A 57671-nucleotide genomic window follows, 5' to 3' on the forward strand; every position below is an offset into this window, starting at 1 on the left:
AACACGGCATCTGAGCTTGGCTACGTGGTATTGATCCCACTAGCTGCAATGCTCTTCCACTCATTAGGTCGTCACCCACTTGCAGGTCTAGCAGCCGCGTTTGCTGGTGTATCTGGTGGTTACTCTGCAAACCTACTAATTGGTACGGTTGACCCACTGCTTTCAGGTATCACTGAAACAGCTGCACAGATGATTGACCCAACTTACACGGTAGGCCCAGAAGTAAACTGGTACTTCATGTTTGTTTCTACCTTCTTTATCGCGATTACCGGTGCATTTGTAACGGAGAAAATCGTTGAGCCGAAACTTGGCAAATACAACGATGAAGAAGCAGCGGAAGATCTGTCTCAAGATAAGATGGGTACACTGACTGACGTAGAGAAGAAAGGTCTTAAACTGGCGGGTATCGCTGTTCTAGCAGTATCGGCGCTACTGGCATGGACTATCATTCCTGCTGACGGTGTTCTGCGTTCTGATGCTGGCACAGTTGCCGGTTCTCCATTCCTGAAGAGTATCGTAGCGTTTATCTTTGTGTTCTTCGCGGTACCTGGTTTTGTGTACGGCCGAGTGGTTGGCACAATGAAAAACGATCGCGACGTGATTGATGCTATGTCGAAGTCTATGTCTTCAATGGGCATGTACATCGTGTTGGTATTCTTTGCTGCTCAGTTTGTTGCTTTCTTTAAGTGGACTAACTTTGGTCAAGTATTTGCAGTAGCGGGTGCAAGCTTCCTACAAGAAATCGGTCTAACTGGCCCAATGCTGTTCTTCGCATTCATTCTAATGTGTGGCTTCATTAACCTTATGATCGGCTCTGCATCGGCACAGTGGGCGGTAACAGCACCTATCTTCGTTCCTATGCTAATGCTTGTGGGTTACGCGCCAGAAACGATTCAGGCGGCTTACCGTATCGGTGACTCAACGACGAACATCATCACACCAATGATGAGCTACTTCGGTCTTATCTTGGCGGTAGCAACACGCTACATGAAGAACCTAGGTATCGGTACGCTGATCGCGACTATGTTGCCGTACTCGATTGTCTTCATCGTAGGTTGGAGTGTGTTGTTCTACCTATGGGTATTCGTATTCGGTTTACCAGTAGGTCCTGGTGCGGCAACGTACTACACGCCTTAATTGGCAACCTCACTCAGCTCTCAAAGCCTGCGTTTATCGCCTGTCTCTTATACACAAATCCCCAAGCTTATAGCTTGGGGATTTTTTTGAACTCTTTAACGTGTGTGCGCTCTGATCACTTAAGAATCCTTACTGAAACACTAAGATGACACACTCAGACGCTAAACTTTGGGCACAAGAACAATTTGGACAAGCACAACTTAAAGACCCTCGAAGAACACAACGCCTCATCAGTTTAGCGACTTCCATTGCTAATCAACCAGGAGTCTCCGTGGCTAAACTTCCTTTTTCTCCCGCCGATATGGAAGGGGCATATCGCTTTATCCGCAATGAAAACATCGATGCAAAAGACATCGCTGAAGCAGGTTTTCAATCAACGGTATCTCGAGCTAACGAGCATGAGGAATTACTCGCGCTTGAAGATACAACAACGCTCTGTTTTCCTCATCGAAGTATAAAAGATGAACTCGGGCACACGAATCAAGGCGACAGAATTCGAGCTCTCCATGTACATTCGACGTTACTTTTTGCACCACAAAGTCAGACCATTGTTGGTCTTATAGAGCAACAACGATGGAGCCGAGATATTACTAAGCGTGGGCAAAAGCACCAACACGCGACTCGTCCTTACGAGGAGAAAGAGAGTTACAAATGGGAGCAAGCTTCTCGCCGTGTCGTTGAGCGCCTAGGGGATAAGATGTTAGATGTTATCTCGGTCTGTGACCGAGAAGCTGACCTATTCGAATACTTAACTTATAAACGTCAACATCAGCAGCGTTTTGTCGTTCGTTCAATGCAAAGCCGCTGTCTAGAAGAGCACGCTCAAAAGCTTTACGACTATGCGCAAGCGTTACCAAGCGTCCAGACAAAAGAGCTTACCATCCCCCAAAAAGGAGGAAGAAAAGCGAGAGATGTAAATCTTGATGTTAAATATGGTCAGGTGACATTAAAGGCTCCAGCAAACAAAAAGGAGCACGCAGGCATACCTGTTTATTATGTTGGTTGCCTTGAGCAAGGGACATCAAAAGACAAGTTAGCATGGCACCTCTTGACGTCGGAGCCAGTAAACAACGCTGAAGACGCCATGAGAATTATCGGTTATTACGAGCGTCGATGGCTGATTGAAGACTTCCATAAAGTCTGGAAAAGTGAAGGTACGGATGTGGAGTCACTAAGACTCCAAAGTAAAGGTAACTTAGAGAGGTTAAGTGTCATCTATGCCTTTGTTGCGACACGTTTATTGGCGTTACGCTTCATTAAAGAGGTTGATGAGCTATCAACAGAAAGTTGTGAAAAGGTCTTGGGCAAAAAAGCTTGGAAGCTGCTGTGGTTGAAACTAGAAAGTAAGACGTTACCTAAAGAAACGCCGGATATGGGCTGGGCGTACAAGAATCTCGCTAAATTAGGCGGTTGGAAAGATACCAAGAGGACGGGCAGAGCTTCAATAAAGGCACTTTGGGAAGGATGGTTTAAACTACAAACCATCCTTGAAGGCTACGAACTCGCAATGTCTCTTGATCACTAGACTTGTGATCAAGAGACAGGCGTTTATCGCAGGCTTTTTTGTTTAAAGTCCAGCGAAGCGATAAGTTAGGCCGACTTCAAACGACCATCCCACATCACGTTGAATTAAAGGGCTGTCGCTATCGTGATGCATAAACTCAGCTTTAGAAATGCCAATCCAAGATGGTGTGAACTCATACAAACCGATAATTCCCGCTTGATAAACAAAAGTAGAATCGGCTTTGAACTCGTTTAACCCAGATGCAGCGGCCTCTTGTGCAGAGACATTGTAGAGGTGGTGAGAGAGTTTTTTGTCACGATAGTCGACTTCAAGATATGGAGTCAGGGTAAAAGGTGGCAACCAAGTTTCTAACGTCCGACCGAGATGCAATTGAACTTCATAGCCATTGTGTTCTGAAGTGACATCCTGCAAATAAGTCAGTCTCGCGCCGACCGTTCCTAAGGTAATACCAAGCTCACCATTACCATCGCGGTCGTTGATGCCATCTGGCAAATCGGCAAAGGTATCGGAGACTTCTGCGAAACGCCAATTGGCCGATATGCCTACATAGGGTAAAGCTTGCCAGTTGGCTAAGCTGCCATCAATAAAACCTATCGGCCCTGAATAAAACAGATTCGGTGTTGCGCCAAGCTGAGGGGTGTCTTTGACGGAAAACACGCTTTCGCCATCGGTGACACTGCCGCCAACAATGCCAAAAGACTCATCGTTAGCCAATGAAAGAGGGCTCGATAAAAGCAAAGTGAGAGAAAAGGCAATCCGTGACTTCATAAATAAAACTCCGTTCTTGTTCTAACAACAAAGAACGGAGTTTTGTGATTCCTATTTCATCAACGAATGATTTTCATGCGAGGGGGAGGCGCAATCAACGCTTGGCAAGGATTCTATCGAGGTGGTTAGCGAACTCTCTGCGCTCCGTTTGAGACAAAGCTGCAGGGCCGCCAGTCTGAATGCCACTTGAGCGCATGGTGTCCATGAAATCACGGATATTCAAACGTGCTTTGATGGTGTCTTTGGTATATAACTCGCCTCGTGAGCTCAGTGCTTGAGCACCTTTGCTGATCACTTCGTCTGCCAATGGAATATCAGAGGTAATCACTAAGTCGTTTGCTTCGACACGACGAACAATTTCATTGTCGGCAATATCAAAGCCAGCAGGGACTTGCAAAGAGTGGATATTGGCTCGTTTAGGTACAGGGACCACATGGTTGGCTACAAATGTACATTCAACGCCCGTGCGCTCAGCGGCGCGTACAATCGTCTCTCTGATTACTTTCGGACAAGCATCCGCATCTACCCACAGCTTCATGATGTTTTCTCATTGAGTTTTGCTTCCAGTTCCTCTACTCGAGCAACCAACTTCGCCACGGTATTCTCCAGCGCAACAATGCGATCTTCTTCTTTCGGAGTTTGTACCGCTACTTCCACTTTAGGGATACGGTTTGCGCTCTTCCAACTTTTGATGGTTGCGATTAATGCAGGCATCGGCACGGGCGTTTTCATTCGTGCTTTGACCAGAGCCACAGTGGGCTCTTTGCCTTGCTGCTGTAGCTGCTCCATCACGGCTTCCAGCTCTTTAGTGACGTCTTGAGTTAACATAATTTGTCCCTACTAAAATGACTTCTATCATCATACTTTGCGCGGTTGATTTTAGCGAATAGCAATTTCGGCAGTGCCTTGTGCGAGATCTCTCACACGGGTTGTGAGAGAAAACGATTTCGTCATCAGCCAAACAGAGTGTTTTGCATTTAAGTTTATGAAAAATATCATTTTAACATGCTGTTAACTAAGTTTTTCAACAAAAGATTTTCTCGGGTAGATTGTGATTTAAAAGGAAAAGCGTAAATTAAACCTTGTCGGCAGGAAGCAGACATGGAACAGGAAAGCACCAAGGATTTGGTCATCGTCAGGACGACGATTTGATTATTCAGGATGAGTGATCAAGCAAGGAGCGTAGGACATTGTAAGGATACATTCATCAATAGGATGTTGATGACTAAGGATAGACAATGGACCCCTCATAGGATTGAGGTAAGGACAGCATCAGGACGATGCAAAGGACACCGCTCAAGGAACAAGTGATGTGTGCTAACGGGGAATGTTAGCTATCAGGATGATAAGGACACCGCTAGGACGGCGACGTAAGGACTAAGCTGACGGATTCAGCCACTATTATGGATGATGCATGGAGCACTAATTAGTAGCCGGACTGCTGCGAGTAAGACTATGGCCCCGATACTTTTGTGTCGGGGTCTTTCTTATTTATCGCGCTTTCATATTTTTGGATGATTGAAAGTAGGCGATATCACATTATTTATAAATTCCTCATAACACTGAATAAAAAACAATCCAGATCAATATCCTTTCCAATCAGTTGGTTTAACTTTCGGCTTCTCTAAAAGGCGTTATGTGCCGCATACAAATCGATGGCTTTTCAATCGATAGCTCTTGAGCTTCTGCTATGCGGATAAATTAAGTTTGCTGTAATCAAGGAACAGATGTGACCATAGTAACCAGAAGAATGCTTCTTCTACCCTACAATGAGTCGTTGCAACTAGAGTTCGTGATGTTGAATTGCTGCGCTAAAAATCGCGCAGAGATGAATGGACCTCATACCGTGTCTTCTGCCAAACAGTTGTTTGAGAAGATTCTGGACGATGAGAATGTCCACAGTATGGCGGTGCTTGAGAGTACCAGCCGTGATTATATGGGACACGTGTTCATTTCAAACCTAGATCATGAACCAGAGCTAGGGTTTATCTTTGATAAAGCTTATTGGGGTAAAGGGTTAGCGACAGAAGCGCTAAAGGCGTTTTTCCCGAAAGCGTGCCGTGAGCTTGGGCTACACAAAGTCAAAGCAAATGTGAATAGCAACCACAAAGCATCCATGGCAGTGCTGGAAAAACTAGGATTTACAAAAACGAGAGAAAGCAAGGACCTTTACGGCCCTTACTTTGAAATGGAATTTACAAGCGATGTGGCGGTAGGTGAAAGTTCAGCGGCCTAAACCCGATCATCGTTAACTCACCTTGGTAGCAATCATCACCAAGGGATGAAAACTCAAATTGATACACTGTATGCCAACGCCAGATTCCGTCTGGCGTTTTCAATTTATGCGCACCAAATGCAATGCTGACTAATTGCAAATCTAACTGATCGCACTTACGCGAAATTGCCGCTTTTGCCAACTCTGACTGACGTCGTTGTTGCCAAAACAAAAAACAGAAAAAACACAGTCCTAAAATGGCTAGTAGGTCACCGATCATCCCTAATCCTTCATTATCCTTTTGTTGCTTGCTGCAGTTTGACTAATGCCGTCGCTAGCTCTTCCGATGGGCTAGAGTGCAGCAAAGGTAGCAATACCATTCTTAGCTCTGGCAGCATAACTAAATCGGCAAACAATTGATTAAATAGGGCTTGGTTCCCAGTTTGTGCGAGGCGCAGCAAAAATTGCTCAGCGACGCTTGCGTCAGCGAGTAGGTGCCAAGTACGGCCAGCGATGCCGATCAATACTTCTTGGTGGCTCAAACGTGGGCTTTGTAAAATTGCCTTCAAGATTGGCAAGGAAATCTCGGTTGGTGCGCCCGCCAGAGCTCGAATCAAAGCAGAGAGTAAGAACAAGTCAGGTTCGTTGCTTTCGATTTCTTGCTGCGCTTTCTCCGCAATGCGCTCTGCCAAACGTTCTTGTAGGTCGACATGTTCAAGCGCGCCGAGTAGGGCGTAAAGTGGTTCATTAGGCAAGTGGTTAAGGGCTTTACGCAAAATCACGGCATTTTGCTCTTTGCCTAAGCGTGCGGCCATATCAGTGATGCCTTGCAGACCAACGGTTTGCCAGTTGTCCCAACCTAGGTCACCGGTAAAGTAGTGCTGAGTGTGCTCGTAATACTGGCTGGTGGGTAAGTCTAAGTTCGCGCGAACTTGACTGTGGAAGACTGCCATCTTTTCTTCTGCAGGTTTAAACGTGTATGGGTTGTTAGAAAGCTTTTGTTGTTGCTCTTCCGACATTTCCTCACTTAGGCGAGTCCCCATCGCTTCAACGACGTATTTAATGAAGTTTCCGATGTCGGATTGCTTAAGCAAACCACGCTCATCCAGCTCAAACTTTAGAAACCAAATCCAAGGCTGCTTTTGCTCATTCCAGTACGCGATTGCGAGGTGCGCTTTACGCTGCATTGGGAATGGGTAAGGGCACTGGCCTTTTTCCACATCCGCAAACACTTGTGCATCGATGGTTTTGATACGACGACCAAGGTCGAAGATTTGATATTCACAATGGCTGTTATTTAACAGCTGAGTGAGGGTTTGAATGTTTTCCATTAAATACGACATCCTAATGTTCTTTTCAAAAGAAATGGTATCATTCTCGGCTAATTCAAGGTTCGAGACGGAATTAATGGCAACAAACACCCAATTGGTCGACTTACTTCAACAACTTGAAGCACAATTGCGCCATCATGAGCTGTGGCAGCACACTATGCCATCGGAACAAGCACTGCAAAGCACGGAACCATTTGCTATTGATACACTTCATCCGCATGAGTGGTTGCAGTGGATCTTTATTGCCCGTATGCATGCGTTAGTGGAAAATAACCAACCTTTGCCACGTGGCTTTTCTATTGAGCCGTATTTTGCAGAAGCGTGGAAACAAGAGCCGCATTACGCCGAGTTATTAGTGACTATTCGAACCATCGACGAACTATGTAAGTAACCTCAATGTCAGAACAAGAAACATCACCATCCGTTGAACCCGTTGTATTAGAGATCGTTTATCAGGACGAGTACTTTGTTGCGGTCAACAAACCTGCCGGAATGCTAGTGCACCGTAGTTGGTTGGATAAGCATGAGACTCAATTCGTGATGCAAACGCTGCGCGATCAAATTGGTCAGCATGTGTTTCCACTGCATCGCTTAGATCGCCCAACCTCAGGTGTGCTTGTGTTTGCTTTATCCAGCGAAGTTGCTTCACAAGTCATGCCTATGTTTGCTGAGCACAAGATGGAGAAAACCTATCATGCTATCGTTCGAGGCTGGATCGAGGAAGAAGGCATTCTAGATTACGCTCTGAAAGTTGAACTCGATAAGATTGCCGATAAGTTTGCTTCGCAAGAGAAAGAAGCACAAGAAGCAGTAACGGCATACAAACTGCTAGCAAAAGTGGAAGTACCTTATTCAACAGGTAAGTTCCCGACCACACGATACTGTTTGATGGAAATGAAGCCAAAGACAGGACGTAAGCATCAGTTGCGTCGTCACATGGCTCACCTACGTCATCCAATCGTTGGTGATACGACACACGGTGATGGCAAGCACAACAAGTTGTACCGTACCGAGTTCGACTCTCATCGACTGTTGCTGCATGCATCAGAGTTGCGCTTTGTGCATCCGTTTACCGATGAAGAAATCGTGATGAAAGCGAATATCGATGAAACTTGGCAGCAGTTATTCGCGAGATTTGAGTGGGATGCATCGTTGGTACAATAAGCGGTTAGGTTAATCCGCTATTCGCTGTTTTAAACAAAGAAAGGGGTTGGTATCGGTACCAACCCCTTTTTGATTTTTCAGTTCTTAATGTTTTATTTCAGCTTTTCTAGATCCGCTTCGATCTCGGCGATCTTGTTGGAAACGACTTTCTCCAAGTGACGAAGATCAGAGAGAATCTTCTCTTTTACACCCACTTCAGCCACTTTCACAGGCTTAGTGATCTTGTTTAGCTCATCGATCACAAGCGTCAGGTTACGGTTGATTTCGGTTACTTCTTTGTATTTATGACTGCCGCTATCTACTAATACATTTTTAACTTGGCGTGGGTATTTGAACTTCACACTCTTAGCGAAAAACTCGCCTTTCTGTTTGTGGAAGTAGATCTTTAGGACGTCTTTGTGTGCTTCTTGGCGCAGGGAGTAACGTTCAATCTGTTTTGGGTCATGGATGCCCAAACCAGTGAGGTGTGGATACATAGGCTACCTCTGTGTATTGAATTGGAGTCCATACAACTGTAGCAGCCCATTTATGAGCTAGATAGCTGATATTTAGTCAAATTGCTCAACTTGTGGGCAAGATCGCTATCGTTCTTACCCACCTTAGTTGTTGATCAAGCGCTGGTTTTCTCTCAAGCCGAAACTGGGTCAGAGAGTTTTTCAATCAGCTTTTCACGCAGCTCGTCTTGTTGCTCTTCACTGAGCCTGCCGCCGGCTTCACTCGTCAGAATAAACAAGTCTTCAGCGCGCTCACCAATGGTGGTGATTTTTGCTGCATGAAGGTTAATGCCCAAATCAGCAAAGGTACGACCCACTTTCGCCAGAAGCCCCGGTGTATCGAGAGCGACAAACTCCATCAAAGTGCGCTTTTTGCTCTTGGTTGGCAGGAAGTCGACTTTGGTTTTTACGTTGAAATGCTGAAGTTTATTTGGTGTACGGCGCGTCTTAATTTTCGTCGGACGGCCATCTTCCAGTACGTGGGTAATGTGTTTGGTTACTGCGCTGTGACGACCTTCTTCAATCGCTTTACCATGTTGGTCAAGTACCATAAAGGTATCGAGTACATAGCCATCTTTACTGGTCATGATTTGTGCGTCATGTACGTTGAAGTTGCGACGGTCAAGCTCAGCAACGACGGTAGCAAACAGCGCCGGTTGGTCTGGGCTGTAGACGAACACTTCAGTACCGCCACGAGTGGCCTTCTTACTGATCAGAACCAATGGTTTACTTGGATCTTCCATACGAAGTAAATGCTCGCAGTGCCAAGCGATTTGCTTGTGGGTATGACGCAAGAAGTAATCGGCTTTAAAGCGTTGCCACAACACTTCAATTTCACGAGCAGAGAAGCCTTCTTTGCGTAATAGGGCAGAGGCCATTTGTTGGTTATGACGAATACGCTCACGCACATCTACAGGGTTTTCTAGACCACGGCGCAGTGCGCGTTGGGTGGAATAGAATAACTCTGCGAGCAAGGTGCGTTTCCAGCTGTTCCAAAGCTCAGGGTTGGTCGCGCAGATATCGGCTACCGTCAGACACACAAGGTACTCAAGGTACTCTTCATCACGCACTTGCTTGGCAAACTCGGTAATCACGTCCGGATCGTAAATGTCTCGGCGTTGAGCCGTCACGGACATCAATAAGTGATGTCTTACTAGCCAACTTACCAATTTCGCTTCTGGCTTAGACAAACCGTGCTCAATACAGAAGTCGTATGCTTCACCTTCGCCGATCACCGAATGGTCACCGCCACGCCCTTTACCGATATCATGGAAAATCGCGGTCAGAATCAGTAGCTCTTTCTTCTGAATTCGAGGATAAACTTCGCAGCAAATTGGATGTTTACTGTGGTTCTCGGCGTAGCTGAAGGTATTAATGTGCTTGAGTAGACGAATACTGTGCTCATCCACGGTATATACATGGAATAGGTCGAATTGCATCTGACCGACAATTTGGCTCCACTGCGGAAGGTATGCCGCTAGTACGCCAAGCTTGTGCATTAAACTGAACGCCTTATGCAGCGCATTTGGATGACGACACAGCGCCATAAACTTTTCACGCGCTTCTGGAATAGTGTGCAAGAACTTGTTCAATCGACGACGCGCAGTACGTAACTGACGCAACGTAGGAGGGCTCACGCCTTCAATGCTCGAATCATTGGCGATGTGTAGGAACATATCCAAAATGGTTTCAGGACGAGCTTGGAACAGTGCAGGTTTGCGAGCCTCGATCAGTGAACCACGGCGTTGGAAATCTTCGTCGATGATTTCAGCATCTTGCGATGCACCACCGTTGATGATGGCTTGGTCGAACAGTTTGAGCAGCATCTTATTCAGCTCTGCCACACGACGTAGGGTGCGGTAGAACTCCTTCATCATCATTTCGACACCTCGATTGCCTTCACCCACATAACCTAAATGTTCGGCGACTTGAGCTTGATGAGCGAAGGTCAGTCGGTTGTCATAACGGCGAAGCTCAATATGCAGTGCAAAACGCACGCGCCATAAGAAATCCTGACACTCGACCAGCTCTCGGTATTCTGCGTCGGTCAGGAAGCCATAGCGGCTCATCTCTAGTAACGATGTTGCGCCAAAGTGACGGCGTGCCACCCAGCTTAAAGTGTGAATATCACGCAAGCCGCCCGGCGTGGACTTAATGTCGGGTTCGAGGTTGTACGTGGTGTCATGGTAGCGTGCGTGGCGTTCACGTTGCTCTTGAATCTTGGCGCGGTAAAAAGTTTCGCTTGGCCAGAAAGAATCAGACAACACCACTTTCTTTAAGGCTTGAAAGGTGTCTTCACTTCCGCAAAGCAAACGCGCTTCTTGCAGGTTCGTGGCAACGGTTAAGTCTGAACGTCCAATCTCTGCACATTCATCCACAGTGCGTACTGCGTGGCCGACTTCTAGGCGTAAATCCCACAATAGGGTAATGAACTCACTGATTTTAGCTTCTAGAGCATTTGGCAGCTTGTTCTGCGACAGAATCAAAATGTCGATATCAGACAGAGGGTGTAACTCACCACGTCCGTAACCACCGACGGCAACTAAGGAAATATTATGTATGTCGTTGAATCCGAAGTGTTGCCATAAACGATTGAGGAGTAAATCCATGTACTCAGCGCGTGACAAAACAAGGTTGGTCACAGGGTGGTGCTGTAGAAATTCTTCTTTTTGGTATGAACTGAATTTTTCAAGTTCTTGCTTAAGTTCGCCGATGTTTATCTGTTCATCGGTAAACGTAAGAGGTGACTGAAGGGTCATATTTGCTATCCGTGCAAGCTAAAACTACTAGCAATCTAACAAATTTGCTGCAGATAAAAAATATCCCCGCATGGGCGGGGATATGGAAAGTGATGGGCGATTAAACGTTTTTCATCATTCGTGGAATGGTATCGTCGCTGCGAAGTGTTAGTACTTCACAACCTTCTTTGGTCACCACGATGGTGTGTTCCCACTGTGCTGAGTTTTTACCGTCACCAGTGTAAACCGTCCAATCATCTTGAGCATCAACAGTACAACCGAATTTACCCGCGTTGATCATTGGTTCGATAGTAAAACACATGCCTTCTTTTAGTACGCGGCGGTCTTTGTTCTTGTAGTGAACCACTTGTGGCTCTTCGTGGAACTCATCACCGATACCGTGACCGCAGAAGTCTTTCACGATAGAGAATTTGTTGCGTGGGTTGTTCTTGTTGTTCTCTTTGATGTACTTCTCGATTGCCGTACCGATATCACCAACTGTTGCACCAGGCTTAACTTGACGCATGCCGATGTACAGAGATTCTTGAGCAACCATACACAGACGTTTGTTTGCTGGAGATACATCACCAACTAGGAACATCTTAGAAGTGTCACCGTGGTAACCTTGTGGACGAACACTTAGATCTGCGTTTTCATCGTTAGGTACGATAACCGTGATATCAACGTTAATGATGTCGCCATCTTTAAGTACCGCTGGCTTCATTTGGCCATTTGCACCTTTTTCATCTTCTGTCGCAGGGATGCCGTGACAAACGATGTGGTTGATTGACGTACAGATTGATTTAGGGAATCCATGGTAATCAAGCGGTGCAGAGTAAGCGCCTCGCTCTAGAGCGTAATCGTGACAGATTTTGTTTAATTCTTCTGTCGTCACACCCGCCTTGATGTGCGGTTCGATCATTTCTAGAGTGTCTGCGGCTAGCTTGCCCGCAATACGCATGCGTTCGATTTCTTCAGCAGTTTTAATCTTGATTGACATTGGCTTTCTCTACTTATTCGTAAGCACGTAAACGTGCGAATGCGCGCATTCTATCAGACATCTTGCGGTTAACCCAAGCCAGTTAAGAATATGAGTCATTCTTACTTGTAGTCTAGTCATGGAATTTAGAAGAGAGTAGGGATAGGTGTGATAGGGAAATTAGAATTGTAAGAAACAATTTTTACTAGCCATCTTAGGCTAAAATATGGTATAAAGCGCGCCGGAATCGAGGACTGTTCTCTTTACTTTTCATTAGAAGAGTAGCGAAGCAAGCTTCTTCCAATTAACTTTTATCTTTAAATCACACACATTCCGTCACATGTTCCGGGGTGCTGAGCAGAAGCTTGGTCGGAATTATGGGGGATGTGGAGGCCTAACCCCTTAGAGGATTTTAAAATGGCAACTGTATCAATGCGCGATATGCTGAAAGCTGGTGTTCACTTCGGTCACCAAACTCGTTACTGGAACCCAAAAATGAAGCCATTCATCTTTGGTGCTCGTAACCGCGTTCACATCATCAACCTAGAAAAAACTGTACCAATGTTCAACGAAGCTCTAGCTGAACTAGCTAAAGTTGGCGAGAAGAAAGGTAAAGTTCTATTCGTAGGTACTAAGCGCGCTGCATCTGAAGCTGTTAAAGAAGCTGCAATCGCAAGCAACCAATACTACGTTAACAACCGTTGGTTGGGCGGCATGCTAACGAACTACAAAACAGTTCGTCAGTCTATCAAGCGTCTAAAAGATTTCGAAGCACAAGCACAAGACGGTACTTTCGAAAAACTAACTAAGAAAGAAGCTCTAATGCGTACTCGTGAAATGGAGAAGCTAGAGAAATCTCTTGGTGGTATCAAAGATATGGGCGGCCTACCAGACGCTCTATTCGTAATCGACGCTGATCACGAGCACATTGCAATTAAAGAAGCTAACAACCTAGGTATTCCAGTATACGCTGTGGTAGATACTAACTCTAACCCAGACGGCGTTGACTACATCATCCCAGGTAACGACGACGCGATCCGCGCAGTTCAACTATACCTAAACGCTGCAGCATCTGCAGTGTCTGAAGGTCGCAACAAAGACGTTGCAGCAGTTGCTGAAAAAGACGGTTTCGTAGAAGCTGAATAATAACGGCTCTGTGTCACACTTAGTCTATGTGAAACCTTGTTGTAGCATAGACTGAGTTATAGTTAGCAATGGGGGCCGACAATGTAGGCCCCTGTTTTTTACCTTATTTCGAATCAAACGAGGAATAGAGAATGGCAACTGTAACTGCTGCTCTAGTTAAAGAACTTCGCGAGCGCACTGGCGCTGGCATGATGGAATGTAAAAAAGCGCTTGTAGAAGCAAACGCTGACATCGAACTAGCAATTGAAAACATGCGTAAATCAGGCGCAGCGAAAGCAGCTAAAAAAGCTGGTAACGTTGCAGCTGAAGGCGCAATCATCATCAAAGAAGAAAACGGCGTTGCTGTTCTTCTTGAAGTTAACTGCCAAACTGACTTCGTTGCTAAAGACGGTAACTTCACTGCATTCGCAGACAAAGTAGCACTTGACGCTCTAGCGACTAAAGCTACTGCTGAAGAGCTAGTTGCTAAGTTCGAAGAAGAGCGCGTAGCTCTAGTTGCTAAAATCGGCGAAAACATCAACATCCGTCGCGTTGCTTACGTTGAAGGTACTGCAATCGCTTCTTACCGTCACGGCGAGAAAATCGGTGTTGTTGTTGCTGGTGAAGGTGACGCAGAAACTCTTAAGCACGTTGCAATGCACGTTGCTGCTTCTAAGCCTGAGTTCGTTAACCCAGAAGACGTACCAGCTGACGTAGTTGCTAAAGAGAAAGAAGTTCAAGTTGAAATCGCTATGAACGAAGGCAAGCCACAAGAGATCGCTGAGAAGATGGTTATCGGCCGCATGAAGAAATTCACTGGCGAAATCTCTCTAACTGGTCAAGCTTTCATCATGGAACCTAAGAAATCTGTTGGCGAAATGCTAAAAGAGAAAGGTGCTTCTGTTGCTACATTCGTTCGCCTAGAAGTAGGTGAAGGTATCGAGAAAGCAGCTGAAATGAGCTTCGCTGAAGAAGTAGCACTAGCTCAAAAAGGTTAATCCTTAGCGACTTGTGTAAATATTAGACCGTAGCCTAGGCTGCGGTCTTTTTACGAAAAGAGCGGGCAAAATTAGCCGTGATGAATAGCTATAAGTGACCTTGTGTCTATTCATGACTGTTAATCGACAACTCTCTTTGGAAGGTAAACTCCATGACTACGAACCCTAAACCAGCATATCAACGTATTCTATTAAAACTAAGTGGTGAAGCTCTTCAAGGTGAAGAAGGTTTTGGTATTGATCCAGCGGTTCTTGACCGTATGGCTCAAGAAGTGAAAGAGCTGGTTGAACTGGGTGTTCAAGTTGGTGTGGTAATCGGCGGTGGTAACTTGTTCCGTGGTGCAGGTCTTGCAGAAGCGGGTATGAACCGCGTAGTAGGCGACCACATGGGTATGCTTGCAACAGTAATGAACGGTCTAGCAATGCGTGACGCACTTCACCGTGCTTATGTAAACGCTCGCGTAATGTCTGCAATTCCGCTAAAAGGTGTGTGTGACGATTACAATTGGGCAGACGCTATCCGCGAACTTCGCCAAGGCCGTGTAGTTATCTTCTCTGCAGGTACTGGTAACCCATTCTTCACTACAGATTCAGCAGCGTGTCTACGCGGCATCGAAATCGAAGCTGACGTAGTTCTAAAAGCAACGAAAGTTGATGGTGTATTTACTGCTGACCCAGTAGCAAACCCAGACGCAGAGCTGTATGATAAGCTATCTTACACTGAAATTCTGGATAAAGAATTGAAAGTAATGGACTTGGCTGCGTTCACACTTGCTCGTGACCACAAAATGCCAATCCGCGTATTTAACATGAATAAGCCAGGCGCACTACGTCGCGTGGTAATGGGTGAAGCTGAAGGCACGTTGATCTGCGCTGACGCGTAAATCTCAACGCCATTCAACAAGAGATATTGGATGGCGTTTCGCTTTGCTTAAGCCCTTTAAGCTTTCTTCATGAAAGATGACATTTTTAAGGTGAAACCGTGATTAACGAAATCAATAAAGACGCGCAAGAGCGCATGGACAAAAGCGTTGAAGCGCTAAAGAACAACCTTTCTAAAGTTCGTACTGGCCGCGCACACCCAAGCCTACTATCTGGTATCTCTGTAGAGTACTACGGTGCGCCGACTCCTCTTAACCAAGTAGCGAACGTTGTTGCTGAAGACGCACGTACTCTAGCAATTACTGTATTCGACAAAGAGCTAACTCAAAAAGTTGAGAAAGCGATCATGATGTCTGACCTTGGTCTAAACCCAATGTCTGCTGGCACAATCATCCGCGTTCCACTTCCACCGCTAACGGAAGAGCGTCGTAAAGACCTAGTTAAGATCGTTCGTGGTGAAGCTGAAGGTGCACGTGTTGCTGTTCGTAACATCCGTCGTGACGCAAACAGCGACCTAAAAGGTCTTCTAAAAGACAAAGAAATCTCTGAAGACGAAGATCGTAAAGCACAAGACGAAATTCAAAAACTGACTGACGTAGCAGTTAAGAAGATCGACGAAGTTCTTGCTGCTAAAGAAAAAGAGTTGATGGAAGTTTAATACTCCCACCTACATCACTGTTGGAAAACGCTGTGCTCACAGTGCAGCGTTTTTTTGTGTTAATCTATCCAACTGATGGAACTCAATTAACTCCCTATGCAAAATTCTCAAGCCTTCTCTGATTCCCTCCCTAAACATATTGCCATCATTATGGACGGTAATGGTCGTTGGGCTAAGTCCAAAGGAAAACCTCGCGTATTCGGTCATAAAAAAGGCGTTAATGCCGTTCGTAAGACCGTCGCTGCTGCTTCTAAACTCGGTATTAAAGCCATGACGTTGTTCGCTTTCAGTAGTGAAAACTGGCGTCGTCCGGAGGAAGAAGTGGGTCTCCTGATGGAGCTGTTCATTTCCGTGCTTTCTAGCGAAGTGAAAAAGCTGCATAAAAACAATCTGCGTTTGCGCGTTATTGGTGATACCAGCCGCTTTAGTGAGCGACTGCAAGGCAAAATCATCGAAGCAGAAGCACTCACCGCTGGCAATACGGGTATGGTGATTAACATTGCGGCTAACTATGGCGGTAAATGGGACATCACAGAGGCGGCAAAAACGTTGGCGTTAAAAGCGCGTAACGGTGAAATCCGTGTAGAGGATATCAATGAGCAGTTAATTACCCAGCATTTAACGATGGCAGATCTCCCTGAAGTGGATCTTTTGATCCGTACAAGTGGTGAGTGTCGCATCAGTAACTTTATGCTGTGGCAAATGGCGTATGCTGAAATGTACTTTACTCCGGAGTACTGGCCAGAGTTTGATGAAGACAGCTTAGTAGAGGCTGTGACTTGGTTTATTAACCGAGAGCGTCGCTTTGGTTGTACTGGCGAGCAAGTAAAGGCATTGATGGCTGCTCAATAAGGACTAGTTAGTTTGAAACAGAGAATAATAACAGCACTAATTTTAGCTCCCCTTGTAATTTTAGGTATTTTTAAATTACCCCTAATCGGCTTCATTATCGCTTTGACTGCGATTACGCTATTAGGTTTTTGGGAGTGGACCCAGTTTACAGAAAGCAATTCACGCATCGCTGCGCTAGTACCAGCCGTTGTCGTAACCGGACTCAGTTTTCTATTCATCTCGCCAGATGCAGCAAGCCTTAACCAACTAGCAACTCCACACTACACAGTGTTAGCGCTCGGTTTTGCATGGTGGATTATCGCAAGTGGGATGGCCATTACTTACCCTAAAACAACCAATCTGTGGCAAAACAGTAAAGCACTGCGTCATGTGTTTGGTTTTCTAACTTTGATCCCTTTCCTTTGGAGTGTGATCATCCTTAGAGCTTCCGATATTTCAGTAGATCCATACCACGGCGCAAAACTTGTGCTGTACGTTTGCTTCTTGGTATGGGCTGCAGACAGTGGCGCTTACTTTGCTGGTAAAAGCATGGGTAAACGTAAAATGGCGCCACATGTTAGTCCAAACAAGACTATCGAAGGTTTGATTGGCGGCATCATTGCAGCATTAATTGTTGGATGGTTGTTTGCAGGTTGGTTTGATATTCAATTTACCAGCCCAATTCACATGGTAATCATCACACTGATTACAGTTGTGATTTCTGTTCTTGGTGACCTAGTAGAAAGCATGTTCAAACGTGTTTCTGGCATCAAAGACAGCAGTAACATCATTCCAGGGCACGGCGGCATTCTCGACCGTATTGATAGCCTAACGGCTGCATTCCCAGTATTTGCTCTTCTTTACTACGTATTCTAATTTATCGGGAGCGGCGTCGTCGCTCCTGAGTTTTTCTAACGGTCTTACATCATGCAAAAGTTAACGATTCTTGGTGCAACAGGCTCAATCGGTGCAAGCACACTTAAAGTGGTTGAACAAAACCCTGAGCTGTTTTCTATCGTCGCATTGGCGGCAAGCACGAACGTTGAAAAGATGGTCGCACTTTGTCGTAAATGGCAACCTAAATACGCTGTAATGGCGGATAAAGCGGCGGCTGTGGCGCTTAAGTCAGAGTTGGCTTCAGTGTCTCCTCGTACAGAAGTGTTGGGTGGTGTTGATGCGCTTTGTCATGTGTCTGCCCTAGAAGAAGTCGACAGCGTGATGGCGGCTATCGTTGGTGCGGCAGGTCTGCTTCCAACCATGGCAGCGGTAAAAGCGGGCAAGCGTGTTCTCCTTGCGAACAAAGAAGCACTGGTGATGTCTGGACAACTGTTTATCGATGCAGTTGAAGAGCACGGCGCAGAGCTACTTCCTGTTGATAGCGAACACAATGCGATCTTCCAGTGCCTACCTCAACAAGTTCAAACTAACCTAGGTCGCTGTAACTTAGAAGAGCATGGTATTTCATCTATCCTGCTTACTGGTTCTGGTGGTCCATTCCGCTACACGGATATCGCTGAGCTTGAGAGTGTTACTCCTGCACAGGCAATCGCTCACCCTAACTGGTCGATGGGACCTAAGATCTCGGTTGATTCCGCAACCATGATGAACAAAGGTCTTGAGTACATTGAAGCAAAATGGCTGTTTAATGCGGCTCGCGAACAGCTGAAAGTGATCATTCACCCTCAGTCGGTGATTCACTCAATGGTGCAATACCGAGACGGTTCCGTTTTAGCACAAATGGGTGAACCCGATATGGCAACGCCGATTGCACTGACCATGTCTTACCCATCTCGTGTGAATGCTGGTGTGAAACCACTCGATTTTACTCAAGTGGGTGAGTTGACGTTCCTTCAACCCGATTTTGCACGCTACCCTTGTTTGAAGCTAGCGATTGATGCTTGTTACGAAGGTCAACATGCTACAACCGCTCTGAATGCAGCAAACGAAGTCGCTGTTGATGCTTTCTTGAATAACCGTCTTGGTTTCACTGATATCGCTCGCATCAATGAATCAGTTTTGAACAAAATCACTGCAAGCCATAAAAGTGAGAATGTGAATAGCTTGGAAAGCTTGATAGAGCTAGATAGAATGTCACGAACTATCGCCTTAGAATTTTTACGCGAGCGTAGCTAATGACTGGTATTTTGTGGAATTTGGTTTCTTTTATCGTTGCACTGGGCATCTTGGTGGCCGTGCACGAGTATGGTCACTTTTGGGTTGCGCGTCGTTGCGGTGTAAAAGTTGAAAAGTTTTCTATCGGTTTCGGTAAGTCTATTTGGAGCAAAGTAGGCAAAGACGGAACTGAGTACAGCATCTCGATGATTCCGCTAGGCGGTTACGTCAAGATGGTGGACAGCCGTGTTGACGAAGTGCCTGAGCACGAAAAGCATTTGGCGTTTGACCAAAAGCCACTGTGGAAGCGCACGTCGATCGTGGCGGCGGGTCCTATCTTTAATTTCCTGTTTGCTATTGTTGCTTACTGGTTGGTTTTCCTGATTGGAGTACCAGCAGTGAAGCCGGTAATTGGTGAAGTTACGCCCAATTCAATCATTGCAGAAGCAGGAATTGAATCAGGGATGGAACTAAAATCCATCTCAGGTATCAAAACTCCGGACTGGGAATCAGTCAACATGGGATTAGTTTCCCACATTGGTGATGATTCGATGACAGTGACGCTATCTTCAGCAAACGAAGTTGGCTCGGAAGTCACGAAGACACTTGATATCCGTGATTGGAAATTTGATCCAGAAACACAATCTGCGATGCAATCGCTAGGCTTCAAACCTTACACTCCAGAGATTTATACGGAGTTGGCACAGGTAAGTGAAGGTGGTGCCGCTGAACAAGCAGGCCTACAAGCTGGCGATAAAATCATCGAGATTAATGGTGATAAGATTTCTAAGTGGGATGAAGTGGTTGAAGCCATTCGTTCTAACCCAGAAACGCCAATTGACCTGACGGTGTTACGTCAAGGTGAAGAGCAATCTTTCACATTGACTCCAGGTAGTCGTGAGCTAGCTAACAAAGAAACGGTTGGCTTCGCGGGTATCGCACCTGAAGTCGCAGAATGGCCAGAAAGTTATCGCTTCGAATTACAGTTTGGTGTATTCGAGTCTATTGGCAAAGCGATTGACAAAACTGGTCAAGTTATTGGACTTACCATCAGTATGCTTAAGAAACTGATTGTAGGTGACGTTGGTCTGAACAATTTGAGCGGACCAATATCTATTGCCAAAGGAGCAGGGGCGACCGCAGACTATGGTCTGGTCTACTTTTTAGGTTTTCTAGCGCTAATTAGTGTTAACCTAGGTATTATTAACCTCGTTCCTTTACCAATGTTGGATGGTGGGCATCTGCTGTTTTTTGCAATTGAAGCAGTCATCCGACGCCCAGTACCTGAGAAAGTACAGGAAATGGGCTATCGAATTGGTGGTGCGATTATCTTCTCGCTCATGGCGTTAGCGCTATTTAATGATTTTACTCGTCTGTGATAGTTCAGAGACAAAAGCAGTAGCAAGGAATAATTAGAACAAGTATGGCGATTAAGCGAATTCTGTTTGCAAGTTTACTGGCGACCAGTGTATCTGCAAACGGAGCAGAGAACTTTGTAGTTCAAGATATTGAAATCGATGGATTGCAGCGTGTGGCACTGGGTGCAGCGTTGCTGAAAATGCCTGTACGTGTCGGTGATACCGTTGACCAAGGCGATGTTGCAGAGATCATTCGCGCATTGTACGCATCGGGTAACTTCGAAGATGTGAAAGTGCTGCGTAATGGTGATGTTCTGGTTGTTCAAGTGAAAGAGCGTCCAACTATTGCGAGCATCTCATTCTCAGGCAACAAAGCAATCAAGGACGAGCAGCTACAAGAAAACCTGAATGCTTCTGGCGTTCGTGAAGGTGAAGCGCTTGACCGCACTACGCTGAGCAACATCGAAAAAGGTTTGGAAGACTTTTACTACAGTGTTGGTAAATACAACGCAACCGTAAAAGCGGTTGTTACTCCATTGCCTCGTAACCGTTCTGACTTGAAATTCGTCTTCACCGAAGGTGTATCGGCGAAAATTCAGCAAATCAACTTTATCGGCAATGAAGTCTTTTCTGATGAAGACCTTCTATCTCGTTTCAACCTAAACGTTGACGTGCCATGGTGGAACTTCCTAGCGGACGAAAAATACCAGAAGCAAGTTCTTGCTGGTGACATCGAAGCGCTGAAGTCTTACTACCTAGACCGTGGTTACCTGAAATTTAACGTTGATTCGACACAAGTGGCGATTTCTCCTGACAAAAAAGGCGTATACATTACCCTTGGTCTTGAGGAAGGCGACGTGTACACCGTTAAGGACGTGAAATTCCGCGGCAACCTAATTGGTGAAGAAGCAACGTTCGAAAAACTGGTTCCATTTGAAGACAACGAGACGTACAACGGCTCTCGCGTAACGTCAATGGAAGAAGGCATCAAGCGTGTGCTTGGTGAATCTGGCTATGCTTACCCACAAGTAAACACCATTCCTGAGTTCGACGACGAAAACAAACAAGTATCGCTTGTTGTGAACGTAGACCCAGGTAACCGTATTTACGTACGCGACATTCGCTTTACGGGTAATAACTCGACCAAAGACGAAGTTCTGCGTCGTGAAATGCGTCAGATGGAAGGCAGCTGGCTAAACTCGAAATCAATCGAAACGGGTAAAACGCGTCTAAACCGTCTGGGCTACTTCGAAAACGTTGAAGTACAAACGGTACGTGTTCCTGGTAGCGACGACCAAGTTGACCTAGTTTACTCTGTTAAAGAAGCGAACTCGGGCAGCGTGAACTTCGGTGTCGGTTACGGTACTGAATCGGGCGTGAGCTTCCAGGTTGGCCTACAGCAAGACAACTTTATTGGTAGTGGTAACCGCGTTGGTATTAACGCGATGATGAACGACTACCAGAAAAACGTGAGCTTGGACTACCGTGACCCTTACTGGAACCTAGATGGTGTAAGTTTGGGTGGTAAGATCTTCTACGACGAGTTCGAAGCATCTGAAGCGGGTATCGTTGACTATACCAACCAAAGTTACGGCGCAAGTTTGACATGGGGCTTCCCATTCGACGAACTGAACCGCTTTGAATTTGGTGTAGGCTACACCCACAACAAGATCGGTAACTTATCTCCTTACCTACAGGTAGAACAGTTCCTACAGGCGCAAGAGGACAACATTGACTCTAGCGGCGCGTTGAACACAAATGACTTTGACTTCAACATCTCATGGACACGTAACAATCTAAACCGTGGCTACTTCCCGACAGCGGGTAACCACCAACGTGCATTCTATAAGATGACCGTACCTGGCTCTGACGTTCAATACTTCAAGATGCAGTATGATGTTCGTCAATACGTTCCACTGACTAAGAAGCATGAATTCACGCTCTTGTTCCGTGGTCGTCTAGGTTATGGTAACGGTTATGGTCAAACGGATGGTAACGATAACTTGTTCCCATTCTACGAAAACTACTACGCGGGTGGTTTTACAACACTACGTGGTTTCGGCTCGAATACCGTAGGTCCGAAAGCGGTTTATCGTGACTACTCAGGCTCGAACAACGGTGCAGATACAGCAACAGACGATTCTGTTGGTGGTAACGCGGTTGCGTTGGCAAGCCTTGAGTTGATTGTTCCAACACCATTTGCTTCTGACGAAGTTCGTAACCAAATTCGTACCAGTATCTTCTTCGATATGGCGAGTGTTTGGGATACGGAATTCGACTACCGTAGCTCAGGTGCGGAATACGGCGACCGTTACTACTACGATTACTCAGATCCAACCAACTACCGCTCATCTTACGGTGCGGCGTTGCAATGGATGTCTCCAATGGGGCCTCTAGTATTCTCGCTAGCGAAACCAATTAAGAAATATGATGGCGACGATGAAGAGTTCTTCACGTTCACTATCGGTAGAACCTTCTAAAGAGGAAAATATTTTGAATAAAATGATCAAAGCAGCTGGCCTAGGCCTTCTAGTACTTAGCTCTTCAATGTTTGCTAACGCGGCTGAAGCTGCTCAGAAAATTGCTTATGTAAATACTGCTCAAGTTTTCCAAGCGCTTCCTCAACGCGAAGTAGTTCTACAAAAAATGCAGAAAGACTTTAAGAGCAAAGCAGATGAGCTGAAATCTATTCAAGCGCAAGCTAAGACTAAGATTGAAAAACTACAACGTGATGGTGAGCTTCTAGGTCAAGACGAAGTTGAAAAACTACGTATCGACATCGCTAAACTAGACAGCGAATACAAAGTGAAGGCACAAGCTCTAGAGAAAGCAAGTGCACGTCGCGAAGCTGAAGAGAAAGCGAAGCTATTCAAAACTATCCAAGATGCAGTGAAGAAAGTAGCAACTAAGAAAGGCTACGACATGGTAATCGACATCTCTTCACTTCAGTACGGTAAGCCAGAATACAACATCTCTGAAGACGTAATTAAAGCTCTAAAATAAGAAGTTATGAAGACATTAACATTAGCCGAGTTGGCGACAATTACCGGGGGTGAGCTATTTGGTGACGAGTCTCTCGTTGTAAGCCGCGTAGCTCCAATGGATAAAGCACAAGAAGGTGACATCACTTTCTTGTCTAACCCAAAATACGCAAAACACCTTTCTGAGTGTCAAGCAACGGTTGTGATGGTGAAAGCTGAACACAAAGACCAGTGTGTAGGTAATGCACTGGTTGTGGCTGACCCTTATGTTGCATTCGCTCGTGTTGTTCAAGCAATGGACACCACGCCGAAACCTGCTGATGAGATCGCACCAAGTGCCGTCATCGCAGCAGACGTGAAGATGGGTACTAACGTAACAATCGGTGCAAACGCAGTGATTGAAACGGGTGTTGAACTAGGCGACAACGTAAGTATCGGCGCTGGTTGCTTTATCGGTAAAAACGCAAAGCTAGGTAACAACACCAAGCTTTGGGCTAATGTGACTATCTATCATGAAGTATCAATGGGCGATGACTGTCTGGCTCAATCTGGCACAGTCATTGGCTCTGATGGTTTCGGCTACGCTAACGACAAAGGCGAGTGGATTAAGATCCCTCAACTTGGTTCAGTGCGTATCGGTAACCGCGTTGAGATTGGTGCATGTACTACGATTGACCGTGGTGCACTTGAAGATACCATTATCGAAGACAACGTAATTCTTGATAACCAGCTTCAAATCGCTCATAACGTGCAGATCGGATATGGTACCGTGATGCCAGGTGGTACTATTGTCGCTGGCAGTACCAAAATTGGTAAATACTGCCAGATCGGCGGCGCGTCGGTTCTTAACGGACATATCACGATTGCAGATGGCGTAGCTATCACCGGTATGGGCATGGTTATGCGCAGTATCGAAGAGAAAGGCTTGTATTCGTCAGGTATTCCACTGCAAACGAACCGAGAGTGGCGTAAAACGGCAACTCGAGTTCATCGCATTGACGATATGAACAAACGCCTGAAAGCTGTTGAGAAACAGCTGGAACCGAAAGAAGAATCTTAGTTCCATAATTCAGAACAAAGACTCGCGAAATGCGGGTCTTTTTCTTCTATAATGACGCGCTATAAGTAGATTTATCACCAAGCTGGTATACACTTTGCAGGCATTTCCTGATTAAGTGGCTTTTGCCGCTGCCTTGCCATCTTGGTTGTTGAGTATTGATATAGGAAGACGACTTTGACTACTGAAAAGAAAACGATGAACATCTCTGAAATTCAAGAGCTACTACCTCATCGCTACCCATTCTTATTGATCGACCGAGTGATTGACTTCCAAGAAGAGAAGTACCTTCACGCAATTAAAAACGTGTCGGTTAACGAACCTCAGTTCACAGGTCACTTTCCACAACTGCCAGTTTTCCCAGGTGTTCTTATTCTGGAAGCGATGGCGCAGGCGACAGGCTTACTTGCATTTAAATCATTTGGTGCACCAACTGAAAACGAGCTGTACTACTTTGCAAGTGTTGACGGTGCAAAATTCCGTAAACCAGTAGTACCAGGCGATCAAATGATTATTGAAGTAGAATTTTTGAAAGAGCGTCGCGGCATTGCTGCATTCAAAGGTGTAGCGAAGGTTGACGGCGAAGTAGTATGTTCAGCAGAGCTGAAGTGTGCTCGTCGAGAGTTTTAATATGATTCATGAAACCGCTAAAATCCACCCAGCTGCGGTGGTAGAAGAAGGCGCGAAAATTGGCGCTAACGTGACTGTTGGTCCATTCACTTACATCACCTCAACGGTAGAAATCGGTGAAGGTACTGAAGTGATGTCTCACGTAGTGATCAAAGGTCACACCACAATTGGTAAAGACAACCGCATTTTCCCACACGCTGTTATTGGTGAAGAAAACCAAGACAAGAAGTACGGTGGCGAAGATACAACAGTGGTTATCGGTGACCGCAACGTGATTCGTGAAGCGGTTCAGATTCACCGTGGTACGGTTCAAGACAAAGCGACAACAGTGATTGGTGATGACAACCTGCTTTGTGTAAATGCACACATCGCACACGACGTTATCGTTGGTAACCATACTCACATTGGCAACAATGCGATTCTTGGTGGTCACGTAACGGTTGATGACCATGCAGGTGTGATGGCGCTTTCTGCGATTCATCCGTTCTGTACAGTTGGCGCTTACGCATACGTTGGCGGCTGTTCTGCTGTTGTTCAAGACGTACCAGCATACGTACTTGCTCAAGGTAATCACGCAACACCATTTGGTTTGAACTTGGTTGGCTTGAAGCGTAACGGTTTCGAAAAACCAGAAATTCGTGCGCTACAAAAAGCGTACAAAGAAATCTACCGTTCAGGTAAGACTCTGGAAGAAGTGAAACCAATCCTAGCTGAAATGGCACAAGAGTGGCCGGCAGTGAAGCGTTTCTCAGATATTCTGGAAACAACGGAACGTGGCATTATTCGTTAATCAACGAATGAGCGGTTAAATTGAAAAGATCGCGCCCAAATTGGGCTGCGGTCTTTTTGTGTTTTATGGATAACGGTTTGTACGCTGCGAATTGTGCGGCTACCGCGGATACATAGTTTAAACCGTTACCCATAGCGCACAGGAAAAATAGCGAAGTAGATATGGAAAGACCATTACGTATCGGCATCATTGCCGGAGAATTGTCTGGCGACACGCTAGGTGAAGGCTTTATCAAAGCAGTAAAGCAACAATACCCAGACGCAGAGTTTGTTGGTATTGGTGGCCCTAAGATGATCGCGCAAGGCTGTGAGTCTCTGTTCGATATGGAAGAACTTGCCGTAATGGGCCTAGTGGAAGTGCTCGGTCGCTTGCCAAGACTACTGAAAGTCAAAGCGCAACTTGTGAAGTATTTCACCGAGAATCCACCAGATGTTTTCATCGGAATTGACGCTCCAGACTTTAACTTACGAGTTGAGCTAGACCTGAAAAACGCGGGCATTAAAACCGTGCATTACGTCAGTCCATCGGTTTGGGCTTGGCGTCAAAAGCGCATCTTCAATATTGAAGCCGCAACCAATCTGGTACTTGCATTCCTACCGTTTGAAAAAGCGTTCTACGACAAATTCAATGTACCTTGTGAATTCATTGGGCACACATTGGCAGATGCTATTCCACTGCAATCGGACAAAGCACCTGCACGTGAACTGCTCGGTTTAGAGCAAGATAAACAATGGCTAGCGGTACTTCCGGGTAGCCGTGGCAGCGAGCTGAAAATGCTCTCTCAACCGTTTATTGAAACCTGTAAAAAACTGCACCAGAAATTCCCAGATCTTGGCTTCGTCGTTGCACTAGTAAACCAGAAACGTCGTGAACAATTCGAGCAAGCGTGGAAAGAGCATGCACCTGAGTTGGAGTTCAAGCTGGTGGATGACACAGCGCGTAACGTGATTACCGCTTCAGATGCCGTGATGTTGGCGTCTGGTACTGTCGCGTTAGAGTGTATGCTACTCAAACGTCCAATGGTGGTGGGTTACCGTGTTAATGCTGTAACGGCATTCCTTGCTAAGCGACTATTGAAAACCAAATACGTGTCGCTGCCGAACATTTTGGCAGATGCCGAACTTGTAAAAGAATATCTGCAAGAAGATTGCACGCCAGAAAACCTATTCAATGAAGTGTCTCGTTTATTAGAGAGCGACAACCGAGAAATGTTGGATAAGTTTACTGAAATGCATCATTGGATTCGTAAAGATGCGGATCAACAAGCCGCGAATGCGGTTCTAAAACTGATTAATAAATAGAGATTTACCATGGCTGTAAAACCAAAAACGACCAAAGCAAAAGTAGAACTACCACCGTTTGAATACCCGCAAGGCTATCAGCTGGTTGCGGGTGTCGATGAGGTAGGGCGTGGTCCTTTGGTGGGTGATGTCGTTACCGCAGCGGTTATCTTAGACCCAAACAACCCAATTGAAGGCTTAAACGATTCTAAAAAGTTGAGCGAGAAAAAACGCCTCGCATTGCTGCCAGAAATCAAAGAGAAAGCCCTAGCATGGGCGGTAGGCCGTTGTTCTCCCGAAGAGATTGATGAGCTAAACATCCTGCAAGCGACCATGGTTGCGATGCAACGTGCCATTGCTGGCTTGAAGGTCCAGCCAGACTTAGCGCTTATCGACGGTAATCGCTGTCCGCAGTTGCCAATGGATTCTCAAGCGGTGGTGAAGGGTGACTTGCGCGTAGCGGAAATCAGTGCGGCTTCTATCATTGCCAAAGTGGTTCGTGACCAAGAAATGGAAGAGTTGGATAAACAATATCCGCAATTTGGTTTTGCTAAGCACAAAGGTTATCCAACTAAAGCGCACTTTGAAGCGATTGAACAACATGGTGTGATCAGTGAACATCGTAAGAGCTTCAAACCCGTGAAGAAAGCGCTCGGCATCGAAGAATAAAGCAAAGTAATAGAATGGGCGTTTCGGTGTTATAAACCACGTCCGCTTTAGGTTAGAATCCCAATCAAGATATAGTTTTACGGTACCTGTTAATGTCAGATCCCAAGTTCATTCACCTAAGAATCCACAGTGATTTCTCTATGGTGGATGGTATCAACAAAGTTCCACCGCTCGTTAAGAAAGTCGCCGAACTCGGTATGCCTGCAATGGCGCTGACCGATTTCACTAACCTGTGTGGTTTGGTGAAATACTATGGCACCGCACACGGCAGTGGTGTGAAGCCAATCATCGGTGCAGACTTCAAAATGCAATCGGATGAGTTTGGTGAGGAGCTGACGCAATTAACGTTACTCGCAGCAAACAACGAAGGTTATAAAAACCTGACTTTGCTGATCTCAAAAGCTTACCTTCGTGGTCATGTACAACACCAACCGGTGCTCGACAAAGCTTGGTTGGCAGAACTATCAGAAGGTTTGATCGTTCTTTCAGGCGCGAAAAACGGTGAAATCGGTAAAGCATTGCTAAAAGACAACCGCAAAGTTGTCGACAGTTGTGTCGAGTTTTACAACCAACACTTTCCAGACCGCTTTTACCTAGAATTAGTTCGTACTGGTCGTCCAGATGAAGAAACTTACCTGCACTTTGCGATTGAATTGGCAGAAGAGGTTGAACTGCCAGTCGTTGCAACCAACGAAGTTGTTTTCATCAGTGAAGACTTGTTTGACGCCCATGAAATCCGCGTTGCGATCCATGATGGTTACACCCTAGAAGATCCACGTCGTCCAAAGAACTACAGCCCAGAACAATATCTGCGTACTGAAGAGGAAATGTGCGAGCTGTTTGCCGACATTCCGGAAGCGTTAGAAAACAGTGTTGAAATTGCCAAGCGTTGTAACGTTACAGTACGTCTCGGTGAATACTTCCTTCCAGCCTTCCCAACTGAAGGTATGGAAGAGACCGACTTCTTGGTCATGAAGTCTCGTGAAGGTCTGGAAGAGCGTTTAGAGTTCCTGTTCCCAGATGGGGAAGAGCGAAAACAGCGTCGTCCTGAATACGATGATCGTCTGCAAATCGAACTCGACGTAATCAACCAAATGGGATTCCCTGGTTACTTCTTGATCGTAATGGAGTTCATCCAATGGTCGAAAGACAACGCGATTCCGGTAGGTCCGGGTCGTGGTTCAGGTGCCGGTTCTTTGGTGGCATACGCATTGAAGATCACCGACCTTGATCCATTGGAATACGACCTTCTATTCGAACGTTTCTTGAACCCTGAACGTGTATCCATGCCCGATTTCGACGTCGACTTCTGTATGGATAAGCGTGACCAAGTAATTGATCACGTAGCGGAAATGTATGGCCGTGATGCGGTATCTCAGATCATCACCTTCGGTACCATGGCGGCGAAAGCGGTAATCCGAGACGTAGGCCGTGTACTTGGCCACCCGTTTGGCTTCGTTGATCGTATTTCAAAACTAGTTCCGCCTGATCCGGGTATGACGCTGGAAAAAGCGTTCAAAGCCGAGCCTGCACTGCCAGAGTTGTATGACGCAGACGAAGAAGTGAAAGAGCTTATCGACATGTGTCGCCTCCTTGAAGGTTGTACACGTAACGCCGGTAAGCACGCGGGTGGTGTTGTAATCTCACCAACCACCATTACCGACTTCGCGCCGATTTATGCTGACTCGGAAGGCCACTTCCCGGTTACTCAGTTCGACAAGAACGACGTTGAAACCGCCGGTCTGGTTAAGTTTGACTTCTTGGGTCTACGTACCCTAACTATCATTGATTGGGCGTTGGGTCTGATTAACCCGCGTTTAGAACGCGAAGGCAAAGATCCAGTTCGCATCGAATCGATTCCATTGGACGATGCTCCGTCATTCCGATTGTTGCAAAACTCAGAAACTACTGCGGTATTCCAGCTTGAATCGCGCGGTATGAAAGAGCTGATCAAGCGTCTGCAACCGGACTGTTTCGAAGACATCATCGCATTGGTGGCACTTTTCCGTCCGGGTCCGTTGCAGTCGGGCATGGTAGATAACTTTATCGACCGTAAGCACGGCCGTGAGGCGATCTCATACCCAGATGAAAAGTGGCAACACGAATCGCTTAAAGAAATTCTCGATCCAACTTACGGCATCATCCTGTATCAAGAACAGGTAATGCAGATCGCACAGGTACTGTCTGGCTACACCCTTGGTGGTGCGGACATGCTTCGTCGTGCGATGGGTAAGAAGAAACCGGAAGAGATGGCGAAACAGCGTGCAACCTTCGAAGAGGGAGCAATTGCCAACGGCGTTGATGGCGAGTTGGCGATGAAGATCTTCGACTTGGTAGAGAAGTTCGCGGGTTACGGCTTTAACAAATCTCACTCGGCAGCCTACGCACTGGTTTCGTACCAAACGCTATGGCTGAAGATGCACTATCCAGCAGAATTCATGGCAGCGGTAATGACCGCCGATATGGATAACACTGAGAAAGTGGTTGGCCTAGTAGACGAATGTTTCCGCATGAAACTCACTGTGCTTCCGCCAGACATCAATGCCGGCTTGTACCGTTTTAACGTCGATGAGAATGGCGCGATTGTTTACGGTATTGGCGCGATTAAAGGCGTGGGTGAAGGCCCAATTGATGCAATCTTAGAAGCGCGCAACAAAGGTGGTCACTTCATTGACCTATTTGACTTCTGTGCGCGTATCGACCTGAAAAAGGTGAACAAGCGTGTTATCGAAAAACTGATTTATGCGGGCGCACTCGACAGGTTAGGTCCACACCGTGCTGCATTGATGGCATCGCTCAATGATGCGGTGAAAGCAGCGAGCCAGCATCACCAAGCGGAAGCCTTTGGTCAAACCGATATGTTCGGTGTATTGACTGATGCGCCAGAAGAGGTGGAACACAAATACACTCAAGTGCCAGCATGGCCAGAGAAGGTATGGTTAGAGGGTGAACGTGAGACGCTCGGTTTATATTTGACCGGACACCCAGTTAACGCATACATAAAGGAACTAAATAAGTACGTTAGTTGTCGACTAAAAGACGCGACCCCAACTCGTCGCGATCAATCCGTGACAGTCGCGGGTTTGGTTATTGCAGCTCGCGTGATGACGACCAAGCGCGGTACGCGTATCGGTATCATGACTCTGGACGACCGAAGTGGTCGAATGGAGGTGATGTTGTTCTCGGATGCGCTTGATAGGTATGCAGAACTTCTCGAAAAAGATAAAATTCTGGTTGTTTCTGGACAGGTCAGCTTTGATGACTTCAACGGTGGCCTTAAAATGTCGGCGCGTGAAGTTATGGATCTGGGTACCGCACGTGAAAAATACGCACGTGGTTTGTCGGTATCTATTGATGCTAGCCAGATCAACGATAAATTCTTTGAGCAATTTACTCGTATTTTAGAACCGCACAAAGCCGGAACCGTACCTGTCAATGTATACTACCAGCGTGCCGACGCCAGAGCGCGGTTAACATTGGGCACCGAATGGCGAGTAACGCCAACAGATACATTACTAGACGATTTAAAACAGTTACTTGGCAAAGGCCAAGTAGAACTCGAATTTAACTAAAAATTCAGCGCAATATGTAAGACGCTGAGTAAAAAAGGATTCATAGATGAGCCTAAACTTTCTTGAATTTGAAAAGCCAATTGCAGAACTAGAAGCGAAAATCGAAGCGCTACGTGACGTATCTCGTCACGGTGGTGATTCTGCGGTTGACCTTGATAAAGAAATCGAACAGCTTGAGAAAAAGAGCCTAGAACTTAAGAAGAAAACCTTCAGCAATCTAGGTGCATGGGAAACAGCTCAACTGGCTCGTCACCCTTTACGTCCATACACACTAGATTACATCAAGCACGCATTTGATGAATTTGATGAACTAGCGGGTGACCGCGCGTTTGCTGACGACAAAGCGATCGTTGGTGGTATCGCTCGTCTTGAAGGTCGTCCAGTGATGATCATTGGTCACCAGAAGGGCCGTGAGACCAAAGAAAAAGTAAAACGTAACTTTGGTATGCCTAAACCAGAAGGTTACCGTAAAGCGCTACGTTTGATGGAAATGGCAGAGCGTTTCAACATGCCTATCATCACTTTCATCGACACAGCAGGTGCATACCCAGGTGTTGGCGCAGAAGAGCGTGGCCAATCTGAAGCGATCGCAACTAACCTTAAAGTGATGTCTGGTCTTAAAGTACCAGTAATCTGTAACGTAGTAGGCGAAGGCGGTTCAGGCGGTGCACTTGCAATTGGTGTAGGTGACTACGTGAACATGCTTCAGTACTCAACGTACTCAGTAATTTCTCCAGAAGGTTGTGCTTCAATCCTATGGCGTGATTCAGACAAAGCACCACAAGCAGCAGACGCGATGGGCCTAACTGCTCCACGTCTGAAAGAGCTTGAACTTATCGATGAAATCATCGAAGAGCCACTAGGCGGTGCACACCGTGACCACGTTCAAATGGCTGAAAACATGAAAGCAAACTTGCTTCGTCAGCTAGAAGACTTAGAACAACTGGATCACGAAACGCTACTTGAGCGTCGTTACCAGCGTCTAATGAACTACGGTTACTGCTAATTACAGCTGTCGCTAGGTGCTAGCTGAATTCTCGCTAGATTACAGATAAAATAGAAAGGGTTGGGCATACGTCCAACCCTTTTTTGTTTCTATCGGATGATTTATGGAATCGCTTTACTCGCAATTTGCTCAAGTTCTTGATCGTTATTACCAATCAGGCACCAAGATTGTCTTGGCGTTTAGTGGTGGGGTGGATTCGCGTTTACTTCTCGAGCTGCTTAGCCGTTATCGCCAAGCGCATTCGATAGACAATCAATCAGTAGATTCTAAATCCGTGAGCTGCCACGCGGTGTACGTGCACCATGGCTTGAGCTCGAACGCAGACGATTGGGCAAATCAATGTTTAGTTTGGGCTCAGCAAGCGGGAATCTCATGCTCGGTTGAGCACGTGAACTTAGACATCAATAGTGGTGAAAGCATTGAGTTGTTGGCACGTGAAGCTCGTTACCAAGCTTTAGAAAAGCATATCCAAATGGGTGACTTATTGCTGACAGGGCAACATGCCGATGACCAAGTGGAAACCTTCTTGTTAGCACTTAAACGGGGCAGTGGACCAAAGGGGTTATCATCGATGGCTGAAAGCATGCCGTTTGCTGATGGCACATTAGTTCGCCCATTACTGACCATTAAGCGAGAGCAAATCGAAGCGGCAGCCAGAGAACAAAAGCTGGATTGGGTAGAAGACGAAAGCAACCAAGATACTCGTTACGATCGTAACTTCCTCCGTCATCGTATTGTGCCAGAACTTTCTGAACGTTGGCCGAGCATCCATCAAGCGGTGCAGCGCAGTGCGAGCTTGTGCGCGCAGCAAGAAGCTTTGCTGGACGAGTTGCTTAGCGCAGTGTTTGAGCGTGCTCTGCAAAGTGATTTGAGTCTGAGTATTGAAGAGTTAGCGACGCACAGTGAATTGGCTCGTGCGCGATTGATACGTATGTGGCTGGCTAAGCTGAACGCTAACATGCCAACCCAAGTACAACTCAATTTAATTTGGAATGAAGTCGGATTGGCACAGCAAGATGCGAACCCTAAGCTGCAACTTAAGCAGGGTGAAGTTCGCCGTTTTCAGAATCGCCTGTATTGGGTAACCGAAACGGTTGACGTCACGATGTGGCAAAGTGCCATTCAAACCGATACTGCTTTGGTATTGCCTGAGCGACTAGGAGAGCTCACTTTGAGTACCAACTCAGAGCAAGCCACCATTGCTATGCCGCCTCAGCCAGATCTATTACGAGTGATGTTTAATCCAGAAGGGCTCTCTGCGCACCCAACCACTCGTAACCATAGCCGTAAGCTGAAGAAGTTATTCCAAGAGTACAATGTGCCGAGTTGGCTGCGTCGCCAAATTCCGATTTTGATGTACCAAGATCAGGTGGTGGCGGTCGGCGATTTGTTTGTTGATCAAGCCTTCAGTGGTCAAGATTGTGAACTTATCTGGCGCAAGTCGTTGTAATTCATGCCACAATGTCGATTATAAAATATAAAAATCCTTAAATAATAATCGATTAGGTGAAGCAATGAAGAAAACAATCATGGGCGCAATGGCGGCGCTAACCATGTTAAGTGGGCAAGCTCTGGCGGCAGGTGATGTAGCCGCAGGGCAAGCAAAAGCAGGCGTATGTGCTGCTTGTCATGGTGCGGATGGTATCGCGGTGATTCCTGGTTACCCAAACCTGAAAGGCCAGAACGAGCAATACATCGCAAGTTCAATCAAGGCGTACAAAGCGGGTCAACGCACAGGTGGTCTTGCCGCAGTGATGCAAGCGCAAGCGAATCTACTGTCAGATGAAGATATCGCAAACTTAGCAGCGTACTACGCAAGCTTGAAGTAAGCGCGGGTATAACCCAGATAAAGATTTAGACCAAGCCAGAGCCAGTGCTCTGGTTTTTTCGTTTCGGGCATGCGGGATTGCTAACTGCGCGACTTTGTTACACTCATCGGCAAATAAATTCCACCAGTGTCAGGATTTTCAGGTGCTTGGTGACAACAAGGATTGAATGTTGTGAGACGCTAACCGATAATATGCGCAAACGATTGAAGCTTAAGGGATGAACATGAAAAAGATTGAAGCGATTATCAAGCCATTCAAATTGGATGATGTTCGAGAAGCATTGGCTGAAGTAGGCATTACAGGGATGACAGTCTCTGAAGTGAAAGGCTTTGGTCGTCAGAAAGGTCACACTGAACTGTACCGTGGTGCTGAGTACATGGTGGATTTCCTTCCTAAAGTGAAGCTAGAAATCGTTGTGACAGAAGACGTTGCAGACAAGTGTGTAGAAACCATCATTGAAACGGCGCAAACCGGTAAGATTGGTGATGGTAAGATCTTCGTAACCGACGTAGAGCGCGTAGTACGTATCCGTACGGGTGAAGAAGACGAAGACGCGATCTAATCTTTATCCAGATAGATATAAGATTTCACTACAGCATGTGGTGAAAATTTGAGTAAGCTAAAAGGGAGCCGTGAATGGCTCCTTTTTTCTTGCTCGTATTTTTGATTCCATTTTATTTGCATTCAGGTAGGTCTATGTATCAGCGTTTAGCTTTTGCGTTAGTTTTTCTCATTATCGCTGGGTTTGTGAGTTTTCAGGTGATCTTTACTGTGCCAGAACAACCACAGATTGTTACTCAAACAGGGACGAACATTACTCAAGATATCCGCTGTATGGAGTTTAATAAGCCACAAGCGATTGATAAGGATGGTGAGCTTAACGTTTTGGTATGGAACATCTATAAGCAAAATAGAGACCACTGGCAACAAGCGCTCGATGCTTTCTCTGCCAATAAACAACTGTTGCTTTTACAAGAAGCCAGTTTGACCGATGAGTTTAAAAACTGGTTGGTGGAAGGCCATTGGATGAGCAACCAAGTAAGCGCGTTTAAGGCACTAGGAAGTGGTGCAGGGGTAATCAGTATTGCGCAGAAAGAGCCAATTCGTGCTTGCGCATACACTTCTAAAGAACCATGGCTGCGTTTGCCAAAGTCGGCTCTGTACAGCAAGTATCAACTTAGCAATGGCGAGACCCTAGCCGTGGTAAACATTCATGCGATTAACTTTACCGTTGGCACTGAAGAGTACACTTCACAGTTGTCTGGTTTAGAAATGGTTCTAAAAGAGCACAAAGGCCCAATTTTGTTTGCGGGAGATTTTAATAGCTGGAGTGAGGACCGCGTTAAAGCAATGAAGACGGCTCTCCAAAAGGCAGACCTACAAGAAGCGAAGTTCAGTCAAGATAACCGCACTCAGTTCATTACCGGATTACCACTCGACCACGTCTTTTATCGAGGTCTGACCCTCAAAAACGCGAAAGCGCCGCAGAGCGACGCTTCCGATCATAATCCATTATTGGTGTCTTTTACGCTTAACGACCAGTAAGGGCTCTTATGAGCTCGCTTAAATGGCTTAAGCAATAACGATGTACAACGCCCAAATCACGTAAAACGCAATCCAAGGCAGGCTCGAAATCACAAGAGCCTGTCCACGTTCAAACTCTGTCCAAGTCAGAACCACACCGTAACCAAGTACAATGTACCAAGGCAAAAGCAGCGGTAATGAGCTAGCAAAATGTGACCATTCATTGGTGAGTGGCAGTTTTAACAAACCGTTTAGGCTGTTTAAATCCGCCGCGTACGTCATTACCTGACCGTGTTTCAGTAACAGACTCGCATAGCTTGCGATGTCGCCTAGGACCGCTGGGAATATGATTGCAGAAGCCGCCGCAAACCATTTCCAGTAACCATATTGTTGTTTGCTTGCTTTAGTCGCTAGGAAGAACCACAGCGCCAAAAGCAGCAGAGTTGCAAAGCGGTTAAACACGTCGTTGATGATCGCACTCGCCATCAGCGTGTTTGGCTCCAACAGTTCAATCTGTTTTGGATCGACCTGTTGGAATTGCGCCGTTAATTGTTCACTTAGCCAAGTGAAATCCACATTCGAGAAATAGGCACCCCAGAATAGGAATGGACTGAGCATCAAAAAGATGAACGGTTGCCATCCCCAGCCTCCACGCTGATACAGCGCCAAGAAGCTAGATGTTGGAGATCGAAAAATATCCAACAACATTACAAGCGGGTTACTCGATGGGTTCATACACTTACCTTAGTTACGTCAACATACAACTTAAGCTTCTGACCTGGTTTCAGGTACTTCTGCTTTTGAAGAGAATTCCATTTCACGATGTCGTTGCTCTTCACCTTAAACTTGCTCGCAATGCCACTGATGGTGTCGCCAGAACGCACGTCATAGAACACTGTGCGAATTACTGCGCCTTTATCTGAGTTTTTCCAGATCACCAGTTTTTGGCCAACGCGCAAGGTGTCTTTTGGTCCCATGCCGTTCCATTTCGCCAGAGACTTATGAGAAACCTTGTTCTCTTTTGCGATAGACCACAAGCTCTCGCCAGATTGCACAACGTGAGTCAGTTTGAATTGACCGCGAGCTTGAGATTGCGTTTTGTTAAGGCGATTTTCGGCGGTAAGCGCGTACTTAGCATCGTCTTTTGTTGACGTTGGGATCATTAGGTACTGACCAACGCGAATATTGTTGTTTTTTAAGCCGTTAGCACGTTGGATAACTTTCGTTGTCGTACCGTACTTCTGAGCCAATACGCTGAGTGAGTCACCAGACTTCACTTTGTAGCGTGCGACCTTCATGCCTTTACCACGGTTCTTCTTCACCTGAGCAAGGAACTGATCCTTTTTCTCGATAGGAATAAGAAGCTGATGCGGGCCATTCGGTGCTGTCGACCATTGATTGTAAGCTGGGTTGTAACCTTGCAGCTCTTTCACACCAATGCCTGCGTAGTCTGCCGCAATTGCGAGATCCAATTGTTCTTTTGGATCGACTTGCGTAAGCACAGGTTTGTTCGGGATCGGTGGAATGTCGATGCCGTACTTATCTTGGTTCGCAATGATGTCTGCAAGCGCAAGTAGCTTAGGAACGTAACTGCTGGTCTCTTTTGGAAGATCTAGAGAGAAGAAGTCCGTAGGTTTACCTAGCTTTTTGTTCTTACGAATCGCGCTTGATACACGACCACCACCACTGTTGTAAGCAGCAATCGCTTGATCCCAGTTACCGTCAAAGCGCTTGCTTTGTTGCTCTAGGTAATCAAGTGCTGCATCCGTCGCTGCGTACACATCACGACGACCGTCGTACCAGTAGTTCTGCTCTAGGCCCATCATCTTGCCGGTGCCAGGAACGAACTGCCAAAGACCTGCCGCGCTACCGTGTGAGTACGCGAATGGGTCAAATGAGCTCTCTACGATAGGTAGAAGCGCCAATTCCATTGGAAGACCACGTTCTTCAATGCGTTTTGTAATCATGTACAAAAACGGCTGTGCACGCTCAGAAACGGTGCGCAGGTGGTTAGGGTGCTTCAGATACCATGTACGGTAGTAAGCGACTTTCTTGTTGTCTGGGATGTCCATTTCAAGCTGCATGCCGATACGACGCCATACATCTTCTTGTTCCTGAGGAGAAAGGGTTTTTGGCGTCTCTTTAGCAGGTTTCTTCGCTATCGATTGCTTTTTCTCGGAGTCCGCTTGAGCCGCGTCTTGTTTTACCGCTTGCTCGGACTTATTGGTTTCTGGTGTTGGTGTGTTTGTTGAATCTGACTGTGTCAATTGACAGCCAGAAAGTAGTAACGCCAACGCCCAACTGTACTTTAAACGCATGGATTCAGCCTATTTAGGGCCTGTTTATCTTCTCCTGCCTGTCGCGCAGCTAAGGTGCGTGGCAGTCGCAAGATAATAGACATCTTGTAACACTAACTAAGGGTAGGGCGCGAAAGCCGCTACTTTTATGCGATTGGGTGAAATACAAACAGCTTTATATCAGCCCCAAACGCAATAGAAGCGCCAGAGGCGCTTCTATGAAAATCAGCTCACGATAATACTTGCGTCGAGCAAAGTTACAAGCAGAAATTGGTTAAAATTCGTTCTTCCACTCACGTAAAGCTGTAAAAACCGAGCATGGGTCGCTATTTTCGATACGGTTTGTTACAGATTTTATGACCTCTGCGTTTGTTGCACGCAGGAATGGGTTGATTAACTTCTCTTTGCGAAGCGTGGTAGGAATGGTTGGAATGTTTAATCCGCGTAGTCGGTTTACGTCATCACGGTACTGGCGTAAGTGCTCATTGTCTGGCTCAACCGCTAGAGCAAAGGCTACGTTGCTTGCGGTGTATTCGTGCGCGCAGAAGACTTCGGTCTCTTCTGGTAGCTTCATGATTTTGCTTAGTGACTCGAACATCTGCTCTGGTGTGCCCTCAAAAATACGGCCACAACCTGCAGAGAATAGCACATCACCACAGAACAACTTACCGTCACCAGCGTAGCCGATGTGACCAAGCGTGTGACCCGGCAAACCCAGCACCATGAAGATTTCTCCGAAAAGCTCAAGCTTATCGCCTTCTTCCATTGCATTGGTTAATGTTGGGATAGGTTCAGCTTTTGGTCCTACAACAGAAACATGAGGAAAAGCATGAACTAAATCTGGAACGCCACCAATGTGATCGTTGTGGTGGTGCGTAATTAAGATCGCTTCTAAAGTTAACTCGTTAGCCTGCAAATATTCTAACACTGGCTTAGCATCGCCCGGATCGACCACGGCACATCGCTTGTCGCTATTTTGTATCAGCCAGATGTAATTATCATTAAATGCGGGTATGCTTTTGATCTCTAACACGATTCGTTCTCCGTCACCCTTTATATAGTCAGGTGGTTAATGAAACCAGCACTCAGCAACAAAACTTTACAGCACCCGTCGACTTGGTCAGACATGAACAATGGGCCGTGGGTACTTGAGTCAATCCAAACCCGACTTGATGAGTGGTGCCCGAAGCTGTTCGGTTACCACATGTTGAAATTGGGTGGTTTGAGCTGTGAGCTAACCAGCTGTAGTTGTAACATTCAACACCAAGTCAACGTAGATATCCAGAACCCGTTGCATAATGTCATCGCAGATGGTTACGAATTACCCTTTTTAGAAAAAAGCTTTGATGTTGTGGTGCTTGCTCATCAGCTTGACTATGCAAGTGATCCCCATCGACTGCTGCGCGAAGTTGATCGCGTCATGATGGATGATGGTTATCTTATTATTACGGGATTCAATCCGATCAGTCTCACTGGGTTAGCGAGTTTATTGCCTTGGCGAAGAAATAATTTGCCATGGAGTGGTCGCATGTTCACGTTGAACCGGATTAAAGATTGGTTAGGTGTATTGAACTACCAAGTGATTCACTGCGATCGCTATGCGCTGTTTCCAATGACGCGTTACAAAACCATGTGGACGTGGTTAGAGAACAGTTTGGGCGATTGGGCATCACCGGCGGGGAGTTTGTACTATATCGTGGCTCGCAAACGAACGTACCCTCTCAAACCTATCAAGCCACATTGGCGCTTAAAGAGAAAGCTAACACCACTTGGCGTGATGAACAGAGAGGGCAGTGCAGTGAAAAAGGTCTCAAGCAGTAAAAACTAGGACGCTTGATACCCTGTATCTTCTTCGGTTGGGTTTTCTGCGGCTGCGCGTGCTAGCTCATCACAGATTTCATTTTCACGATGGCCTGCATGGCCTTTAACCCAATGCCAATCGACTTGGTGGCGAGCGGTTTCTTTATCAAGCGCTTGCCAAAGGTCGGCATTCTTCACCGGCTTTTTATCCGCTGTTTTCCAGCCACGTTTCTTCCAGTTGTGAATCCACTGCGTAATGCCTTGGCGCACGTACTGGCTATCCGTCGTTAACGTCACTTGGCACGGCTCTTTTAGCGTTTGAAGTGCAACCACGGCGGCCAACATTTCCATGCGGTTATTCGTGGTCAGAGTGTAGCCTTTCGCGAGGGTCTTTTCTGTTTGCTTGTAACGCAAGACAATGCCGTAGCCGCCAGGGCCCGGATTGCCTAAACAAGATCCATCAGTGAAAATCTCAACGTGTTTGGTCATATTTTTGGTACTATTAGCCGAAACATTTAATAAAGCATAGTCTGACACACATAACCTTATGAATACCAGCAGCAATTCTGAACATAATCGTATTGTCGTTCTCGATACCGAAACCACGGGTATGAACCTAGAAGGTGGTCCTCACTACATGGGTCACCGCATCGTCGAAATTGGTGCCGTGGAGATCATCAACCGTAAGCTGACTGGTCGTCACTTTCACGTTTACTTAAAGCCTGACCGTGAAATCCAACCAGATGCGATTGGCGTCCACGGTATTACGGATGAATTCTTGGTCGATAAGCCAGAATACTCTGCCGTACACCAAGAGTTTCTAGACTTCATTAAAGGCGCCGAGCTGGTTGCCCACAACGCGCCCTTCGATACCGGCTTTATGGATTACGAGTTTGAAATGCTCAATCCAAGCATCGGTAAGACGGATGATTACTGTAAGGTGACCGATACCCTTGCCATGGCGAAGAAAATCTTCCCGGGCAAGCGAAACAACCTCGACGTATTGTGTGAACGTTACGGCATTGATAACTCACACCGTACTCTCCACGGGGCATTGCTCGATGCGGAGATTCTAGCCGACGTTTACCTATTGATGACCGGTGGACAAACAAGCCTAGAATTTAATGCCAATAAAAAAGACGGTGAAGCGGAAGGCATTCGTCGTGTTGAAGGAAGAAAAGCGCTAAAGGTTTTGCGTGCAACTGCCGATGAAGTAGAAGCACACCAGAAAAGACTCGAACTGGTGAACGACAGTATTTGGTAGTAAATAGGAGAGACTATGTTGAGGGCTTTGTCAGTCGCTATTTTAGCGTTCTGGAGTTGTTTCGCGTTTGCCGCGAGCGAGTCCGCCATGTCTTTGTTAGATAACCGCTTTCGTGTCGATCCAACCATCGAACAGATTACTTTTTTGGTTTATCGTGAACAGAGCTCTCAGCCTGTCGTCCTTGTCCGCCCTGACGGTAAAAAGTATTACGCTTGGGGCACCTACGACAACGTTCGTTGGTATCAAGAATCTTCCCTCGATATCATCTCGATAGATAAACCCATGCCAGGTCCATGGCAGGCTGTCGGAAAAGTCACCCCGAAAAACAACATTCGTCTGATCTCACACTTAAAGCTCAGCACCGATGTGTTCCCAAATCGCCTTTATCAGAATGAAGCCCTCAAGTTTACTGCGCGTTTAACCTCAGACGATAAGCCGCTGGTACTGCGTGATTTCCTAGACCGCGTAAATCTGCGTGTCACCTTCACTAAGTTTGTAGAAAACGAAGACGAACTGATCAAAGAAGCGCGTCCTGTGCCTATGGTGATTGGCGAGTTTGCTGATGATGGCCGTGGGCTAGATGAAAAAGCTGGCGACGGTGTGTTTACCGTTCAACTGCCAATTGATATCGAGCCGGGTAAATACCGTGCTCGTATTACGTCTGGCAATGGCGTATTTTTGCGAGCACAGGAACAAGTGGTACTGGTGTACCCATCGCCAATCACACGCACCTTTATTCAAGCACGTCATGCAGACCAACCACACCAGCTGGTGGTTAGTGGTGAGCAAGGCATGATCACGCCGGGATCCATTGCCGTGAACGTCGAGCAAGAAGCACCAGACGGTTTCATCAGCTACAGCCAAGGTCAAGTGTCTGCTGACGGCACCAAAACCACGCTTAATATGGATAACGATCCAGAGTTAGGTAAGTACTCATGGCATGGTGAAGTCTTTGCCACAGACCTAGCAACCAAGCGCTCATTAGTCTTCCCAATCAAAGAGCAGTCATTCAGCGTCGTTGATGAAGTGGATCTAGAAGCTGCACGCTTAGCGAAAGAAGCTGAGATCGCCGAGCAACGCCGCATCGAAATGGAAAAACGCATCATCGCCGAGCGTGAAGCCGAACGTAAACGCAGCATGATCATCATTGCCATTGGCAACGTCATCGCATTGATTCTGGTGATTCTATTCTGGATTATCTGGAGCAAGCTCAAAGCTAAACGCCAAGCCATGCCAGAGATGCAATTGGAAGTGCCTAAGAAGTAGGGTGCAAGAATTTAAATTGAAAACGGAGCCGATTGGCTCCGTTTTTTGATTTTGAAAGCTTATTTAAGTGCAAATATGTGACTATTACACACAATAATTATGTGTTTTTTTATCTTCCGGTTTAAAGAGCTAGAGCAACAATATTAAATGCAATAAGATGCGTAAATTGTTTTTAAGCTATGGCTCTATTTATGGGTGAATTTTCAAAATATGTTGGTGAAGTCGGGGAAGAAATTGTTGATGATTTCTTGCGCCTATTTGGGTGGAAGAATATGTGCAGTAATAAAGAATTATCTTGCTGCATTTCTACACACAAGAAGAAAACTCATGGCATCGATGCTCTCTTCCTGTATCCATCTCCTTTGCAGAAACAATCACTTGTAAGTGTTGTCGTATCAGCAAAATACTCTTCCAACCCATACTCAAATATTAAAACAACCTTCAAGTCCCACTTTACAGATATAGCTCATACAGTGGATTGTTACTCCAAGTCTCAGCTAAAGCGTTCACTTACCAAAGCATTCAAAGGCAGTTCGAGAAAGGATGATATTGGGGTGCTTTTTTACCTAAATAACGATGAGTCAGGAGATAAGGACAATATCAAGAGTTACATCGCAAACTCTCGTTTAGATAGCTCTCTAAAATTTAGTGTGATTCACGTAATTGACAACGCTAGAGCTGACTTTCTTTACTCATCGCTAAGTTTTATCAAATCAAAATACAGTCTACTAGAGTTCTTTTGCAATGGTACAACCCTTAAGGTTGGCACGAGTAAAAGCCACTCAAGAGTAATGCCTGTTGAATACATCACATCACCAATAATCCCAGTATCAATAATGACAGAGGGTGGTAGAAAGCTAGTTTTGCTTTGTGACTTTGACTTTAGCAAAGAATCTCTAGAACTAGTTTATAAACTAGCTCGTAAGTTGTGTGCTGAGTTTACCAATCACTATGAAGTGTATTTTAAAACATATAGCAAGCTCAGAGATGCTCCTGTGGTCGATGAAGTTAAAATGTCGGCGCAAGCGGAAGGTTTAAACTGTGAAGATGATTATTACGATATGGAGAACTTTCCAGAGCCAACCCTTATTGTCGGGACCTACAACCAAACTTTCAGGAATGATTTCTAATGAGCGACAGTGATACTTTCATCCCTTCTGGAGATGAGCTAAAAAACCTTGTTAGCCAATCTCGATGTACCGCGGGTACGATTAACTCCTTACTGAGAGATCGAGGTGTATTCTGTGGCTCATCTGATAAGGCTAATACGGTACCAAACTTAGTTACGTCGTTTTTGAGTCCTGCTGAGGCATATGATTTGCTAGGTAGTATCAAAACTAAAGAACGTTTAGATAAAGTTAATTTTCGTAACTTTGAGCTGCAAAGTGATACGGCATTGCTCAATTTTGTAAGTGGTTTAATTGAGCCCGAAGATTTGCTTCAAAATGATTATTTAAACTACCAAATTTCTGACTTTAATGACTTCACATCTCTAGACGGTTCTAGTGAGAACTCGGTGATACTTGATTTTGAGGTATGTAGAACTGATTTGTTAGATGACTGGTATGAAACAAAAAAATTCTTCAAAGGCTCAGTAGAGTTGAAGAAAGATACTGTTGGAGGAAGCTCGGAATTACTGATGAATGTAAAGCTCAATCATTCCTCACCAGAGACAAAAGAAATCGCTGATAAAGTGGTTTTTATAGTTGAGCAAGCGATGATAAAGAATGGTTTCATAAAGGCTTCCCCGGAAGGTGGTAAGGTTTCTTTGGATGATTTTGAAAACGAAGATCGTGTGAACTTTCTACATGATCTAGCTTCCCAACATATAGGTTACGAATTCTTTTACAAACAGATAGATGATGTTCATTTTAACCCAGATCAGGAGGCCGATATTGACTCTTTGCCAGATCTAGCCAACTTCTTAGAAAAAGATGTTGAGCAATATCGCCTCAAAGGGAAGCTTGAAAAAATAATATCTATAAAATGGAAGCACATACATCCTTATGTGAAGGTAACCAAAGTCGTTGGTAGCTATACCATTGACTACAAATCTTATTCTGGTGAATGCAAAGTATCTTACGAGTTTAGTGACTACGGAAGAAAGAAACCTGTTAATCCCGAGTTGTGTATCAATTTCATCAATTTAAAAGTAAAGGGAGCTTCTGCATCAGTTCTTTGTGAAATCCAAGATGCCATAATGCGCCAAATTGAAGAACGGAAGACAGAGCTGCTACGGAAATATAAGAAATCTACTTTATTAGAGTAATACCTTTCTTTGCTATTGGTAGTTTCGAGAATATAGAAACAGAACATCGAATGGGCTGGTAAATATTTGCTTAAAGAAAATCGCAGACAAGCTTTAGGTTAAGAGCCTCAAAGAAGCTAGGTGACTAGGAGGTCTCTGATGAAGTACAAAAAACGTCGGACGTACAAATATAACCTTCATTCCGAAGAACAGATTGAAACCGGTATTACTCTCGCACAGCCTTTCGATAGTCCGTTTCTGAGTCTATCTGAGCAAGGTTTGCTGACGATTAAGAAAGGTTACTCTTGGGATGGAGCTAGTGGCCCAGCGATTGATACCAAGAACATTCTTAAAGCTTCTCTGGTGCATGATGCGTTGTATCAATTGATGAGAGAAGAAGTGTTACCTCAAAGCAGTCGAGAGCATGCGGATAGGCTTCTGCGTCAAATATGCCTTGAACATGGCATGTCGAATTTTAGAGCGACGTACATTTATTACGGAGTCAGAGTGTTTGGCGGATATTTTTCTAAACCGGATCTTTTATCTGCCTAGTTAAGCTCTCTTGGTGAGTAGATTCTGAATCATGTTCGTTCCTCACTGTTCAGAATGACGAAAACCTAGGAACACTGCGCGTGTAGTAACCTGATAACTCAAAGTAAACCGTCATTCTAGCGAGCTTTAGCGAGACTAAGAATCTATTGCCAGCGCGCTGGGGCGTTTGTTTCTTCACCCTCTGCAGAGCACTCGGCAGTATGTTCTAGTACGCACACACAATCACTTCGCTGTTCCTTTACATATCTATGCTAGACTCACGCCATCAGCTATATGAATGACTTCTCATTTGTTTACCTGAGGGCAGCAATTGGGCTGCTGTATTCTTATTAAAGGCATAAAAATGAGTGAATTAACTTCAGCTGAACGTAAAGCACGTGACAACGAACGTTTCTCGCAACGCGTGAATGAACGTCGTGAAAAAGGTGAAGATGTCGTGGCGTACGCATTGGCGAACAAAAAAGCGGTGAAGTTCCTGACCAAGTCAGAGAAGAAAGCATTGAACGAACGCAAAGCGACGCTTCAAGAAGAACTTAAGCTGAAAGAGCAGGAAGAACTGCGCAGAATTGAACAGTCGTTTATTGTTGAAGAAGATAACGAACAATAAACGCTTCTTTGCGATTGCCGTGTTGTGCGAAGCAGAGATTCAATAAAAAACGGGAGCTTCGGCTCCCGTTTTGCTTTCCTACTTATCGTTTAAGCCATCATTCGCTTAAGCGACGTTTTCCATCTGAGGGTACAGCGGCTTTGCGGCCAATAGCTCTGGCTCAAAATCGTCTACGTTGATGGTGTCTAGGCGATGCTGTTCTGCTTCTCTCAACAAATCAGCTTCTTCTTGAGTAATCACGCCTTGCTCTAGGCCTTCTTGAGCAATCATATCCAAACGCATGAATGGACGGCGTTTACCTTGCGCTTTACATACCTTGTCAAACACAGGCTCAGCTTGAAGAATCACAGACAATGCAAGCTCAATCTTACCTGCTGCGTTGTGCTCTGTTGGTTCTAGGTACTGACCACGACCAATACGCGAACGTGTTGCACTTGGCGTTTGTAGAATACGAGCTACTTTGCTGTCTAGCTTGTCGCTTGGCGCTTTACGTACACGGCCAAATGGCATGATCAATACGCGTAGTGCACGACCAATCACTTTGTTCGGGAAGTTCGCTAGGAACTCATCAACTGCTGCTTCAGTTTGCTTCAAGCTATCTTGCAAGCCCCAATGCACCAATGGCAAATCTTCAACAGGGCGGCCATCTTGCTCAAAGCGTTTCAATGTTGCAGAGCTCAGGTATAGCTGACTTAGAATATCACCAAGACGCGCTGACAGACGCTCTTTACGTTTCAACGAACCGCCTAGTACTACCATCGAGATATCCGACAGTAGAGCAAGGTTTGCACTGTAGCGGTTCAATTGTTGGTAGTAACGCTTGGTCGCGTCTTTGGTTGGTGATGAAGAACCTAGACCGTCACTTAGACCAAACCAAATACTGCGCACTAGGTTACTCATGGTGAAGCTCACGTGACCCGCTAACGCTTTGTCGAATTTCTCAACCGCGTCGCCAGCATCAGAGTAAGCCGCGTTCATCTCTTCAAGTACGTAAGGGTGACAACGAATCGCGCCTTGACCGAAGATGATCATTGAACGAGTTAGGATGTTCGCACCTTCTACCGTTACCGCGATTGGTGCACCTTGGTAACCACGCGCTAGGAAGTTAGAAGGACCCATACAGATACCTTTACCGCCTACGATGTCCATCGCGTCGATGATGCTCTGTTGGCCACGATGTGTACAGTGATACTTCACGATAGCCGAGATAACCGAAGGTTTTTCACCTAGGTCGATACCTGCCACGGTTAGGTTGCTCGCTGCATCCATGACGTAAGCATTACCACCTAAGCGTGCTAATGGCTCTTCTACGCCTTCCATGTGACCGATAGGCTGTTTGAACTGACGACGAATGCGTGAGTAAGCGCCCGTTGCCATCGCTGCAGTTTTGATGCCGCCTGTTGAGTTAGAAGGTAGCGTGATACCACGACCAACCGATAGACACTCAACCAGCATACGCCAGCCTTGGCCTGCCATTTTCTCACCGCCAATGATGAAGTCCATCGGTACGAAGATGTCTTTACCGCGAGTTGGACCATTTTGGAATGGTACGTTAAGCGGGAAGTGACGGTTACCAATCTCAACGCCTTTAAGGTCAGTTGGGATTAGAGCACAAGTGATACCGAGATCTTCTTGGTCACCAAGCAGGCCTTCTGGATCACGCAGTTTGAATGCAAGGCCAAGTACGGTTGCGACTGGCGCTAGAGTGATGTAGCGCTTGTTCCAAGTTAGGCGCATACCAAGGACTTCTTCACCTTGCCATTCGCCTTTACATACCACGCCGTAATCAGGGATAGAGCCCGCATCTGAGCCTGCTTCTGGGCTAGTCAGTGCGAAACATGGGATTTCTTTACCCTCCGCTAGGCGCGGTAGGTAATGATTTTTCTGTTCTTCTGTACCGTAGTGTTGCAGAAGTTCACCAGGGCCTAACGAGTTTGGTACGCCAACGGTAGAAGACAGCACGCCAGATACGCCTGTTAGTTTTTGTAGTACCAAAGATTGCGCGTATGCAGAGAATTCTAGGCCACCGTATTTCTTTTTGATGATCATGGCGAAGAATTTGTTGTCTTTAAGGTATTGCCACACTTCTGGAGGAAGGTCAGCCAGCTCGTGCGTTACTTGGAAGTCACTCACCATGGCACACACTTCATTTACTGGGCCATCTAGGAAAGCTTGCTCTTCTTTGCTCAGCTTAGGTGCTTTGATTGCGTGAAGCTTTTGCCATTCCGGTTTGCCTTTGAATAGCTCGGCTTCCCACCATACGGTACCTGCGTCCAATGCTTCTTTCTCGGTTTGAGACATAGCAGGCAGGACTTTCTTAAACATGACGAGTGCTTTGCGGCTAATGAGGGATTGGCGAATGCTAGAAACCGCGAACACTGCAACAGCAAGAACGTAAAGTGCCCAGCCAATAACACCAACTGAGCCTGCGATAGTCAGTGCTAGCATGGCAGCAGTTAGCAGACTGACGGATTTCACGAGTGACATTCTGTGGTAAAGCGTAATGCCTAATACAACTGTCATCGCTACGATTGAGAGCAAGATGTCCATATGTTTTTTCCTTTTCAGACTTTAATTATGTTGTACGTCTGTATTTTGGTAAGAGGTCTAACCAGTTTTCGTAAGTGTAACCAAAATATTAATAAAATGTAAAACCCAAGATTGAGTAAAAAGTGATCTAAGTAGAGTTAAAATTCTAAAGTTGGGAGTTGGGTGATGATTTCGTAAGCAAGTTAACAAGTTTATTACCGCGATGAATCCAAATCTGTTGGTTCGCTATCGACACTAATTCTCGTTTGTGGGTAAACTCAGAGTAATGAACTGTCCGGTGTGAATTTCGCATCAGAACAATTTGCCAAGTGAGAAGCGGAAACGCTCCGCTGTGGCCGAAATAATGAAGAGAACGTCTTATGTACCAAGATCTGATTAGAAGTGAATTAAACGAAGCTGCTGAAGTTCTGAATAAGTTTTTAAGTGATGACCACAACATCGCGCAAATCGAAGCGGCAGCGAAAATGATTGCTGACTCATTCAAGCAAGATGGTAAAGTGTTGTCGTGCGGTAACGGTGGTTCTCACTGTGACTCTATGCACTTTGCAGAAGAGCTAACAGGTCGTTACCGTGAAAACCGCCCAGGTTACGCTGGTATCGCTATTTCAGATCCAAGCCACCTTTCTTGTGTAAGTAACGACTTTGGTTACGATTTCGTATTTTCTCGTTACGTAGAAGCGGTTGGTCGCAAAGGTGACGTTCTGTTTGGTTTGTCGACTTCTGGCAACTCAGGCAACATCTTGAAAGCGATTGAAGCAGCACAAGCGAAAGGCATGAAGACGATCGCGTTAACGGGTAAAGATGGCGGTAAAATGGCAGGTCTTGCAGACATCGAGATCCGCGTACCACACTTTGGTTACGCAGACCGTATCCAAGAAGTGCACATTAAGATCATTCACATCATCATTCAGTTGATCGAAAAAGAGATGGAATAAGATTTACAACTAAGCCGAATACTGGCTTAGTTGTGTTTTAAGGTAAGGAGTTCGTTAAACCATGTGTGAATTGCTCGGCATGAGCGCAAATGTTCCTACAGATATTTGTTTCAGTTTTACAGGCTTGATGCAGCGCGGTGGTCGCACTGGCCCGCACCGTGATGGCTGGGGAATTACTTTCTATGAAGGAAAGGGGTTCCGTACTTTCAAAGATCCAAACCCAAGTTGTGACTCGAAAATTGCTGAATTAGTGCAAAACTACCCGATCAAAAGTCGTGCGGTGGTCAGCCATATTCGCCAAGCAAACCGAGGTGGCGTGAATCTAGAAAACACACACCCGTTTACGCGTGAGCTTTGGGGACGTTATTGGACTTTTGCACACAATGGTCAGCTAACTGACTACCAAGATTTGTATACGGGTCGTCACCGTCCGGTCGGAGAAACCGACAGTGAGATGGCTTTCTGTTGGCTACTCAAGCAGATGGAAGACAAATACCCTGAGCCTCCTCAAGATATGGAAGCGGTTTTGCTTATGTTGCCCAGTGCTGCGATAAGTTGAAAGAAAAGGGCGTGTTTAACATGCTGCTCAGCGACGGTGAGTTTGTGATGACTTACTGTACCAACCATCTTTACTGGATCACGCGTCGAGCACCATTTGGCAAGGCCGCTCTGTTGGATGAAGATGTAGAAATCAACTTCCAAGAAGAGACAACACCAAACGATGTGGTTTCTGTGATTGCGACTCAGCCTTTAACGGGCAATGAGACTTGGCATCGAATGAAGCCGGGTGAGTATGGCTTGTTCCATGTTGGCGAATTGATATTGAACAACGCCGAAGCGCTAACGGATGTACCATTTGCTGCGCCTAAGCCGGGTAACCAAGCGCCGACTGAGCCGTTGGAGTGATGGTTTTCTCGCAGTAAAACATTTGAATAAAACAAAAGGCAGCCTGATGGCTGCCTTTTGCGTTTGGTGTTTGGAATTAAGAATTACTCCGCGGCGTAGCCGTGAGCACTTAGCTCAAAACCATCGAGATACGCTTTGCCTTCGGTCATCGATAATCGTCCTTCGACTAACCACTTCGTCACCATTGGGTAGATGTTGTGCTCTTGAGTTTGAACGCGTGCGGCGAGTGCGTCGGCATCATCGTCTTCAAATACCGGTACTTTAGCTTGCAGCACAACAGGACCACCGTCTAACTCTTCTGTGACAAAGTGAACGCTGGTGCCGTGCTCTTTGTCTCCGGCATCAATGGCACGCTGGTGGGTGTGTAAACCCGGATACTTGGGCAATAGAGAAGGGTGGATGTTGATCATCTTGCCCAGATAATGGGAAACAAACGCGCTGCTGAGAATACGCATGTAACCTGCCAGTACAATCACATCTGGTTGGTATTCATCAATTTGCTTCATCAGTTCAGCATCAAAGTCTTCACGAGATTCGAATGCTTTAGGATCGACAAAGTGACCATTCACATCAAACTGTTTTGCACGCTCCAAACCGTAGGCATCAGCTTTGTTGGAGAAAACCGCTGCCACTTGTGCGTTTGGCATGCAGGCTTCACAGGCTTCAAGTATTGCTTGTAGGTTACTGCCGTTACCCGAAATGAGGACCACTATGTTTTTCATCATATTGAGACTGCCTTGATACTGTAGGTTTGACGTGCGTAATCACTAAATTACCTACTATTAGAATGGTTTTCGATGTTCCAGATAGCAGAATGAGGACATAGCGTCCTCATTCTTTTTATTTTTTGAGCTTGATTCGCAAGTTATTGGATTTCAACTTGCTCTTCGTTTGCTTCTGCTTGAGCGATTTCACCAATCACCCATGCGTTCTCGCCTTCTTCTTTAAGAAGAGCAACCGCTGCGTCTGCTTGGTCTTTTGGTAGTGCAACGACTAGACCAACACCACAGTTGAACGTACGGTACATTTCGTGCGTTTCAACGTTGCCTTTCTCTTGTAGCCATTTGAAGATGATTGGCCATTCCCAGCTGTTACCATCGATAACGGCTTTTGTGCCTTCAGGCAGTACGCGTGGGATGTTTTCCCAGAAACCACCACCAGTGATGTGAGAAATCGCGTGGATGTCGTGCTTCTCAATCATCTTAAGTGCTGATTTGATGTAAATCTTAGTTGGTTCTAGAAGGTGCTCACCGATAGTGCGACCTGCTAGCTCTTCGTTCTTATCTGCGCCGGATACTTCTAGGATCTTACGGATAAGCGAGTAACCATTTGAGTGTGGACCGCTTGAGCCAACAGCGATTAGTGCGTCGCCTGCTGCTACCTTCGTGCCGTCAATCACGTCTTCTTTTTCTACTACGCCAACACAGAAACCTGCAACGTCGTAGTCTTCGCCTTCGTACATGCCCGGCATTTCAGCAGTTTCACCACCGATAAGTGCACAGCCTGCTTGAACACAGCCATCAGCAATGCCAGAAACCACGTCTGCTGCTGTGTCTACGTCTAGCTTGCCAGTCGCGTAGTAATCTAGGAAGAATAGTGGCTCAGCACCTTGCACGATTAGGTCGTTTACACACATCGCTACTAGGTCTACACCGATGGTGTCGTGCTTGTTCATATCCAGTGCTAGACGAAGTTTTGTACCTACACCGTCAGTACCAGAAACCAGTACAGGTTGTTTGTATTTAGTCGGTAATTCACACAGTGCGCCAAAACCACCGATACCACCCATCACTTCAGGGCGACGAGTACGCTTAACCGCACTTTTAATACGATCTACAAGCGCGTTGCCTGCATCAATATCTACACCAGCGTCTTTATAGCTAAGAGAAGAGTTGTTACCACTCACAGGGAAGTCCTCGGTTTTTAAGTTGGATATGAAAACGGCGCTATTCTACCAGTGGTTAAATACAGATAGCAAACGTTTGCGTCGGTTTTTTTCTTTAGTGATCTATCCTGATATCCCTGCAAAAATCATGTATAATCTGAAGGTTTGTTTAAATATTGCCAAAAAAGCCGGAGATGGAAATGAAAGTTGTTGAAGTTAAACACCCTCTAGTAAAACACAAAATTGGTCTAATGCGAGAAGGTGACATCAGCACGAAGCGTTTTCGTGAGTTAGCGACAGAAGTCGGTAGCCTACTTACTTACGAAGCGACAGCAGACTTTGAAACAGAAAAAGTAACCATTGAAGGTTGGAACGGTCCTGTAGAAGTTGACCAAATCAAAGGTAAGAAAGTGACAGTAGTGCCAATCCTACGTGCTGGTCTTGGCATGATGGACGGCGTACTTGAGCACATGCCAAGTGCACGTATCAGTGTTGTTGGTATCTACCGTGACGAAGAAACACTTGAGCCAGTACCTTACTTCAACAAGCTTGCTTCTAACATCGACGAGCGTATTGCTCTAGTTGTTGACCCAATGCTTGCAACGGGCGGTTCTATGATCGCAACAATCGATCTTCTAAAAGAGAAAGGTTGTCAGGCAATCAAAGTACTTGTTCTTGTAGCGGCTCCTGAAGGTATCGAAGCGCTAGAAAAAGCTCACCCAGACGTTGAGCTATACACAGCAGCAATCGATGAGAAGCTAAACGACAAAGGCTACATCGTTCCTGGTCTTGGTGACGCAGGTGACAAGATCTTCGGTACTAAATAATTCGAGCTTGATGCTAGATTATTACTGAATTGAAAAAACAAAGGCTTGGTGAAAACCAAGCCTTTTTTGTATCTGTTATGTAGAAGACAGTTACGAGTTACGAGAGTAGGAAAGGCGACTTAAATCGATTAAGCCGCACTACAAATTACTTCGCGTTCTCTTCTTCCATTTGTGCGTTATCCACCACGTGGTTTTCACCAAGGTCGTGTGGTAGCACTAGGTTAAGAATGATAGCCACGATACCACATAGGCTCACACCTTGTAGGCTGAACTCGCCAATACCGAAAGCCATACCGCCGATACCAAACACTAGCGTTACTGCTACGATCACTAGGTTACGTGATTTGTGAAGGTCAACATGGTTCTTGATCAGTGTGTTCAGACCGACTGTTGCGATAGAACCGAACAGTAGAATCATGATGCCGCCCATAACTGGAACTGGAATCGTTTGTAGAGTCGCACCTAGCTTACCAACCAGCGCAAGTACGATGGCTGTGATAGCGGCCCATGTCATGATTACAGGGTTGAATGCCTTAGTTAGCATAACCGCACCAGTTACTTCACTGTAAGTCGTGTTTGGTGGCGCGCCAACCATAGAAGCAGCAATTGTCGCTACCCCGTCACCTGCGATAGTGCGGTGAAGGCCTGGCTTCTTCAGATAGTTTTTACCCGTTACGTTAGAAATCGCTAGCATGTCACCTACGTGCTCTACCGCAGGAGCGATAGCTACAGGGATCATGAATAAGATAGCGTTGATGTTGAATTCAGGCGCGGTGAAGTTTGGCATTGCTAGCCAAGCCGCTTGAGCAACCGGAGTGAAATCGACCACGCCGTAGAATAGAGACACAGTGTAGCCTGCCAAGATACCGCCGACGATAGGAACCAGTTTTAGGAAGCCTTTCGCGAATACGCTTAATGCAATCGTCGTTAGCAATGACACTGCGGAGATGATAATCGCTGCGTCGCCGTTCACTAATTGAATTGCACCGTCACCTGATTTACCTACTGCCATGTTTACAGCCGTTGGTGCTAAGCCAAGACCAATCACCATGATTACAGGGCCAACTACGACAGGCGGAAGAATCTTATGGATGAACCCAACGCCGCGCACTTTGATCATCGCACCAAGGCCAACGTACACCAAACCTGCAGCCATCAAGCCACCCATGGTTGCACCGATACCCCAAGTTTGGATACCGAACATGATAGGAGCAATAAACGCAAAAGAAGAGGCAAGGAAGATTGGAACAGAACGTTTAGTAATCAGTTGGAAAAGAAGAGTACCGACACCAGCACCAAACAAAGCAACGTTTGGGTCAAGGCCAGTCAGAAGTGGCACAAGTACGAGAGCACCAAAAGCGACAAAGAGCATCTGAGCGCCTTGTAACGCATTTTTCATAATAATTCCCTATTCAAAGATACGCAGACAAATCCGGCGAATCTTATCATCTGGCAATCGATTGCAATGTTGCCTAGATCAAACTTTTGTGTGGATTTATAAGGTCAGCGAATGTTTAGTTTCATGCGGGCCTTTTAAATTGGTCAGAATACAGACAATTCACTCAGTACTCTTCTTGCTCAAGGTTTGATAGTTGCTTATCATGCGTGTTCTTGTTCAGAGGATTATGAAAACTATGCGCTATTTAGCTCTCTTATTGATAGGTTGGTTGTCTCTGCCAGTTTATGCATTAACTCAGGTAGATATCTATCGTGCCGAAGTGGCGATCGACGGTGAGCAAAAAGACGGCGAAGAACTCGCACGTCAACAAGGTATGCAAGATGTGATTGTGCGTGCGACAGGCAGCCAATCTTCCCTTAGCAACCCAGTAATTAAGAAAGCAGTGGGTTCAAGTTCTCGCTATATTTCCCAACTTGGCTATGGCCAAATTGATGGTCAAAGCAGCTTAAAAATGCTGTTTAACAGTGGCCAGATCCGCTCACTACTAACGCAAGCTCAGCTTCCTCTTTGGTCACCAAACCGTGCGAACATTCTGGTTTGGATGGTAGAAGAGCAAGGCTACGATCGCACGATTACATGGGAGCATTCAGATTCAACGAGTGCAGCGACCCTTCGTGATGCTGCACAAGCACGTGGTCTTCCAATCACGATGCCAGTGGGTGATTTCGATGATGTAACAGGCGTGAACGTTTCTGATCTATGGGGTGACTTTGTTGACCCTATCAGCCAAGCGAGCCAACGTTACCCTGTGGATGCGGTACTGATTGTTCGTGTTCAAGGCGATAAGATTCGTTGGACGTTGTACGACCAATCTCCAGCCCAGCTTTCTGAGTCTAAACAATCTCCACGCAGTGGCTCAGCATCGGGCGCAAATGCGATTCCAGCAATGGTAGGTGGTATTGCCGATTACTACGCGAAGAAGAGCGCTGTCGTCGTTTCTAGCAAATCATCAGAAGCGATTGATGTGAAAGTGCTTAGCGTTTCCTCTGCTATGGATTTCTTCGAGCTAGAAAACTCACTTACAAAGTTGAGCTCGGTTGCTGGTGCTGAAATTAAGCGTATTCAAGGCAATCAAGTCACTTTAACTATCCATCTATTGGCTTCTCAACAAGCGTTTGAGCAAGAAGTCTCTTCTATCCGTTCTTTGGAAGTAACGGAAGATCCAATGGCTGGTATGGAAGAGGTTGTACCGGCCCAGTTACCTGAAGAGCCTGCACAGCCAACACAGCTGCCAGCAACGACAGAAGACGCTCAAGCAGCGGAAGTGGTCGATCTAAATACAGAGACTGCGCAACCAGAACAGCCTGTTGTAGTGAAGCCTGCACCAGAGCAGTACGACTTGATCTACAAATGGAATGCACCAGTTCGCACGCCTGTCGAGCCTGAAGAAAACTCAGAGATTGCGCCAGTGCTAGAAACGGATGTGGTTGAAGACCTAAACTAAGCATTAGGCCTAGCTAGCAACATAGCAACAAGCTGAACAAAAAAAGAGTCGCCAAGTGCGACTCTTTTTTATTGTTTGGTATTTCTTGCTGGGAGTGAGAAAACTGGAGGCTTCATCATCCAGATACGTATTGGGCTAGCTACTTATTGAAATTGCTATTTATTGAATTTAGCTTTCTCTTCTTTCTCTACTTGAGATAGACGTTTTAGCTTCAACCCCAACTCTTTACCACGCGCTCGTGCAAACAAGATGTTACCTGCAAAGCCGAGTGAAGTAAGGAGCAGTTCCACAGCTGCTAACCAACGCTCACCACCATCGATATACAAAATTGTCAGCGCGTGTAAGAAGTACAGCATCAAGACGAAGTTTGCCCATGCGTGCGTGTATGGCTTACCTGCAAGAATGCCTGGCAATGGTAAAAGTAGTGGGATACACCATGCGATAGCGAGTGTGGTACTGCTTAGATGCGGGTGAGGGGAAAGCGCTAATTGCCAAATCGCGACCCAAGCTAACAATGCCAAATTACCGAACAGTGCCATGTAGCGATAGGTTTGGGTTCGGGTGCTAAGAGGTGGTTGGTCAATAATGTCAGACATCGATTTCTTATCCTTGAGCTTACTGACTTCCTTTGAGCTTTTTCGCTGCGGTCGCCAGTCGTTTTCCTAATTGTTGTGCGAGACGAATCTCTTCTGCCGTAAGACTTGGTTCTTGTCCTACACTGCTTGCCCCGTATGGGGTTCCACCTGATTGGGTGGTATGCAGTTCTGGCTCTGAGTAAGGGATTCCTAACACCATCATGCCGTGATGCAGAAGTGGGGTCATCATGCTCTGTAGCGTGGTTTCTTGACCGCCGTGCATTGAGGATGATGAGGTAAACACACAAGCTGGCTTATCGATAAGATCGCCGTTCACCCACAAAGGTGTGGTTTGATCCCAAAAGTGCTTAAGCGGTGCTGCCATGTTGCCAAACCATACTGGGCTGCCAAACGCGAGGCCATCACACTGCTTCAACTCATCTAGAGTAACAATTGGATCGGAAGGGGTATGTGAGTGAGGTGACAATTCTTCAACTGTACGCAAAATCGCTTCGCAATGAGGAGTCGATTCGACCCCTCTTGCTATTTGTCTTGCCAGCTGTTTTGTCGAGCCATGACGGCTGAAATACAAAATGAGGATCTGGCAATCCATTTATAGAATTTCCAGTACTTGCTCTGGCGGGCGACCAATTTTCGCTTTGCCGTTGGCAACCACAACAGGGCGCTCGAACAGTTTAGGGTTTTGTGCCATTGCTTCGAACAGTTGTTCGTCTGTCACTGACGCTTCACCCAGTGCAAGCTCTTTGTAAATGTCTTCTTTTGTACGCATCATTTCGCGTACAGAAGAGAAACCAAGTTGAGCGAAAAGTGCTTTGAGTTGTTCCACATTAAGCGGTGTATCAAGGTACTTAACAACTTCCGGTGTAACACCGTTTTGCTCTAGAAGTTCTAGAGTTTGACGGCTCTTTGAGCAACGAGGGTTGTGATAAATCACGACTGACATGGTTTTCTCCATTTCGTTATTGTAATGCCATGAATCGATCTCTTTGGATCATTAACTGGTCGATACGAGCGTCGTATCGTGCTTGTTTTAAGCTGCCCAGCTCAGCAATTTTACTTGCTTCAGAATAATATTGAATGGCTTTATTCCATCCTGCACGCAGCGCTAAAATTTCTGCGCGAGCGGCGAGTTCTTCGTCATTGCGACCCAGTGCGTGGTTACCTTTTGATAGAAGGTGCCAGCCGTTGGTATCTTCTGGGTTATCGTGCGTGTAGCGTTGAAGAATGCGTACGGCTTCTTCATTCTTATTCGCTTCCAGCAAAGCGTTAGCGTAGTTGATGGTCAGCACTTTGTTTTGCGGGTTGCGTTTTAGCGCACTGCTTAGCATATCAACCGCTTTTTGTGGCTTCTTCTGTGCGATGTACAAGTCGGTCATGGCATC

56 protein-coding genes and 1 pseudogene (2 of these 57 cut by a window edge) are annotated in these 57671 nt (G+C 46.0%); 37 read left to right on the forward strand and 20 right to left on the reverse strand.

Annotated elements, in window-relative coordinates; all coding sequences use genetic code 11:
- Together KJB05_RS04525 and KJB05_RS04530 are read left to right on the forward strand one after the other, a co-directional pair.
- Positions 1 to 1137 carry the 3' portion of an AbgT family transporter gene (locus tag KJB05_RS04525; protein WP_199458822.1) on the forward strand. It extends 450 nt beyond the left edge of the window, so the window shows 1137 of its 1587 coding nt (coding positions 451-1587); its start codon lies beyond the left edge, outside the window; its stop codon occupies positions 1135 to 1137.
- A gap of 145 nt (positions 1138 to 1282) precedes the next feature.
- Entirely contained in the window at positions 1283 to 2662 is a 1380-nt protein-coding gene (locus KJB05_RS04530; protein WP_213053097.1) for an IS4 family transposase, read from the forward strand.
- Between the two features lie 42 nt (positions 2663 to 2704).
- Here KJB05_RS04530 and KJB05_RS04535 read toward each other — a convergent pair whose 3' ends face one another.
- The 3 genes from KJB05_RS04535 to KJB05_RS04545 all read right to left on the reverse strand — a co-directional run bounded on the left by KJB05_RS04535 (position 2705) and on the right by KJB05_RS04545 (position 4258).
- Positions 2705 to 3430: a MipA/OmpV family protein gene (locus KJB05_RS04535; protein ID WP_208445280.1), complete on the reverse strand. Its 726-nt coding sequence runs from the start codon at positions 3428 to 3430 to the stop codon at positions 2705 to 2707.
- A 94-nt stretch (positions 3431 to 3524) separates the two neighbouring features.
- On the reverse strand, positions 3525 to 3968 hold the full coding sequence (locus tag KJB05_RS04540) for a YaiI/YqxD family protein (RefSeq protein ID WP_005436748.1): 444 nt from the start codon (positions 3966 to 3968) through the stop codon (positions 3525 to 3527).
- Positions 3965 to 4258: a hypothetical protein gene (locus tag KJB05_RS04545; RefSeq protein WP_009707429.1), complete on the reverse strand. Its 294-nt coding sequence runs from the start codon at positions 4256 to 4258 to the stop codon at positions 3965 to 3967. The genes KJB05_RS04540 and KJB05_RS04545 overlap by 4 nt, the downstream gene beginning before the upstream one ends.
- 922 nt (positions 4259 to 5180) lie before the next feature.
- On the opposite strand from KJB05_RS04545, the gene KJB05_RS04550 reads away from it, so the two are divergent.
- The gene (locus KJB05_RS04550) at positions 5181 to 5666 is read left to right on the forward strand and encodes a GNAT family N-acetyltransferase (protein WP_208445284.1); all 486 of its coding nucleotides are present in this window, start codon (positions 5181 to 5183) and stop codon (positions 5664 to 5666) included.
- On the opposite strand, the gene KJB05_RS04555 is transcribed toward KJB05_RS04550, so the two are convergent.
- Together KJB05_RS04555 and KJB05_RS04560 are read right to left on the reverse strand one after the other, a co-directional pair.
- Positions 5626 to 5925 carry a DUF3301 domain-containing protein gene (locus KJB05_RS04555; protein ID WP_009707427.1) on the reverse strand — a complete coding sequence of 100 codons (300 nt, stop codon included), beginning with the start codon at positions 5923 to 5925 and terminating at the stop codon, positions 5626 to 5628. The genes KJB05_RS04550 and KJB05_RS04555 overlap by 41 nt on opposite strands.
- A gap of 13 nt (positions 5926 to 5938) precedes the next feature.
- Positions 5939 to 6976, reverse strand: coding sequence for a DUF3549 family protein (locus KJB05_RS04560; protein WP_208445283.1), 1038 nt, complete (start codon positions 6974 to 6976; stop codon positions 5939 to 5941).
- A 76-nt stretch (positions 6977 to 7052) separates the two neighbouring features.
- Between KJB05_RS04560 and KJB05_RS04565 the strand changes: the two genes are divergently transcribed.
- Entirely contained in the window at positions 7053 to 7367 is a 315-nt protein-coding gene (locus tag KJB05_RS04565; protein ID WP_208445279.1) for a YqcC family protein, read from the forward strand.
- 5 nt (positions 7368 to 7372) lie between these two features.
- Positions 7373 to 8140, forward strand: coding sequence for a tRNA pseudouridine(65) synthase TruC (truC, locus tag KJB05_RS04570; protein WP_208445278.1), 768 nt, complete (start codon positions 7373 to 7375; stop codon positions 8138 to 8140).
- A gap of 92 nt (positions 8141 to 8232) precedes the next feature.
- Here the strand turns inward: truC and KJB05_RS04575 are convergent, their stop codons facing one another.
- The 3 genes from KJB05_RS04575 to map all read right to left on the reverse strand — a co-directional run bounded on the left by KJB05_RS04575 (position 8233) and on the right by map (position 12372).
- The gene (locus KJB05_RS04575) at positions 8233 to 8616 is read right to left on the reverse strand and encodes a DUF3461 family protein (RefSeq protein WP_208445277.1); all 384 of its coding nucleotides are present in this window, start codon (positions 8614 to 8616) and stop codon (positions 8233 to 8235) included.
- A gap of 152 nt (positions 8617 to 8768) precedes the next feature.
- Positions 8769 to 11393, reverse strand: a complete 2625-nt coding sequence (gene glnD, locus KJB05_RS04580; protein WP_208445276.1) for a bifunctional uridylyltransferase/uridylyl-removing protein GlnD — start codon at positions 11391 to 11393, stop codon at positions 8769 to 8771.
- A 100-nt stretch (positions 11394 to 11493) separates the two neighbouring features.
- Positions 11494 to 12372, reverse strand: a complete 879-nt coding sequence (gene map, locus KJB05_RS04585; protein WP_005436764.1) for a type I methionyl aminopeptidase — start codon at positions 12370 to 12372, stop codon at positions 11494 to 11496.
- Positions 12373 to 12768: 396 nt separating this feature from the next.
- Between map and rpsB the strand changes: the two genes are divergently transcribed.
- The 21 genes from rpsB (at position 12769) to KJB05_RS04690 (ending at position 35674) form a co-directional block, all read left to right on the forward strand.
- Complete coding sequence (gene rpsB / locus KJB05_RS04590; protein ID WP_005529366.1) at positions 12769 to 13497, forward strand: 30S ribosomal protein S2; 729 nt, start codon at positions 12769 to 12771, stop codon at positions 13495 to 13497.
- Positions 13498 to 13628: 131 nt separating this feature from the next.
- Positions 13629 to 14474, forward strand: a complete 846-nt coding sequence (gene tsf, locus KJB05_RS04595) for a translation elongation factor Ts (protein WP_005436775.1) — start codon at positions 13629 to 13631, stop codon at positions 14472 to 14474.
- Positions 14475 to 14626: 152 nt separating this feature from the next.
- Positions 14627 to 15358 (forward strand): UMP kinase, encoded by a 732-nt coding sequence (gene pyrH / locus KJB05_RS04600; protein WP_005436777.1) that lies wholly within the window; start codon positions 14627 to 14629, stop codon positions 15356 to 15358.
- A 98-nt stretch (positions 15359 to 15456) separates the two neighbouring features.
- Entirely contained in the window at positions 15457 to 16014 is a 558-nt protein-coding gene (frr, locus tag KJB05_RS04605) for a ribosome recycling factor (RefSeq protein WP_005436779.1), read from the forward strand.
- 96 nt (positions 16015 to 16110) lie between these two features.
- On the forward strand, positions 16111 to 16866 hold the full coding sequence (locus KJB05_RS04610; protein WP_005436781.1) for an isoprenyl transferase: 756 nt from the start codon (positions 16111 to 16113) through the stop codon (positions 16864 to 16866).
- Positions 16867 to 16878: 12 nt separating this feature from the next.
- On the forward strand, positions 16879 to 17721 hold the full coding sequence (locus KJB05_RS04615) for a phosphatidate cytidylyltransferase (RefSeq protein WP_005436782.1): 843 nt from the start codon (positions 16879 to 16881) through the stop codon (positions 17719 to 17721).
- Positions 17722 to 17772: 51 nt separating this feature from the next.
- The gene (gene ispC, locus KJB05_RS04620) at positions 17773 to 18978 is read left to right on the forward strand and encodes a 1-deoxy-D-xylulose-5-phosphate reductoisomerase (RefSeq protein ID WP_045414455.1); all 1206 of its coding nucleotides are present in this window, start codon (positions 17773 to 17775) and stop codon (positions 18976 to 18978) included.
- Positions 18978 to 20336: a sigma E protease regulator RseP gene (gene rseP / locus KJB05_RS04625; protein WP_020195495.1), complete on the forward strand. Its 1359-nt coding sequence runs from the start codon at positions 18978 to 18980 to the stop codon at positions 20334 to 20336. Before ispC ends, rseP begins: the two co-directional genes overlap by 1 nt.
- Before the next feature lie 44 nt (positions 20337 to 20380).
- Positions 20381 to 22795: an outer membrane protein assembly factor BamA gene (gene bamA, locus KJB05_RS04630; protein ID WP_009707420.1), complete on the forward strand. Its 2415-nt coding sequence runs from the start codon at positions 20381 to 20383 to the stop codon at positions 22793 to 22795.
- Positions 22796 to 22808: 13 nt separating this feature from the next.
- Complete coding sequence (locus tag KJB05_RS04635; RefSeq protein WP_005529354.1) at positions 22809 to 23318, forward strand: OmpH family outer membrane protein; 510 nt, start codon at positions 22809 to 22811, stop codon at positions 23316 to 23318.
- Between the two features lie 6 nt (positions 23319 to 23324).
- The gene (gene lpxD / locus KJB05_RS04640) at positions 23325 to 24356 is read left to right on the forward strand and encodes a UDP-3-O-(3-hydroxymyristoyl)glucosamine N-acyltransferase (protein ID WP_208445275.1); all 1032 of its coding nucleotides are present in this window, start codon (positions 23325 to 23327) and stop codon (positions 24354 to 24356) included.
- Positions 24357 to 24530: 174 nt separating this feature from the next.
- On the forward strand, positions 24531 to 24983 hold the full coding sequence (fabZ, locus tag KJB05_RS04645) for a 3-hydroxyacyl-ACP dehydratase FabZ (RefSeq protein ID WP_009707417.1): 453 nt from the start codon (positions 24531 to 24533) through the stop codon (positions 24981 to 24983).
- A 1-nt stretch (position 24984) separates the two neighbouring features.
- Entirely contained in the window at positions 24985 to 25773 is a 789-nt protein-coding gene (lpxA, locus tag KJB05_RS04650; RefSeq protein ID WP_009707416.1) for an acyl-ACP--UDP-N-acetylglucosamine O-acyltransferase, read from the forward strand.
- A 161-nt stretch (positions 25774 to 25934) separates the two neighbouring features.
- Complete coding sequence (gene lpxB / locus KJB05_RS04655; protein WP_208445274.1) at positions 25935 to 27074, forward strand: lipid-A-disaccharide synthase; 1140 nt, start codon at positions 25935 to 25937, stop codon at positions 27072 to 27074.
- Positions 27075 to 27083: 9 nt separating this feature from the next.
- Complete coding sequence (gene rnhB / locus KJB05_RS04660) at positions 27084 to 27722, forward strand: ribonuclease HII (RefSeq protein ID WP_005430230.1); 639 nt, start codon at positions 27084 to 27086, stop codon at positions 27720 to 27722.
- A 92-nt stretch (positions 27723 to 27814) separates the two neighbouring features.
- Positions 27815 to 31294 carry a DNA polymerase III subunit alpha gene (dnaE, locus tag KJB05_RS04665; RefSeq protein ID WP_208445273.1) on the forward strand — a complete coding sequence of 1160 codons (3480 nt, stop codon included), beginning with the start codon at positions 27815 to 27817 and terminating at the stop codon, positions 31292 to 31294.
- 46 nt (positions 31295 to 31340) lie between these two features.
- Positions 31341 to 32300, forward strand: a complete 960-nt coding sequence (gene accA / locus KJB05_RS04670; protein ID WP_038895696.1) for an acetyl-CoA carboxylase carboxyl transferase subunit alpha — start codon at positions 31341 to 31343, stop codon at positions 32298 to 32300.
- 103 nt (positions 32301 to 32403) lie between these two features.
- Positions 32404 to 33750 (forward strand): tRNA lysidine(34) synthetase TilS, encoded by a 1347-nt coding sequence (tilS, locus tag KJB05_RS04675; RefSeq protein WP_208445272.1) that lies wholly within the window; start codon positions 32404 to 32406, stop codon positions 33748 to 33750.
- A 64-nt stretch (positions 33751 to 33814) separates the two neighbouring features.
- Positions 33815 to 34129, forward strand: coding sequence for a cytochrome c (locus tag KJB05_RS04680; protein WP_208445271.1), 315 nt, complete (start codon positions 33815 to 33817; stop codon positions 34127 to 34129).
- Between the two features lie 223 nt (positions 34130 to 34352).
- Positions 34353 to 34691 carry a nitrogen regulatory protein P-II gene (glnB, locus tag KJB05_RS04685; protein ID WP_005436810.1) on the forward strand — a complete coding sequence of 113 codons (339 nt, stop codon included), beginning with the start codon at positions 34353 to 34355 and terminating at the stop codon, positions 34689 to 34691.
- Between the two features lie 134 nt (positions 34692 to 34825).
- Entirely contained in the window at positions 34826 to 35674 is an 849-nt protein-coding gene (locus KJB05_RS04690) for an endonuclease/exonuclease/phosphatase family protein (RefSeq protein WP_208445270.1), read from the forward strand.
- Between the two features lie 27 nt (positions 35675 to 35701).
- Here the strand turns inward: KJB05_RS04690 and KJB05_RS04695 are convergent, their stop codons facing one another.
- From KJB05_RS04695 to gloB, 3 genes are all read right to left on the reverse strand, one after another.
- Positions 35702 to 36388 carry a YIP1 family protein gene (locus KJB05_RS04695; RefSeq protein ID WP_208445269.1) on the reverse strand — a complete coding sequence of 229 codons (687 nt, stop codon included), beginning with the start codon at positions 36386 to 36388 and terminating at the stop codon, positions 35702 to 35704.
- Complete coding sequence (locus KJB05_RS04700) at positions 36385 to 37971, reverse strand: LysM peptidoglycan-binding domain-containing protein (RefSeq protein ID WP_045414448.1); 1587 nt, start codon at positions 37969 to 37971, stop codon at positions 36385 to 36387. The genes KJB05_RS04695 and KJB05_RS04700 overlap by 4 nt, the downstream gene beginning before the upstream one ends.
- Before the next feature lie 253 nt (positions 37972 to 38224).
- Positions 38225 to 38983 carry a hydroxyacylglutathione hydrolase gene (gene gloB / locus KJB05_RS04705; RefSeq protein ID WP_020195503.1) on the reverse strand — a complete coding sequence of 253 codons (759 nt, stop codon included), beginning with the start codon at positions 38981 to 38983 and terminating at the stop codon, positions 38225 to 38227.
- Between the two features lie 39 nt (positions 38984 to 39022).
- On the opposite strand from gloB, the gene KJB05_RS04710 reads away from it, so the two are divergent.
- Positions 39023 to 39778: a class I SAM-dependent methyltransferase gene (locus tag KJB05_RS04710; RefSeq protein ID WP_208445268.1), complete on the forward strand. Its 756-nt coding sequence runs from the start codon at positions 39023 to 39025 to the stop codon at positions 39776 to 39778.
- On the opposite strand, the gene rnhA is transcribed toward KJB05_RS04710, so the two are convergent.
- Entirely contained in the window at positions 39775 to 40239 is a 465-nt protein-coding gene (gene rnhA / locus KJB05_RS04715) for a ribonuclease HI (protein ID WP_005446139.1), read from the reverse strand. The two genes, KJB05_RS04710 and rnhA, sit on opposite strands and share 4 nt — an antisense overlap.
- A 58-nt stretch (positions 40240 to 40297) precedes the next feature.
- On the opposite strand from rnhA, the gene dnaQ reads away from it, so the two are divergent.
- From dnaQ to KJB05_RS04745, 6 genes are all read left to right on the forward strand, one after another.
- Positions 40298 to 41014 (forward strand): DNA polymerase III subunit epsilon, encoded by a 717-nt coding sequence (dnaQ, locus tag KJB05_RS04720; protein ID WP_005436825.1) that lies wholly within the window; start codon positions 40298 to 40300, stop codon positions 41012 to 41014.
- Between the two features lie 15 nt (positions 41015 to 41029).
- On the forward strand, positions 41030 to 42280 hold the full coding sequence (locus KJB05_RS04725) for a TIGR03503 family protein (protein WP_208445267.1): 1251 nt from the start codon (positions 41030 to 41032) through the stop codon (positions 42278 to 42280).
- Between the two features lie 191 nt (positions 42281 to 42471).
- Positions 42472 to 43410 (forward strand): hypothetical protein, encoded by a 939-nt coding sequence (locus KJB05_RS04730; protein ID WP_196299124.1) that lies wholly within the window; start codon positions 42472 to 42474, stop codon positions 43408 to 43410.
- Positions 43410 to 44549 (forward strand): hypothetical protein, encoded by a 1140-nt coding sequence (locus tag KJB05_RS04735; protein WP_208445266.1) that lies wholly within the window; start codon positions 43410 to 43412, stop codon positions 44547 to 44549. The genes KJB05_RS04730 and KJB05_RS04735 overlap by 1 nt, the downstream gene beginning before the upstream one ends.
- 138 nt (positions 44550 to 44687) lie before the next feature.
- Positions 44688 to 45080: a DUF1353 domain-containing protein gene (locus KJB05_RS04740; RefSeq protein WP_208445265.1), complete on the forward strand. Its 393-nt coding sequence runs from the start codon at positions 44688 to 44690 to the stop codon at positions 45078 to 45080.
- Between the two features lie 343 nt (positions 45081 to 45423).
- Complete coding sequence (locus tag KJB05_RS04745; RefSeq protein WP_208445264.1) at positions 45424 to 45687, forward strand: DNA polymerase III subunit epsilon; 264 nt, start codon at positions 45424 to 45426, stop codon at positions 45685 to 45687.
- A 105-nt stretch (positions 45688 to 45792) separates the two neighbouring features.
- Here the strand turns inward: KJB05_RS04745 and fadE are convergent, their stop codons facing one another.
- Entirely contained in the window at positions 45793 to 48237 is a 2445-nt protein-coding gene (gene fadE / locus KJB05_RS04750) for an acyl-CoA dehydrogenase FadE (RefSeq protein ID WP_208445263.1), read from the reverse strand.
- A 359-nt stretch (positions 48238 to 48596) separates the two neighbouring features.
- Here fadE and lpcA point away from each other — a divergent pair, with 359 nt between their 5' ends.
- Positions 48597 to 49172, forward strand: a complete 576-nt coding sequence (lpcA, locus tag KJB05_RS04755; RefSeq protein ID WP_005436835.1) for a D-sedoheptulose 7-phosphate isomerase — start codon at positions 48597 to 48599, stop codon at positions 49170 to 49172.
- Positions 49173 to 49233: 61 nt separating this feature from the next.
- Positions 49234 to 50078 (forward strand): annotated as a pseudogene (locus KJB05_RS04760) (class II glutamine amidotransferase).
- A gap of 83 nt (positions 50079 to 50161) precedes the next feature.
- On the opposite strand, the gene purN reads toward KJB05_RS04760, so the two are convergent.
- Complete coding sequence (gene purN, locus KJB05_RS04765) at positions 50162 to 50800, reverse strand: phosphoribosylglycinamide formyltransferase (RefSeq protein ID WP_208445282.1); 639 nt, start codon at positions 50798 to 50800, stop codon at positions 50162 to 50164.
- Positions 50801 to 50943: 143 nt separating this feature from the next.
- Positions 50944 to 51984, reverse strand: a complete 1041-nt coding sequence (gene purM, locus KJB05_RS04770; protein WP_154203458.1) for a phosphoribosylformylglycinamidine cyclo-ligase — start codon at positions 51982 to 51984, stop codon at positions 50944 to 50946.
- Between the two features lie 179 nt (positions 51985 to 52163).
- On the opposite strand from purM, the gene upp reads away from it, so the two are divergent.
- Positions 52164 to 52790, forward strand: coding sequence for a uracil phosphoribosyltransferase (upp, locus tag KJB05_RS04775; RefSeq protein ID WP_005445324.1), 627 nt, complete (start codon positions 52164 to 52166; stop codon positions 52788 to 52790).
- Between the two features lie 145 nt (positions 52791 to 52935).
- On the opposite strand, the gene KJB05_RS04780 is transcribed toward upp, so the two are convergent.
- Positions 52936 to 54189 carry a uracil-xanthine permease family protein gene (locus KJB05_RS04780; RefSeq protein ID WP_009707401.1) on the reverse strand — a complete coding sequence of 418 codons (1254 nt, stop codon included), beginning with the start codon at positions 54187 to 54189 and terminating at the stop codon, positions 52936 to 52938.
- A gap of 235 nt (positions 54190 to 54424) precedes the next feature.
- Between KJB05_RS04780 and KJB05_RS04785 the strand changes: the two genes are divergently transcribed.
- Positions 54425 to 55693 carry a DUF2066 domain-containing protein gene (locus KJB05_RS04785; protein ID WP_208445262.1) on the forward strand — a complete coding sequence of 423 codons (1269 nt, stop codon included), beginning with the start codon at positions 54425 to 54427 and terminating at the stop codon, positions 55691 to 55693.
- A 155-nt stretch (positions 55694 to 55848) separates the two neighbouring features.
- Here the strand turns inward: KJB05_RS04785 and KJB05_RS04790 are convergent, their stop codons facing one another.
- The 4 genes in view from KJB05_RS04790 to KJB05_RS04805 are tightly spaced (at most 19 nt apart) and all read right to left on the reverse strand, a layout consistent with a single transcriptional unit that may run on beyond the window.
- Positions 55849 to 56289, reverse strand: coding sequence for a DUF2069 domain-containing protein (locus KJB05_RS04790; RefSeq protein ID WP_005436847.1), 441 nt, complete (start codon positions 56287 to 56289; stop codon positions 55849 to 55851).
- A 19-nt stretch (positions 56290 to 56308) separates the two neighbouring features.
- The gene (gene wrbA / locus KJB05_RS04795) at positions 56309 to 56881 is read right to left on the reverse strand and encodes an NAD(P)H:quinone oxidoreductase (protein ID WP_009707399.1); all 573 of its coding nucleotides are present in this window, start codon (positions 56879 to 56881) and stop codon (positions 56309 to 56311) included.
- On the reverse strand, positions 56882 to 57232 hold the full coding sequence (gene arsC / locus KJB05_RS04800; RefSeq protein ID WP_180824740.1) for an arsenate reductase (glutaredoxin): 351 nt from the start codon (positions 57230 to 57232) through the stop codon (positions 56882 to 56884). It abuts the gene before it with no gap.
- 16 nt (positions 57233 to 57248) lie between these two features.
- On the reverse strand, positions 57249 to 57671 hold the 3' end of the coding sequence (locus tag KJB05_RS04805; RefSeq protein WP_033005399.1) for a M48 family metallopeptidase. It continues 1032 nt past the right edge of the window; only the last 423 of its 1455 coding nucleotides appear in the window; the start codon falls outside the window, past its right edge; its stop codon occupies positions 57249 to 57251.

This window comes from Vibrio sp. B1ASS3 (assembly GCF_905175355.1).
GTDB lineage: Bacteria > Pseudomonadota > Gammaproteobacteria > Enterobacterales > Vibrionaceae > Vibrio > Vibrio owensii.

Bases quoted from the DNA above. Each gene is read 5' to 3' on its own strand.
- KJB05_RS04530 (WP_213053097.1), top strand. From the start codon at position 1,283: ATGACACACTCAGACGCTAAACTTTGGGCACAAGAACAATTTGGACAA.
- KJB05_RS04535 (WP_208445280.1), bottom strand. From the start codon at position 3,430: ATGAAGTCACGGATTGCCTTTTCTCTCACTTTGCTTTTATCGAGCCCT.
- KJB05_RS04540 (WP_005436748.1), bottom strand. From the start codon at position 3,968: ATGAAGCTGTGGGTAGATGCGGATGCTTGTCCGAAAGTAATCAGAGAG.
- KJB05_RS04545 (WP_009707429.1), bottom strand. From the start codon at position 4,258: ATGTTAACTCAAGACGTCACTAAAGAGCTGGAAGCCGTGATGGAGCAG.
- KJB05_RS04550 (WP_208445284.1), top strand. From the start codon at position 5,181: ATGCTTCTTCTACCCTACAATGAGTCGTTGCAACTAGAGTTCGTGATG.
- KJB05_RS04555 (WP_009707427.1), bottom strand. From the start codon at position 5,925: ATGATCGGTGACCTACTAGCCATTTTAGGACTGTGTTTTTTCTGTTTT.
- KJB05_RS04560 (WP_208445283.1), bottom strand. From the start codon at position 6,976: ATGGAAAACATTCAAACCCTCACTCAGCTGTTAAATAACAGCCATTGT.
- KJB05_RS04565 (WP_208445279.1), top strand. From the start codon at position 7,053: ATGGCAACAAACACCCAATTGGTCGACTTACTTCAACAACTTGAAGCA.
- truC (WP_208445278.1), top strand. From the start codon at position 7,373: ATGTCAGAACAAGAAACATCACCATCCGTTGAACCCGTTGTATTAGAG.
- KJB05_RS04575 (WP_208445277.1), bottom strand. From the start codon at position 8,616: ATGTATCCACACCTCACTGGTTTGGGCATCCATGACCCAAAACAGATT.
- glnD (WP_208445276.1), bottom strand. From the start codon at position 11,393: ATGACCCTTCAGTCACCTCTTACGTTTACCGATGAACAGATAAACATC.
- map (WP_005436764.1), bottom strand. From the start codon at position 12,372: ATGTCAATCAAGATTAAAACTGCTGAAGAAATCGAACGCATGCGTATT.
- rpsB (WP_005529366.1), top strand. From the start codon at position 12,769: ATGGCAACTGTATCAATGCGCGATATGCTGAAAGCTGGTGTTCACTTC.
- tsf (WP_005436775.1), top strand. From the start codon at position 13,629: ATGGCAACTGTAACTGCTGCTCTAGTTAAAGAACTTCGCGAGCGCACT.
- pyrH (WP_005436777.1), top strand. From the start codon at position 14,627: ATGACTACGAACCCTAAACCAGCATATCAACGTATTCTATTAAAACTA.
- KJB05_RS04610 (WP_005436781.1), top strand. From the start codon at position 16,111: ATGCAAAATTCTCAAGCCTTCTCTGATTCCCTCCCTAAACATATTGCC.
- ispC (WP_045414455.1), top strand. From the start codon at position 17,773: ATGCAAAAGTTAACGATTCTTGGTGCAACAGGCTCAATCGGTGCAAGC.
- rseP (WP_020195495.1), top strand. From the start codon at position 18,978: ATGACTGGTATTTTGTGGAATTTGGTTTCTTTTATCGTTGCACTGGGC.
- bamA (WP_009707420.1), top strand. From the start codon at position 20,381: ATGGCGATTAAGCGAATTCTGTTTGCAAGTTTACTGGCGACCAGTGTA.
- lpxD (WP_208445275.1), top strand. From the start codon at position 23,325: ATGAAGACATTAACATTAGCCGAGTTGGCGACAATTACCGGGGGTGAG.
- lpxA (WP_009707416.1), top strand. From the start codon at position 24,985: ATGATTCATGAAACCGCTAAAATCCACCCAGCTGCGGTGGTAGAAGAA.
- lpxB (WP_208445274.1), top strand. From the start codon at position 25,935: ATGGAAAGACCATTACGTATCGGCATCATTGCCGGAGAATTGTCTGGC.
- rnhB (WP_005430230.1), top strand. From the start codon at position 27,084: ATGGCTGTAAAACCAAAAACGACCAAAGCAAAAGTAGAACTACCACCG.
- dnaE (WP_208445273.1), top strand. From the start codon at position 27,815: ATGTCAGATCCCAAGTTCATTCACCTAAGAATCCACAGTGATTTCTCT.
- accA (WP_038895696.1), top strand. From the start codon at position 31,341: ATGAGCCTAAACTTTCTTGAATTTGAAAAGCCAATTGCAGAACTAGAA.
- tilS (WP_208445272.1), top strand. From the start codon at position 32,404: ATGGAATCGCTTTACTCGCAATTTGCTCAAGTTCTTGATCGTTATTAC.
- KJB05_RS04680 (WP_208445271.1), top strand. From the start codon at position 33,815: ATGAAGAAAACAATCATGGGCGCAATGGCGGCGCTAACCATGTTAAGT.
- glnB (WP_005436810.1), top strand. From the start codon at position 34,353: ATGAAAAAGATTGAAGCGATTATCAAGCCATTCAAATTGGATGATGTT.
- KJB05_RS04690 (WP_208445270.1), top strand. From the start codon at position 34,826: ATGTATCAGCGTTTAGCTTTTGCGTTAGTTTTTCTCATTATCGCTGGG.
- KJB05_RS04695 (WP_208445269.1), bottom strand. From the start codon at position 36,388: ATGAACCCATCGAGTAACCCGCTTGTAATGTTGTTGGATATTTTTCGA.
- KJB05_RS04700 (WP_045414448.1), bottom strand. From the start codon at position 37,971: ATGCGTTTAAAGTACAGTTGGGCGTTGGCGTTACTACTTTCTGGCTGT.
- KJB05_RS04710 (WP_208445268.1), top strand. From the start codon at position 39,023: ATGAAACCAGCACTCAGCAACAAAACTTTACAGCACCCGTCGACTTGG.
- rnhA (WP_005446139.1), bottom strand. From the start codon at position 40,239: ATGACCAAACACGTTGAGATTTTCACTGATGGATCTTGTTTAGGCAAT.
- dnaQ (WP_005436825.1), top strand. From the start codon at position 40,298: ATGAATACCAGCAGCAATTCTGAACATAATCGTATTGTCGTTCTCGAT.
- KJB05_RS04725 (WP_208445267.1), top strand. From the start codon at position 41,030: ATGTTGAGGGCTTTGTCAGTCGCTATTTTAGCGTTCTGGAGTTGTTTC.
- KJB05_RS04730 (WP_196299124.1), top strand. From the start codon at position 42,472: ATGGGTGAATTTTCAAAATATGTTGGTGAAGTCGGGGAAGAAATTGTT.
- KJB05_RS04735 (WP_208445266.1), top strand. From the start codon at position 43,410: ATGAGCGACAGTGATACTTTCATCCCTTCTGGAGATGAGCTAAAAAAC.
- KJB05_RS04740 (WP_208445265.1), top strand. From the start codon at position 44,688: ATGAAGTACAAAAAACGTCGGACGTACAAATATAACCTTCATTCCGAA.
- KJB05_RS04745 (WP_208445264.1), top strand. From the start codon at position 45,424: ATGAGTGAATTAACTTCAGCTGAACGTAAAGCACGTGACAACGAACGT.
- fadE (WP_208445263.1), bottom strand. From the start codon at position 48,237: ATGGACATCTTGCTCTCAATCGTAGCGATGACAGTTGTATTAGGCATT.
- lpcA (WP_005436835.1), top strand. From the start codon at position 48,597: ATGTACCAAGATCTGATTAGAAGTGAATTAAACGAAGCTGCTGAAGTT.
- purN (WP_208445282.1), bottom strand. From the start codon at position 50,800: ATGAAAAACATAGTGGTCCTCATTTCGGGTAACGGCAGTAACCTACAA.
- upp (WP_005445324.1), top strand. From the start codon at position 52,164: ATGAAAGTTGTTGAAGTTAAACACCCTCTAGTAAAACACAAAATTGGT.
- KJB05_RS04780 (WP_009707401.1), bottom strand. From the start codon at position 54,189: ATGAAAAATGCGTTACAAGGCGCTCAGATGCTCTTTGTCGCTTTTGGT.
- KJB05_RS04785 (WP_208445262.1), top strand. From the start codon at position 54,425: ATGCGCTATTTAGCTCTCTTATTGATAGGTTGGTTGTCTCTGCCAGTT.
- KJB05_RS04790 (WP_005436847.1), bottom strand. From the start codon at position 56,289: ATGTCTGACATTATTGACCAACCACCTCTTAGCACCCGAACCCAAACC.
- wrbA (WP_009707399.1), bottom strand. From the start codon at position 56,881: ATGGATTGCCAGATCCTCATTTTGTATTTCAGCCGTCATGGCTCGACA.
- arsC (WP_180824740.1), bottom strand. From the start codon at position 57,232: ATGTCAGTCGTGATTTATCACAACCCTCGTTGCTCAAAGAGCCGTCAA.